The organism is Arthrobacter sp. 10L424, from assembly GCF_056395325.1.
In genome coordinates this window covers 452,306-509,489 of the sequence record NZ_JBFTJH010000003.1, presented here as the reverse complement: position 1 = coordinate 509,489, position 57,184 = coordinate 452,306, and the positions used below count along the sequence as shown (strand labels likewise).

52 protein-coding genes (2 of these 52 cut by a window edge) are annotated in these 57,184 nt (G+C 67.1%); 32 read left to right on the top strand and 20 right to left on the bottom strand.

Going from position 1 to position 57,184, the window contains the following annotated elements; translation table 11 throughout:
• Both AC1DC5_RS07935 and AC1DC5_RS07930 read right to left on the bottom strand, forming a co-directional pair.
• Positions 1-304, bottom strand: the 5' portion of a protein-coding gene (locus AC1DC5_RS07935; RefSeq protein WP_476864761.1) for a DUF4870 domain-containing protein. The gene continues 116 nt to the left of window position 1, outside the view; only the first 304 of its 420 coding nucleotides appear in the window; the start codon lies at positions 302-304; the stop codon falls past the left edge of the window.
• Between the two features lie 143 nt (positions 305-447).
• Positions 448-1,296: a DUF3097 domain-containing protein gene (locus tag AC1DC5_RS07930; RefSeq protein WP_441404162.1), complete on the bottom strand. Its 849-nt coding sequence runs from the start codon at positions 1,294-1,296 to the stop codon at positions 448-450.
• Positions 1,297-1,527: 231 nt separating this feature from the next.
• Between AC1DC5_RS07930 and hrcA the strand changes: the two genes are divergently transcribed.
• The 3 genes from hrcA to AC1DC5_RS07915 all read left to right on the top strand — a co-directional run bounded on the left by hrcA (position 1,528) and on the right by AC1DC5_RS07915 (position 4,592).
• Positions 1,528-2,541, top strand: a complete 1,014-nt coding sequence (hrcA, locus tag AC1DC5_RS07925) for a heat-inducible transcriptional repressor HrcA (protein WP_441404161.1) — start codon at positions 1,528-1,530, stop codon at positions 2,539-2,541.
• 99 nt (positions 2,542-2,640) lie between these two features.
• Positions 2,641-3,768, top strand: a complete 1,128-nt coding sequence (gene dnaJ / locus AC1DC5_RS07920; RefSeq protein ID WP_441404160.1) for a molecular chaperone DnaJ — start codon at positions 2,641-2,643, stop codon at positions 3,766-3,768.
• A gap of 2 nt (positions 3,769-3,770) precedes the next feature.
• A complete protein-coding gene (locus tag AC1DC5_RS07915; protein ID WP_441404159.1) occupies positions 3,771-4,592 on the top strand; it encodes a 16S rRNA (uracil(1498)-N(3))-methyltransferase in 822 nt (273 codons plus the stop codon).
• Between the two features lie 171 nt (positions 4,593-4,763).
• Here AC1DC5_RS07915 and AC1DC5_RS07910 read toward each other — a convergent pair whose 3' ends face one another.
• Positions 4,764-5,657 (bottom strand): GerMN domain-containing protein, encoded by an 894-nt coding sequence (locus AC1DC5_RS07910; RefSeq protein WP_441404158.1) that lies wholly within the window; start codon positions 5,655-5,657, stop codon positions 4,764-4,766.
• Between the two features lie 563 nt (positions 5,658-6,220).
• Here AC1DC5_RS07910 and AC1DC5_RS07905 point away from each other — a divergent pair.
• The 5 genes from AC1DC5_RS07905 (at position 6,221) to AC1DC5_RS07885 (ending at position 11,732) form a co-directional block, all read left to right on the top strand.
• Complete coding sequence (locus AC1DC5_RS07905; protein ID WP_441404157.1) at positions 6,221-7,309, top strand: PhoH family protein; 1,089 nt, start codon at positions 6,221-6,223, stop codon at positions 7,307-7,309.
• Complete coding sequence (gene ybeY, locus AC1DC5_RS07900) at positions 7,306-7,779, top strand: rRNA maturation RNase YbeY (RefSeq protein ID WP_441404156.1); 474 nt, start codon at positions 7,306-7,308, stop codon at positions 7,777-7,779. Before AC1DC5_RS07905 ends, ybeY begins: the two co-directional genes overlap by 4 nt.
• Entirely contained in the window at positions 7,776-9,107 is a 1,332-nt protein-coding gene (locus AC1DC5_RS07895; protein WP_441404155.1) for a hemolysin family protein, read from the top strand. Before ybeY ends, AC1DC5_RS07895 begins: the two co-directional genes overlap by 4 nt.
• On the top strand, positions 9,091-10,050 hold the full coding sequence (gene era / locus AC1DC5_RS07890; RefSeq protein ID WP_476864760.1) for a GTPase Era: 960 nt from the start codon (positions 9,091-9,093) through the stop codon (positions 10,048-10,050). The genes AC1DC5_RS07895 and era overlap by 17 nt, the downstream gene beginning before the upstream one ends.
• Before the next feature lie 83 nt (positions 10,051-10,133).
• Positions 10,134-11,732, top strand: a complete 1,599-nt coding sequence (locus AC1DC5_RS07885; RefSeq protein WP_476864759.1) for an LCP family protein — start codon at positions 10,134-10,136, stop codon at positions 11,730-11,732.
• Positions 11,733-11,856: 124 nt separating this feature from the next.
• Here AC1DC5_RS07885 and AC1DC5_RS07880 read toward each other — a convergent pair whose 3' ends face one another.
• On the bottom strand, positions 11,857-13,809 hold the full coding sequence (locus AC1DC5_RS07880; protein WP_441404152.1) for a M13 family metallopeptidase: 1,953 nt from the start codon (positions 13,807-13,809) through the stop codon (positions 11,857-11,859).
• 252 nt (positions 13,810-14,061) lie between these two features.
• On the opposite strand from AC1DC5_RS07880, the gene leuA reads away from it, so the two are divergent.
• The 3 genes from leuA to AC1DC5_RS07865 all read left to right on the top strand — a co-directional run bounded on the left by leuA (position 14,062) and on the right by AC1DC5_RS07865 (position 17,498).
• Positions 14,062-15,801 carry a 2-isopropylmalate synthase gene (leuA, locus tag AC1DC5_RS07875; RefSeq protein ID WP_441404151.1) on the top strand — a complete coding sequence of 580 codons (1,740 nt, stop codon included), beginning with the start codon at positions 14,062-14,064 and terminating at the stop codon, positions 15,799-15,801.
• A 93-nt stretch (positions 15,802-15,894) separates the two neighbouring features.
• Complete coding sequence (gene recO, locus AC1DC5_RS07870; protein WP_476864758.1) at positions 15,895-16,650, top strand: DNA repair protein RecO; 756 nt, start codon at positions 15,895-15,897, stop codon at positions 16,648-16,650.
• Between the two features lie 20 nt (positions 16,651-16,670).
• Positions 16,671-17,498 (top strand): isoprenyl transferase, encoded by an 828-nt coding sequence (locus tag AC1DC5_RS07865; RefSeq protein ID WP_476864990.1) that lies wholly within the window; start codon positions 16,671-16,673, stop codon positions 17,496-17,498.
• A gap of 40 nt (positions 17,499-17,538) precedes the next feature.
• On the opposite strand, the gene AC1DC5_RS07860 is transcribed toward AC1DC5_RS07865, so the two are convergent.
• Both AC1DC5_RS07860 and AC1DC5_RS07855 read right to left on the bottom strand, forming a co-directional pair.
• Complete coding sequence (locus AC1DC5_RS07860) at positions 17,539-18,552, bottom strand: alpha/beta fold hydrolase (RefSeq protein WP_476864757.1); 1,014 nt, start codon at positions 18,550-18,552, stop codon at positions 17,539-17,541.
• Between the two features lie 9 nt (positions 18,553-18,561).
• Entirely contained in the window at positions 18,562-20,259 is a 1,698-nt protein-coding gene (locus AC1DC5_RS07855; protein WP_476864756.1) for an FAD-binding dehydrogenase, read from the bottom strand.
• 67 nt (positions 20,260-20,326) lie between these two features.
• Between AC1DC5_RS07855 and AC1DC5_RS07850 the strand changes: the two genes are divergently transcribed.
• Positions 20,327-21,400: a quinone-dependent dihydroorotate dehydrogenase gene (locus tag AC1DC5_RS07850; protein WP_476864755.1), complete on the top strand. Its 1,074-nt coding sequence runs from the start codon at positions 20,327-20,329 to the stop codon at positions 21,398-21,400.
• Positions 21,401-21,506: 106 nt separating this feature from the next.
• Here the strand turns inward: AC1DC5_RS07850 and AC1DC5_RS07845 are convergent, their stop codons facing one another.
• Complete coding sequence (locus tag AC1DC5_RS07845; RefSeq protein ID WP_476864754.1) at positions 21,507-22,103, bottom strand: DUF3043 domain-containing protein; 597 nt, start codon at positions 22,101-22,103, stop codon at positions 21,507-21,509.
• 113 nt (positions 22,104-22,216) lie between these two features.
• Here AC1DC5_RS07845 and AC1DC5_RS07840 point away from each other — a divergent pair, with 113 nt between their 5' ends.
• The 5 genes from AC1DC5_RS07840 to AC1DC5_RS07820 all read left to right on the top strand — a co-directional run bounded on the left by AC1DC5_RS07840 (position 22,217) and on the right by AC1DC5_RS07820 (position 27,418).
• Positions 22,217-23,647, top strand: coding sequence for a M20/M25/M40 family metallo-hydrolase (locus tag AC1DC5_RS07840; RefSeq protein WP_476864753.1), 1,431 nt, complete (start codon positions 22,217-22,219; stop codon positions 23,645-23,647).
• A 174-nt stretch (positions 23,648-23,821) separates the two neighbouring features.
• Positions 23,822-24,211, top strand: a complete 390-nt coding sequence (locus tag AC1DC5_RS07835) for a HesB/IscA family protein (protein ID WP_441404144.1) — start codon at positions 23,822-23,824, stop codon at positions 24,209-24,211.
• A 199-nt stretch (positions 24,212-24,410) separates the two neighbouring features.
• The gene (ctaC, locus tag AC1DC5_RS07830; RefSeq protein ID WP_441404143.1) at positions 24,411-25,283 is read left to right on the top strand and encodes an aa3-type cytochrome oxidase subunit II; all 873 of its coding nucleotides are present in this window, start codon (positions 24,411-24,413) and stop codon (positions 25,281-25,283) included.
• Positions 25,284-25,295: 12 nt separating this feature from the next.
• Positions 25,296-27,017: an aa3-type cytochrome oxidase subunit I gene (ctaD, locus tag AC1DC5_RS07825; RefSeq protein WP_476864752.1), complete on the top strand. Its 1,722-nt coding sequence runs from the start codon at positions 25,296-25,298 to the stop codon at positions 27,015-27,017.
• The gene (locus tag AC1DC5_RS07820) at positions 27,017-27,418 is read left to right on the top strand and encodes a cytochrome c oxidase subunit 4 (RefSeq protein WP_441404141.1); all 402 of its coding nucleotides are present in this window, start codon (positions 27,017-27,019) and stop codon (positions 27,416-27,418) included. Before ctaD ends, AC1DC5_RS07820 begins: the two co-directional genes overlap by 1 nt.
• Before the next feature lie 138 nt (positions 27,419-27,556).
• Here AC1DC5_RS07820 and AC1DC5_RS07815 read toward each other — a convergent pair whose 3' ends face one another.
• On the bottom strand, positions 27,557-27,850 hold the full coding sequence (locus AC1DC5_RS07815; protein ID WP_476864751.1) for an HPr family phosphocarrier protein: 294 nt from the start codon (positions 27,848-27,850) through the stop codon (positions 27,557-27,559).
• A 188-nt stretch (positions 27,851-28,038) separates the two neighbouring features.
• On the opposite strand from AC1DC5_RS07815, the gene AC1DC5_RS07810 reads away from it, so the two are divergent.
• Positions 28,039-28,806 carry a GntR family transcriptional regulator gene (locus tag AC1DC5_RS07810; RefSeq protein WP_441404325.1) on the top strand — a complete coding sequence of 256 codons (768 nt, stop codon included), beginning with the start codon at positions 28,039-28,041 and terminating at the stop codon, positions 28,804-28,806.
• 136 nt (positions 28,807-28,942) lie between these two features.
• Here AC1DC5_RS07810 and qcrB read toward each other — a convergent pair whose 3' ends face one another.
• The 4 genes from qcrB to ctaE form a co-directional block, all read right to left on the bottom strand.
• Complete coding sequence (qcrB, locus tag AC1DC5_RS07805) at positions 28,943-30,622, bottom strand: cytochrome bc1 complex cytochrome b subunit (protein ID WP_441404139.1); 1,680 nt, start codon at positions 30,620-30,622, stop codon at positions 28,943-28,945.
• On the bottom strand, positions 30,600-31,670 hold the full coding sequence (gene qcrA, locus AC1DC5_RS07800; protein WP_441404138.1) for a cytochrome bc1 complex Rieske iron-sulfur subunit: 1,071 nt from the start codon (positions 31,668-31,670) through the stop codon (positions 30,600-30,602). Before qcrA ends, qcrB begins: the two co-directional genes overlap by 23 nt.
• A gap of 101 nt (positions 31,671-31,771) precedes the next feature.
• The gene (gene qcrC, locus AC1DC5_RS07795) at positions 31,772-32,557 is read right to left on the bottom strand and encodes a cytochrome bc1 complex diheme cytochrome c subunit (RefSeq protein ID WP_441404137.1); all 786 of its coding nucleotides are present in this window, start codon (positions 32,555-32,557) and stop codon (positions 31,772-31,774) included.
• A gap of 86 nt (positions 32,558-32,643) precedes the next feature.
• On the bottom strand, positions 32,644-33,318 hold the full coding sequence (ctaE, locus tag AC1DC5_RS07790) for an aa3-type cytochrome oxidase subunit III (RefSeq protein ID WP_476864750.1): 675 nt from the start codon (positions 33,316-33,318) through the stop codon (positions 32,644-32,646).
• A 112-nt stretch (positions 33,319-33,430) separates the two neighbouring features.
• On the opposite strand from ctaE, the gene trpD reads away from it, so the two are divergent.
• Positions 33,431-34,489, top strand: a complete 1,059-nt coding sequence (gene trpD / locus AC1DC5_RS07785; protein WP_476864749.1) for an anthranilate phosphoribosyltransferase — start codon at positions 33,431-33,433, stop codon at positions 34,487-34,489.
• A gap of 64 nt (positions 34,490-34,553) precedes the next feature.
• Here trpD and AC1DC5_RS07780 read toward each other — a convergent pair whose 3' ends face one another.
• From AC1DC5_RS07780 to AC1DC5_RS07770, 3 genes are all read right to left on the bottom strand, one after another.
• A complete protein-coding gene (locus AC1DC5_RS07780; protein WP_224046551.1) occupies positions 34,554-34,835 on the bottom strand; it encodes an Lrp/AsnC family transcriptional regulator in 282 nt (93 codons plus the stop codon).
• A 99-nt stretch (positions 34,836-34,934) separates the two neighbouring features.
• Positions 34,935-35,396, bottom strand: a complete 462-nt coding sequence (locus AC1DC5_RS07775; RefSeq protein ID WP_476864748.1) for a DUF3054 domain-containing protein — start codon at positions 35,394-35,396, stop codon at positions 34,935-34,937.
• 37 nt (positions 35,397-35,433) lie between these two features.
• Entirely contained in the window at positions 35,434-36,069 is a 636-nt protein-coding gene (locus AC1DC5_RS07770) for a LysE family translocator (RefSeq protein WP_476864747.1), read from the bottom strand.
• Between the two features lie 151 nt (positions 36,070-36,220).
• Between AC1DC5_RS07770 and AC1DC5_RS07765 the strand changes: the two genes are divergently transcribed.
• The 4 genes from AC1DC5_RS07765 to AC1DC5_RS07750 all read left to right on the top strand — a co-directional run bounded on the left by AC1DC5_RS07765 (position 36,221) and on the right by AC1DC5_RS07750 (position 43,147).
• On the top strand, positions 36,221-36,697 hold the full coding sequence (locus AC1DC5_RS07765) for a VOC family protein (protein ID WP_441404132.1): 477 nt from the start codon (positions 36,221-36,223) through the stop codon (positions 36,695-36,697).
• 156 nt (positions 36,698-36,853) lie between these two features.
• Positions 36,854-39,055 (top strand): elongation factor G-like protein EF-G2, encoded by a 2,202-nt coding sequence (locus tag AC1DC5_RS07760; RefSeq protein WP_476864746.1) that lies wholly within the window; start codon positions 36,854-36,856, stop codon positions 39,053-39,055.
• A gap of 167 nt (positions 39,056-39,222) precedes the next feature.
• Positions 39,223-40,389, top strand: coding sequence for an MFS transporter (locus tag AC1DC5_RS07755; RefSeq protein ID WP_476864745.1), 1,167 nt, complete (start codon positions 39,223-39,225; stop codon positions 40,387-40,389).
• Positions 40,390-40,546: 157 nt separating this feature from the next.
• Positions 40,547-43,147: a non-ribosomal peptide synthetase gene (locus AC1DC5_RS07750; RefSeq protein ID WP_476864744.1), complete on the top strand. Its 2,601-nt coding sequence runs from the start codon at positions 40,547-40,549 to the stop codon at positions 43,145-43,147.
• A gap of 29 nt (positions 43,148-43,176) precedes the next feature.
• Here the strand turns inward: AC1DC5_RS07750 and AC1DC5_RS07745 are convergent, their stop codons facing one another.
• Together AC1DC5_RS07745 and AC1DC5_RS07740 are read right to left on the bottom strand one after the other, a co-directional pair.
• A complete protein-coding gene (locus tag AC1DC5_RS07745; RefSeq protein WP_476864743.1) occupies positions 43,177-43,866 on the bottom strand; it encodes a hypothetical protein in 690 nt (229 codons plus the stop codon).
• Positions 43,867-44,115: 249 nt separating this feature from the next.
• Positions 44,116-45,201 (bottom strand): AAA family ATPase, encoded by a 1,086-nt coding sequence (locus AC1DC5_RS07740; protein WP_476864742.1) that lies wholly within the window; start codon positions 45,199-45,201, stop codon positions 44,116-44,118.
• Positions 45,202-45,732: 531 nt separating this feature from the next.
• Here AC1DC5_RS07740 and AC1DC5_RS07735 point away from each other — a divergent pair.
• From AC1DC5_RS07735 to AC1DC5_RS07725, 3 genes are read left to right on the top strand one after another with little or no spacing between them, the layout of a single operon-like run.
• The gene (locus tag AC1DC5_RS07735) at positions 45,733-46,956 is read left to right on the top strand and encodes a type III polyketide synthase (protein WP_476864741.1); all 1,224 of its coding nucleotides are present in this window, start codon (positions 45,733-45,735) and stop codon (positions 46,954-46,956) included.
• 48 nt (positions 46,957-47,004) lie between these two features.
• Positions 47,005-47,661: a class I SAM-dependent methyltransferase gene (locus AC1DC5_RS07730; protein ID WP_441404324.1), complete on the top strand. Its 657-nt coding sequence runs from the start codon at positions 47,005-47,007 to the stop codon at positions 47,659-47,661.
• Positions 47,654-48,787 (top strand): FAD-dependent oxidoreductase, encoded by a 1,134-nt coding sequence (locus AC1DC5_RS07725; protein ID WP_476864740.1) that lies wholly within the window; start codon positions 47,654-47,656, stop codon positions 48,785-48,787. The genes AC1DC5_RS07730 and AC1DC5_RS07725 overlap by 8 nt, the downstream gene beginning before the upstream one ends.
• 49 nt (positions 48,788-48,836) lie before the next feature.
• On the opposite strand, the gene AC1DC5_RS07720 is transcribed toward AC1DC5_RS07725, so the two are convergent.
• On the bottom strand, positions 48,837-49,241 hold the full coding sequence (locus tag AC1DC5_RS07720; protein WP_476864739.1) for a nuclear transport factor 2 family protein: 405 nt from the start codon (positions 49,239-49,241) through the stop codon (positions 48,837-48,839).
• 70 nt (positions 49,242-49,311) lie between these two features.
• On the opposite strand from AC1DC5_RS07720, the gene AC1DC5_RS07715 reads away from it, so the two are divergent.
• The gene (locus AC1DC5_RS07715; RefSeq protein WP_476864738.1) at positions 49,312-50,298 is read left to right on the top strand and encodes a hypothetical protein; all 987 of its coding nucleotides are present in this window, start codon (positions 49,312-49,314) and stop codon (positions 50,296-50,298) included.
• A gap of 9 nt (positions 50,299-50,307) precedes the next feature.
• On the top strand, positions 50,308-50,970 hold the full coding sequence (locus AC1DC5_RS07710; protein ID WP_476864737.1) for a peptide deformylase: 663 nt from the start codon (positions 50,308-50,310) through the stop codon (positions 50,968-50,970).
• Between the two features lie 57 nt (positions 50,971-51,027).
• Here AC1DC5_RS07710 and AC1DC5_RS07705 read toward each other — a convergent pair whose 3' ends face one another.
• Positions 51,028-53,100: a S9 family peptidase gene (locus tag AC1DC5_RS07705; RefSeq protein ID WP_476864736.1), complete on the bottom strand. Its 2,073-nt coding sequence runs from the start codon at positions 53,098-53,100 to the stop codon at positions 51,028-51,030.
• Between the two features lie 131 nt (positions 53,101-53,231).
• Here AC1DC5_RS07705 and AC1DC5_RS07700 point away from each other — a divergent pair, with 131 nt between their 5' ends.
• The 4 genes from AC1DC5_RS07700 to AC1DC5_RS07685 all read left to right on the top strand — a co-directional run bounded on the left by AC1DC5_RS07700 (position 53,232) and on the right by AC1DC5_RS07685 (position 56,522).
• On the top strand, positions 53,232-54,107 hold the full coding sequence (locus tag AC1DC5_RS07700; RefSeq protein ID WP_441404120.1) for a methyltransferase domain-containing protein: 876 nt from the start codon (positions 53,232-53,234) through the stop codon (positions 54,105-54,107).
• A 145-nt stretch (positions 54,108-54,252) separates the two neighbouring features.
• Positions 54,253-54,714, top strand: coding sequence for an NfeD family protein (locus AC1DC5_RS07695; RefSeq protein ID WP_441404119.1), 462 nt, complete (start codon positions 54,253-54,255; stop codon positions 54,712-54,714).
• 97 nt (positions 54,715-54,811) lie between these two features.
• Positions 54,812-55,831 (top strand): SPFH domain-containing protein, encoded by a 1,020-nt coding sequence (locus tag AC1DC5_RS07690; RefSeq protein WP_476864735.1) that lies wholly within the window; start codon positions 54,812-54,814, stop codon positions 55,829-55,831.
• 343 nt (positions 55,832-56,174) lie between these two features.
• Positions 56,175-56,522 (top strand): RNA polymerase-binding protein RbpA, encoded by a 348-nt coding sequence (locus tag AC1DC5_RS07685; RefSeq protein WP_056429445.1) that lies wholly within the window; start codon positions 56,175-56,177, stop codon positions 56,520-56,522.
• Between the two features lie 178 nt (positions 56,523-56,700).
• Here AC1DC5_RS07685 and AC1DC5_RS07680 read toward each other — a convergent pair whose 3' ends face one another.
• Positions 56,701-57,184 carry the 3' portion of a polyprenol monophosphomannose synthase gene (locus AC1DC5_RS07680; RefSeq protein WP_476864734.1) on the bottom strand. Its footprint extends 284 nt past the window's final position, so 484 of the gene's 768 nt are visible here — the last part of the coding sequence; its start codon lies off the right edge, out of view — the gene reads right to left on this strand; the stop codon is at positions 56,701-56,703.

Below are 57,184 nucleotides of genomic sequence, written 5' to 3'. Positions count from 1 at the left end.
CGAAGATGTTGCCCACCACCGGTACGAAGACCAGCAGGTTGCAGAGCACCGCTGCGATCGTGGGCGGCAGCGTGAAGTTCAGGGCTTCCTTGGACTCCTGGGCCGTGAACGGGCCGCGGTCCCTGAAGATCAGGTAGATCAGCAGCGAGGGGACGCAGCCGAGGATGCCGCCGAAGTGGGCCAGGGTGGCCCACTGACGGTCCTCGTTCGCCGTCAGGGGCAGAGCATTTGCCGGAACGCCATGGTACGGGGGCTGGCCATGGCCGGCCTGGTTGCCGTTTTGTTCGCGTGCGTCATCTGCCACGGTGTCGTCCTTCGGATTGCTGTGGTGCGTTGCTGCCTGGGGGTGCCAGGGCTGCGCCGGGAGCGCAGCCGCCGTTCCAAGAATACTTGCTTCGGCGCGGAATCGCGGATCGGCCCGCTGGCGGGGGCGCCCGGACAGGCTCCTCAGGGAACGGTGAGGAAGTCGATGACCTCCTCCACCCGGCCCAGCAGGGAGGGTTCCAGGTCGGCGTAGCTGCGGACCGCGCCGAGGAGTTTTTGCCAGCCCAGCCCGATGTCCTCCTTGGTGCTGTGCGGCCAGCCGAAAGCCATCAGGATGCCCGTCTTCCAATCCACGCCGCGGGGGATCACCGGCCACTTCTCGATCCCCAGCACACCGGGCCGGATCGCCTGCCAGACGTCCACATAGGGGTGGCCGACGATCAGCACGTTGCCGGCCGCCCCGGGCGATGCCATGACGGCGTCGGCGATCCGGGACTCCTTGGAATCGGGGACCAGGTGGTCCACCAGGACACCCAGCCGGCGCCCGGGGCCGGGCCGGAAGGCGGCCACGGCCCCGGCGAGGTCGTCGATGCCGTGCAGCGGTTCGACGACGATGCCCTCCACCCGGAGATCGTCACCCCAGACCTTCTCGACGAGTTCGGCGTCGTGCTTGCCTTCCACCCAGATCCGGCTCGCCTTGGCGACCTGCGCGCGCTGGCCCGCCACCCGGACGGAGCCGGAAGCTGTTCTGCTGCCGGCGGCGGCCGCAGCGGCCCGGGGTGCGGGCGGCATCAGCCGGATCGGCTGTCCGTCCAGCAGGAAGCCGAAGCCGAGCCGGAAGGAGCGGGACTTGCCGCGGCGGTCCTCCAGGGCGACGACGTGCATCCCGCCGGACTTCTCCACCCGGGTCACGGCGCCCACCCAGCCGGACTGCACATCTTCGAGGACCATGCCGCGTTCCACCGGCACCTCCGGAAGCTGGGCCTTGGCGGGGGCGGACAGGTCCTGGGGGCCCCAGTTCTGGTACGACATCGGTTCCACACTGCTTTGTGATCGGTTTGCTATGGCGGGCTGTGCCCGAAAACACTTGCCCCGGGAAGAACGCCCGGAGCGAATCCAATGCTAACAACGCGGCGACTCATATTAGACTGGTTAGCACTTAGGCATGTCGAGTGCTAACCAACATGCCGTGTGCCAGCAGAGCGTGCGGTGCGGCCGGCGAACGGCGGCACCGGATGCGGGACAGTCGAAGGGAGGTGGAGCGTGAGCGAACCACGCAAACTCGAAGTGCTGCGCGCCATCGTGGAGGACTACGTCCATTCACGGGAACCCGTCGGCTCGAAAGCCCTTGTGGAACGGCATCACCTGGGCGTATCCAGTGCCACGATCCGCAATGACATGGCAGCCCTGGAGGATGAGGGCCTCATCACAGCGCCGCACACGAGTGCCGGCCGCATCCCCACCGACAAGGGCTACCGGCTCTTCGTGGACCAGATTTCGGCGGTGAAGCCGCTCTCACCGGCAGAACGCCGCGCCATCCAGGCCCTGCTGGAGGGTTCCGACGACCTCGACGATGTCCTGGACCGGACAGTCCGGCTGCTCGCGCACCTGACAAACCAGGTCGCCGTCGTGCAGTATCCGCATCTCAGCCGCGCCAAGGTCCGGCACATCGAATTCGTCCTGCTGGCGCCCCGCAAGGTGCTTATGGTGCTGATCGCGGACACCGGCAAGGTGGAACAGCGGGTCATTGACGTGGGGCAGGACTTCGGCGACGAGGCCCTGGCTGAACTCCGCACGCGGTTCCTCGGCGGCCTCGCCGGGACGCCGCTGAACCTGTTGCCGCAGTCACTGCAGTCCGTGGTTGGCAGTTGCCCGCCCGCGCGGCGCGCCGCAGCCCAGGCACTGGCCCGCGGCCTCGAGGCGCTGGCCACGAGCAGCCGCGAGGAGCGCATGGTCATGGCCGGAACCGCCAACCTCGCCCGCTCCAACGTGGACTTCCCGCTGAGCATCGGCCCGGTACTGGAAGCCCTCGAGGAACAGGTGGTCATGCTCCGCCTGCTGAGCGACATGGCCGCGGACCCGCGGGGCGTGACGGTCAGCATCGGCCGGGAGAACCCGTACGTGGGGCTCGCCGAGGCCTCCGTGGTGGCGACCGGTTACGGTCCGGACGCGACGGCGAAGGTCGGCGTGCTGGGTCCCACCCGGATGGACTATCCCACCACCATGGCCGCCGTCCGTGCGGTGGCCCGCTACCTTTCAAGGATTCTCGGCCCCTGACGGACGGCACACCGCGCCCGTCCAGACATTCTGACACCAGACTTCTTGCCCCTAACAGGCAGTGCCCCACCGGCAGTACAAAAAGGAAGAGATACAACTTTGAGCAGCCATTACGACGTTCTTGGAGTCTCCCGCGAAGCTACGGGCGAAGAGATCAAGAAGGCCTACCGCAAACTGGCGCGGACCCTCCACCCGGACGTGAACCCCGGGGATGACGCTTCGGACCGGTTCAAGGCGGTCACGCACGCCTACGAGGTCCTGTCCGATCCGCAGAAGCGCCGGATCTACGACACCACGGGCAACGAGAACGGCACCGACAACGGTTTCGGCGGCGGCAGCTACTCCGGCCAGGGCTTCGCGTTCCAGGACATTTTCGAGACCTTCTTCGGCGCCGGCGGCCAGGCCGGACCGGCCTCACGGGTCCGCCGCGGCCAGGACGCCCTGATCAGCGTCCGGATCGACCTCCGCGACGCCGTGTTCGGCGTCAACAAGAAACTCGAAGTCGACACGGCTGTCACCTGCCCCACGTGTGAGGGCTCATGCTGCCGTGAAGGCAGCCACCCGGAACGCTGCGACATCTGCGGCGGCAGCGGCCAGGTCCAGCGCGCCGTCCGTTCCATCCTCGGCCAGGTCATGACCGCAGCGCCCTGCGGTTCCTGCGAGGGCTTCGGCACTGTCATCAAGGACCCCTGCAACGAATGCGCCGGCCAAGGCCGGATCCGCAGCCGGCGCTCCCTGACGGTCAAGGTCCCTGCCGGCGTCGCCACCGGCACCCGCATCCAGCTCTCCGGCCAGGGCGAGGCCGGCCCTGCCGGCGGCCCCGCCGGCGACCTCTACGTGGAGATCCGGGTCAACAACGACGCCACGTACGTGCGCGACGGCGACGACCTTCACGCCAGCCTCAACATCCCCATGACGGCGGCGGCGCTGGGCACCGAGCTCACCCTCGACACCTTCGACGGCCAGCAGGAGATCGACGTCAAGGCGGGCACCCAGTCCGGTGAGGTCATTACGCTGCGCGGGCTCGGCGTCACCCACCTGCGCGGCTACGGCCGCGGCGACCTCAAGGTCCACCTTCAGGTGGACACCCCCGCCAAGCTCGACGCCGCCCAGGAGGACCTGCTCCGCCAGCTCGCGAAGCTGCGCGGTGAGCAGTTCACCGAAGGGAAGCTCGCAGCGAGCGGCGGGGTCTTCGCGAAGCTTCGGGACCGGCTCGGTAACCTGTAGCGGTGAGCAACCCGGTCTTTTTCACTGCCCCCGGCACTTTGGACGGGCTGGTTCCCGGTTCCGACTTCGTTCTCGACGGACCTGAAGCCCGCCATGCCGTCACGGTGAAGCGTCTTGCCGTGGGGGAGCCTGTGGACATCGCCGACGGCGCCGGCAAGCGCCTGACCGGCGCCGTCGCCGCCGTCGCCCCGAATGAGCTGACGGTGCATTGCTCCGGGCTCTTCGAGGAGCCCCGGCCAGCGGTGCGGCTGGTCCTCGTCCAGGCTCTCGCGAAAGGCGACCGGGACGAGCTCGCGGCCGAGACCGCCACCGAGCTGGGAATCGACGCGGTTGTGCCGTGGCAGGCCGAACGGTCGATCGTCCGCTGGAAGGCCGAGCGTGCGGCGAAGGCGCACGCCAAGTGGCAGTCGGTGGTCACGGCAGCGGCGAAGCAGGCCAGGCGGGCATGGATCCCGGAAGTTCGCTCCGCCGTCGACGGCGCCGGGCTGCAGGCGGCGGTGGCCGCCGCGGACCTCGCGATCATCCTGCACGAGGACGCCGTGCGTCCGCTGCGCGAGGTGCTGGGGGCCTGGCAGGCCGACTCCGCTGGTGAATTGCCTGTTGCTGACTTGCCTGCTGCCGACCTGACCGAGGGCGACGGGTCCCGCGGGGGCCGCGAGGTGCTGCTGATCGTGGGTCCCGAGGGCGGCATCAGCCCGCGCGAAGTGACCAGGCTCTGCGACGCCGGCGCCGTGACGGCCCTGCTGGGACACCATGTGCTGCGGTCGTCCACGGCGGGCCCCGCCGCGACGGTCCTCGCCAGCGATATTCTGGGCCGCTGGTAGCCCGGGACCGGCTTAAGAAGCAATCGACTGCTCCCCACCGGCACCCTCCCCACCGGCACCCTCGCCTCGCAAACTCGGCCAGGGAACCCTGGCGGAGTGGGCCCACACCGCCGTTCTGAGCGTTCAGGAGGGCCGTTACGGGGCCGCGGACGGGTTCGGGCAGGGGTCGGGCTACTTGACCGTGAACCCGCGGGTGTCGACGTTCAGTTCGCCGGCCGGGTTGCCGGCCTCAAGCTGGGACACCCTGACCTCGTAGTTGCCAGGCCCGAGGTTTACCGAGAGGCTGAAGGCACCCGATTGGCCGGCCTCGGCGGAGGCGGTGACCGTACCTTTCAGGTAGCTGGTCTTGATGCTGCCGTCGATCCGCAGGATCTCCCACCGGAGCTCGCCTCCCGGAGCTGTGCTGCGGCCGGAGACCTTGACGGCGCCGTCCGCGAGGGAGGTACCTTCCTGGGGATCAATGATCCAGACCGGGGCGACCATCCCGGTGCTGCGCGAGGTCGGGGCGCCGAGGCGGACGTGGTTGAAGGCGACGTAGTCGGTGTGACCGTCCACGAGCACCACCACCTGGATCTGCTGGCCGGAGTCGATCAGCCCGGCGCTGGCGGCGGCCGCCGTCGCGGTGTACACGAGCTGCTGGACCGCGCGCTCGGCCATGGCAGGATCCACATTGCTGTTGAATGCGTCCGCGGACATGTCGACGGTGATGACGTTCTTGCCCGAGATGGAGGACGCCAGCTTCTTGGGGTTCTGCCAGGGCGTGAAGAAGTCCGGATCGAGCGGCTTCTGCGACATCATCACGCGAAGCGCCCGGGTGACCGGGTTGTCCTGTTCCGGGACGTCACGGAACTCCCGGTAGAGGAACGTGTTGTCATTGCTCCGGCCGATCCAGTAGACCGGCGCCTTGTTGGAAGCCTGCGTGGTCTCCAGCGGCGCACTCGTGGTCGCCGCCGATGCCTGGGCGGACATCACCTGCGAGGGAGTGTTGGAGTTCGTGATGCCGGGCTGGGGAGTGGCCACACAGCCGGACAGGACAAGCGCAGCGGGCAGCATCAGCAGCAGCATGCGCGGTCGTATCCGCGCGCCTGCTGCTGTTGTCTGTCCGATCCCGCGTCGTCTGATCGCCGCTGCCCTTATCTGCTTGGTGTTCGTGTGCCGGCGTTTGTCTGCCGGTGTTGCCGGTCCATGCGCCAGCAGCCGGGCTGCAAGCGCCGTGCCGGTGGCCAATTTCCAGCATGGCACACGGGTCCGGCACGAATCCGGGGATTCGGCCGGCGGGCCGGAACTGCAACGGGAACGATATGAGGCCGATGCGAAGTTGATACCTAAATCCGGAAACGAAGTCAGAATCACAGTCAGAATCACAGCCAGAAGCACAGCCCGAAAACGCAGCCAGACACGCAGTCATGAACGCAGTCATAAACACAGCAGACACCGGGGCCGAGGCTGGCTCGACAAGCCGTCAGGCCGGCGGCATACGCAGCCAGTCACTGGCGTAAGATAAAAGGACCCGCTGACACCCGGAACCGGAAGGTGCGAACCGCCTTCACAGACAAGCACCGTCGGGCCGGATCAGCGGGCAGACCATTTCCGAACTGGAGGGGACCAGAGGCCCGCGGGCCAACACCATGACTGAAGCAGCGAACGGCAAGGCCCGGACCAGCGCTGGAGAGCGCTCCGCAGGTGAATTCCCCCACTCCCTACCAGGGCTGCGGACGGAGGTAGTCCTGTTCGACAGCTCCGATCAGATGGTCCAGTCCCTTGGCAGTCATGACGAAGCCCTGCGCTTCATTGAGGCACAGTTCCCGGCCGTCGACTTCCACGTGCGCGGCAACGAGCTCGCCATCAGCGGGCCGGCCGCCGACGTGCCCAGGATCATGCGCCTGCTCAACGAGGTCCGTGGCCTCGTGGCCAGGGGCACCATCATCACGCCCGCTGTCCTGCAGCAGCTGGTGTCAATGCTCCGGACCCAGTCCCTGCAGAACCCGGTTGAGGTGCTCACGCACAACATCCTTTCGAGCCGCGGCAAGACCATCCGGCCGAAGACGCTGAACCAGAAGAACTATGTTGACGCGATTGACGACAACACAGTGATCTTCGGCATCGGGCCGGCGGGTACCGGCAAAACGTACCTGGCGATGGCGAAGGCCGTCCAGGCGCTGCAGCAAAAAGAAGTCTCGCGGATCATCCTGACCCGTCCGGCCGTCGAGGCGGGGGAGCGGCTCGGATTCCTGCCTGGCACGCTCAGCGACAAAATCGACCCGTACCTGCGCCCGCTCTACGACGCCCTGCACGAGATGATGGACCCCGAATCCATTCCGCGGCTGATAGCGGCCGGGACCATCGAGGTCGCCCCGCTGGCCTACATGCGCGGACGCACGCTCAACGACGCCTTCATCATCCTGGACGAGGCACAGAACACCACTCCGGAACAGATGAAGATGTTCCTAACCCGCCTGGGCTTCGGCTCCAAGATGGTGGTCACCGGTGACGTCACGCAGGTGGACCTGCCCTTCGGCACCCGGTCCGGGCTCCGGATCGTGGAGGAAATCCTCCAGGGCATCGATGACGTCAACTTCACTGTCCTGGACGCCTCCGACGTCGTCCGGCACCGCCTGGTCGGCGACATCGTCACCGCCTACAGCGTGTGGGACGAGATCCAGAGGAACCGGGTCAAACATTCCGTTGCCCGTGACAAGCGGGGAGAAGGCGCATGAGCATCGAGGTCAACAACGAATCCGGCGTGACGGTCGACGAGGCCCAGCTGGTGCAGCTGTCCCGGTTCATTTTCGAACGCCTCTTCATCCACCCCCAGGCCGAGCTGTCCATCCTGCTTGTGGACGAGCCGGCCATGGAGAAGCTGCACATCGAACTGATGGACGAGCCGGGCTCCACCGATGTGCTGTCGGTGCCGATGGATGAGCTGACGCCCGGCACGCCGGACAAGCCCACGCCCCAGGGCATGCTCGGCGACATCGCTATCTGCCCGCAGGTCGCGGAGGTCCAGGCGATGAACGCCGGCCATACCACCCAGGACGAGATGCTGCTGCTCACGACGCACGGCATCCTGCACCTGCTCGGCTTCGATCATGCCGAACCGGAGGAGAAGGAAGAGATGTTCGGCCTGCAGCGCGAACTGCTCTCTGCCTTCACCGGCAAAGACGCGCCGTCAGAGACGATTCAGTGACGCCACTGATCCTCGCCGGAATGGCGCTGGTTTTCCTGAGCTTTGCCGCATTCCTGACCGCGGCCGAATCTGCTTTCAACTACCTGTCCCGGCACGATGCCGAGGCTGCGATCCTGCAGAGCCGCGGCGCCGCGCTGAAGCGCATCATGGCACAGCCCGTGGCGCACATGCGTGCCCTGCGATTCTGGCGCATCTGGTTCGATATGGCCTCCGCCGTCGCCGTGACGGTGTTGCTGACCAGCCTGCTCGACAACATCTGGCTCGCGGGGCTGATCGCCACCGGAATCATGGCGCTGCTGGGATTCGTGATTGTGGGCGTCTCCCCCCGGCAGCTCGGCCGGGTGCACTCGGCCGGCCTGGTCCGCTTCAGCGCCCCCCTGATCCGCTGGCTGTGCTGGGTGCTGGGGCCGATTCCCGGTTGGCTGGTCGCACTGGGCAGCGCCGTGGCCCCCGGGGCTCCGGCGGACAACGAGGCGTTCTTCAGCGAAGAGGAATTCCGGGAGCTGGTGGACCGCGCCACCGAGTCCGACGTGATCGAGGACAACGAAGCCGAGCTGATCCAGTCCGTCTTCGACTTCGGCGACACCCTGGTCCGCTCGGTCATGGTGCCACGCACCGACATCCTGAGCATCGACTCCGGTTCCAGCCTGCACCGGGCGATGTCGCTGTTCCTGTTGTCCGGCTATTCCCGGATCCCGGTGATCGGCGAGAACACGGACCAGGTCCTGGGCATCGTGTACCTCAAGGATGTGGCCGCCGTCCTCCATAACCTTGGCCCGGGCGAGGAGCCCCCGGTTGTTGACGAACTGGCCCGCGACGTCCGCTACGTGCCGGACTCGAAGCCGGTGAGCGAGCTGCTGCGGGAGCTGCAAAAGGAATCGACGCACGTCGCGATCGTCATCGACGAGTACGGCGGCACCGCCGGACTGGTCACCCTCGAGGACCTCATCGAGGAGATCGTCGGCGAGATTGTCGACGAGTACGACACCGAGAGCGCGGAAGCGGTGGAACTCGGCGACGGAAGCTACCGGGTCAGCGCGCGGATGAGCATCGATGACCTCGGCGAGCTCTTCGACCTGGAGCTCGACGACGACGAAGTGGACACCGTGGGCGGCCTGCTCGCCAAAGCCCTCGGCCGGGTCCCGATCGTCGGCAGCACGGTCGTCGTCCACGGGCTGTCCCTCCGTGCCGACCGGCTCGAGGGCCGGCGGAACCGCGTCAGCCACATCATTGCGGCCGCGGTACTAAAAGAAGAAACTGACCTTGAAGACCTTCTCGACGAGGCCGCACCAATCCAACAGGGAGTCTCACGTGAGCAAGCAGAATAAGTCCGACGCCGAAGCGGCCCATGGCGGCTACCGCGCCGGTTTCGCGGTGCTGGTCGGGCGGCCCAACGCGGGCAAGTCCACCCTCACCAACGCCCTGGTCGGCCAGAAGGTCGCGATTACGTCGGCCAAGCCGCAGACCACGCGCCACACGATCCGCGGCATTGTGCACCGCGAGGACGCACAGCTGATCCTGGTGGATACGCCGGGCCTGCACCGCCCGCGCACCCTGCTGGGGAAGCGGCTGAACGAACTGGTCGCCGACACCCTCGCGGAAGTCGACGCCATCGGCTTCTGCCTGCCAGCCAACGAGAAGATCGGCCCCGGCGACAAGTTCATCGCCGCTCAGCTCGCCGCCATCGGGAACAAACCGGTGATCGCGATCGTGACGAAGGCGGACACGGTGGACCGCCAGGCCCTCACGGAGCAGCTGCTCGCCGTCGCCGCCCTGGGCCGGGAAGTCCTGGGCGAAGAAGGCTGGAAGGACATCGTGCCGGTGTCAGCCACCGACGGCTTCCAGGTCGACACGGTCGCGGACGTGCTGATCGGCCACATGCCGCTGTCGCCGCCGTTGTACCCGGACGGTCACCTGACGGACGAACCGGAGGCCGTGATGATCGCCGAACTCATCCGGGAGGCCGCGCTGGAAGGCGTCCGCGACGAACTGCCGCACTCCCTGGCCGTCGTCGTCGATGAGATCGTTCCGCGGGAGGGCAGGCCGGAGGACCGGCCGTTCCTCGACGTCCGCGTGAACCTCTACGTGGAGCGCCCTTCCCAGAAGGCCATCATCATCGGCAAGGGCGGTGCCCGGCTCCGCGAGGTCGGCACCACCGCGCGCAAGGGGATCGAGGCGCTGCTCGGCGCCCGCATCTACCTCGATCTGCACGTGAAGGTCGCCAAGGACTGGCAGCGTGATCCGAAGCAGCTTGTAAAGCTCGGTTTCTAGGGGCACCCCGAACCCTGGCGGCGCCCGCGCCGCTCCCACGGAGCCGGCCATCGGGGATTTCCCAGATTCGGACTCTAAAATGGATGAACCCGTTCGTGAAAGTAGGCTCAACTGTGTCCCGACCCCGTGAAGACCGCGCAGGCGGAACCGGATCCCCGGTTCGGTCAGGTTCTGCTGCCCGGCACACGGATGATCCCGCCGTCGGACCGGCACGGCATCTGGGTGTGGCCCGCGGCATGCCCGGCTGGCTGAAAATCGGGACGGCTGTGGTGTCCATCCTTCTGGTTGGTGTCATCGCCTTTGGCGCCTACTGGGCGGTCCGGCTGCAGGGAAACATCAGCAAGGCCGCCCTCGGCGCCGGCGGCGAAAAGACCGAAGGCGCGGTGGACAATTCGCGGGACAGGTTGCAGATCCTGATTCTCGGCTCCGACACCCGCGACGGGAAGAACTCGCAGTACGGCGGGGCCAGCGACTCCACCGGCTACGGGCATTCGGACGTCATGATGCTCTTGGACATCTCGGCAGACAACAAGCGCGTCAACGTGGTGAGCTTCCCCCGCGACCTGCTGGTGGACATGCCGAAATGCACCGACCAGGAATCCAAGAAGGAATTCCCGGCGCAGAAAAACGTGATGATCAACGCTGCCATGTCCGAGGCCGGGATTGGCTGCGCCGTGGACACCGTCAACAAGCTCACGGGCCTGGAAATCGACCATTTCATGATGGCCGACTTCAATTCGGTCAAGGAACTCTCCAACACCGTCGGGGGTGTCGACGTCTGCATCAGCGACGCCGTCTACGACCCGGATTCGGGGCTGCGGCTCCCGAAGGGAACGTCCAAGGTCCAGGGCGAGCAGGCGCTGGCGTTCCTGCGCGCACGGCACGCCTTCGCCGACGGCGGCGACCTCGGCAGAATCAAGGGGCAGCAGGGGTTCCTGTCCTCGTTGGTCCGCAAGATCAAGGACGACGGCACGTTGAGCAACCCCGCCAAGACGCTCCAGATCGCGGACGTCGTCACCAGGAACCTGACCATTGACGAGGGCATGGCCTCCATTCCGACCCTGCTGACCGTCGGGAACCGGCTGAAGGACATCGACGTCAGCAAGGTCGCGTTCGTGGCGGTGCCGACGGTGCCTGCGGCCAGCGACCCGAACCGGCTGCAGATGGCCGAGCCTGCCGCTTCGCAGCTCTTCGCCGCGATGCGCAAGGACGTTGACCTGACGGACCCGACGGCGACGCCGAGCCCGTCCACGTCCGCGAGTGCCAGCGCCGAGCCGGCCCCGAGCGAGACGGCCGCCGCCTACGACAAGACGCTGCAGCCGATCACGGTGGCGAACGGATCCGGGACTCCGGCACGGACCCAGGAAATCATCAAGGCCCTCACCGCCGGCGGCTTCACCCAGCTCGGCCAGCTCGCGGCCAGGCCGGTAGCGGCCACCGCGGTGTACTACGGCACAGGCTTCGCCGACGTTGCCGCCGACGTTGCCGCGCTGCTGGGGATTCCGGCGACGCAGGTGTTGCCGGCCGCCGGCGTCTCCGGCGTCCAGGTCTACCTGGGCAGCGACCTCGTGGGAGGCAACCCGGGCGGGGACGCCCCGGTGGCATTGCCCAAAGATATCGTGAACCAGACCGCCGGCGACGTCGTCTGCCAGCAGGCCAACCCGTTCCTGATCACCCGCTGACACGGCCCGTCAACAAAGGACCTGGCAGCGTAAGGCCCGGCAGCGTAGAGCCGCCCAACGAAGAAGGGCCGGCCGCGGGAAATGCTCCCGCGGCCGGCCCTTCTTGGTTACCCGAGACGGTCTCCTACCAAATGCTGACCCGCTCGGCGGCGGGCATCCACATGCCGTCCTGCTCCGCGGTACCGAAGGCCTCGTGGAAGGCATCGAGGTTCCTGGCGATCTGGTTGGTGCGGAACTCGTTGGGCGAGTGCGGATCGGTGGCGAGCCTGCGGATGGCTTCCTCGCTCCGCATGACCTGCCGCCAGCCGGCAGCCCAGGACGCAAAGAAGCGCTGGACCCCGGTCAGGCCGTCCAGGACCGGCGGCTCCTGGCCGTCGAGGCTGATGAGGTAGGCCTTGTACGCGATCGCCAGGCCGCCGAGGTCGCCGATGTTTTCGCCCAGGGTCAGTTTGCCGTTGACGTTGTGTCCCGGCGCCGCGGTGGGGGAGAGCGCATCGAACTGGGCCACCAGCTTCGAGGTCAGCGCCTCGAAGGCGGTGCGGTCGTCCTCCGTCCACCAGTTACGGAGCAGGCCGCTGCCGTCGTACTGGGAGCCCTGGTCGTCGAAGCCGTGGCCGATTTCGTGGCCGATGACGGCGCCGATGCCGCCGTAATTGACGGCATCGTCGGCGTCGGCGGTGAAGAAGGGCGGCTGCAGGATGGCGGCAGGGAACACGATTTCGTTGAGCAGCGGGTGGTAGTACGCATTCACCGTCTGCGGCGTCATCAGCCACTTCTCCCGGTCCACCGGCTTGCCCACCTCATCGAGGTGCCGGTCGACGTCGGCGCTGTGCGCGCGCTCCACGTTGCCCAGCAGGTCCGACGGATCGATCTCCACGGCGGAGTAGTCAATCCACTTGTCCGGGAAGCCGATCTTGGCCCGGAAGGAATCCAGCTTCTTCAGCGCCTCATGCTTGGTGTCCTCACCCATCCAGGCCAGGCCCGTGATGGATTCGCGGTAGGCCTCGATCAGGTTCGCGACCAGCGACTCCATACGCGCCTTGTGGGTATCCGGGAAGTGCCGGGCAACATAGATCTGGCCGACCGCCTCGCCGAGCGCGGCCTCGACGACGGCGACCCCGCGCTTCCACCGGTCCTTATTGCGCGGCGTGCCGCTGAGGGTGGTGCCGTAGAAGGCGAAGTTCGCATCGACAAACGCCGCGGACAGGTACGGGGCGGCCGCGCTGATGACCCGCAGGGCCAGCCATTCCTGCCAGGCGGACAGCGGCTCGGAGTCCAGCAGCGACGCCGCCCCGGCAAAGAAGTCCGGGGTGCTCACCACAAGGTCCGCACGCTTCTCCGGTGCGATTCCGGCGGCGTCGAACCACGTGGTGAGCAGCGGGAAGAGCTGCGCCGCCTCGTCGGCGGTCTTCAGGTTGTACGTCTTCTGCGGGTCACGCAGCGTGACTTTGTCCCAGTGGTGCGAGGCCAGCGCGGTCTCCAGCGCCACTACCCGGCCCGCCGCTTCCTCCGGGCCGGCGACACCGGCCAGTCCGAAGACCGCCTGCACGTGTTCCTTGTAGGCCTGGACCATCGGAGCGAACTTTTCTTCGCGGTAGTACGACTCATCCGGCAGGCCGAGGCCGCCCTGGCCGGTGTAGAGCAGGATCCGGTCCGGGTTTCCGGCGTCGGGGGCGGGATAGATGTAGAACAGGCCGCCCACGTCCGCGCGGAACAGGCGGCCGGACAGTGCCACGATGTCGGCGGCCGACTCCGTGGCGAAAACTTCGGCGAGCCGCTGCCTGATCGGGTCCAGGCCCTTGGCCTCCACGGTTGCCTCGTCCAGGAAGCTGTTGTAGAGGTCCCCGACCTTCTGCTCGATCCCGGTGGACTCGGCGCCGCGGGCCGCCGCGTCCTCGATGATCTCCTTCACCGCGAGTTCCGAGCCGTCCCGCAGCGCCGTGAACGTCCCCTCCAGGGGACGGTCATCCGGAATCTCAGTGCTCTTGAGCCAGGCGCCGTTGACATGCTGGTACAGGTCATCCTGCGGCCGGATGCTGGAGTCGATATTGGACAGGGCGATCCCCGAAAGTGGCACAGATGCTCCTTTGAGAGGCAGCCCGGCGCCGTCTTGTTACGGGTCGCCGGTCTGCATGGTGGACGTTGCGGAGGTATGGCTCCTTCATCTTACGCACCCGTGTTACTGTGAAATGGTGCGCGCAGAACTGCTCCTTCTTAGCTGCCGCGGCGAGGCCTCAGACGCGATCTAGCGCAAGGCCCACCCTCGCTGCGGAGTTTGTGTTGCCCGGCCACCCTTTCACCAGGAATCACAGAAAAGGCCCCGATTGTAATGCGAAACGCACAGAAGCCCTCAGGAATGCCCGTCCACCGCTACGTCCCGTTCCAGGACATCATCACTGTCGAACTGCCGGACCGCACCTGGCCGGACAAGGTCATCACCAAGGCCCCGCGCTGGTGCGCCGTGGACCTGCGTGACGGCAACCAGGCCCTGATCGATCCGATGAGCCCCGCCCGCAAGCTGAAGATGTTCCAGCTGCTGGTCCGGATGGGCTACAAGGAAATCGAGGTCGGTTTCCCCTCCGCGTCGCAGACCGACTTCGACTTCGTCCGGCAGCTGATCGAGGGAAACCATATCCCGGACGACGTCACCATACAGGTCCTGACCCAGGCCCGCGAGCACCTGATCGAGCGGACCTACGAGTCCCTCGTCGGCGCCAAGCAGGCCATCGTGCACCTGTACAACTCGACGTCGGTCCTGCAGCGCAGGGTCGTCTTCAACCAGGACGAAGACGGCATCCTCGACATCGCCCTGCAGGGCGCGCGGCTGTGCAAGAAGTACGAGGAGACCCTGCAGGACACCCACATCACCTACGAGTACTCGCCGGAATCGTTCACCGGGACCGAACTGGAGTATGCCGTCCGGGTCTGCAACGCCATCGCCGATGTGTTCGAGGCCTCCGCCGACAGCCAGGTCATCATCAACCTGCCCGCTACGGTGGAAATGGCCACCCCCAACGTCTACGCCGACTCGATCGAGTGGATGAGCCGCAACCTGCACCCGCGGGAGGGCATCATCCTCTCCCTGCACCCGCACAATGACCGCGGCACCGGCGTGGCGGCCGCGGAACTGGGCTACCTGGCGGGCGCGGACCGGATCGAAGGCTGCCTGTTCGGCAACGGCGAGCGGACCGGCAACGTCGACCTGGTGACCCTGGGCCTGAACATGTTCGTCCAGGGCGTCGACCCGATGATCGACTTCTCCGACATCGATGAGGTCCGCCGCACCGTGGAGTACTGCAACCAGCTGCCGGTGGCCGAGCGCGCACCCTACGGCGGAGACCTCGTCTTCACCGCGTTCTCCGGCTCGCACCAGGACGCCATCAAGAAGGGGCTGGAAGCCCTGGAGAAGGACGCGTCCGCCGCAGGCAAGGACGTGGCCGACTACCCCTGGCAGGTCCCGTACCTGCCGGTCGACCCGAAGGACCTGGGCCGCAGCTACGAGGCCGTCATCCGGGTCAACTCCCAGTCGGGCAAGGGCGGCGTCGCCTACCTGCTGAAGAACGAGCACAACCTGGACCTGCCGCGCCGCGCGCAGATCGAGTTCTCCGGCGTCATCCAGAAGCAGACCGACACCATGGGCGGCGAAGTCAGCGGCGCCCAGCTGTGGCAGGTCTTCCAGGACGAATACCTGCCCTCCGGTGCGGCCGACGAGCAGTGGGGACGCTACGCCCTGGGCCCGTTCGGCACCGAAACGGACGAAGACGGCTCCATGACGCTGCACGCCGCACTCAAGATCGACGGCAGCCAGGTCCACCGCACCGGCACCGGCAATGGTCCGATCGCCGCCCTGCTGAGCATCCTGCGCGAAGACGGCGTCGACGTCCGGGTCCTGGACTACAGCGAACATGCCCTGTCCGAAGGCGGCAGCGCCCTCGCCGCGGCCTACGTCGAATGCGCCGTGGGGGAGCGGGTACTGTGGGGCGTCGGGATCGACGCCAACACGTCCACGTCCTCGCTCAAGGCCGTCATCTCTGCCGTGAACCGGGCCATCCGGGACGCCCGCGCCTAACCTGTCAGCCGCTGCGCCGCCGGAGCATCCGGCGGCGCAGCGCTGTTCCTCCTGAAAGGCAACGTTTCTTCAGATGCAGTGCGAAGATTAACCGTGGCCCAACCATCCTCCTTTTCCTCCCGCGCCTACCGTGACGACGGTGTTGTGCTGCGTACCCACAAGCTGGGCGAGGCGGACCGCATCATCACCATCCTGACCAAGCACCACGGCCAGGTCCGCGCTGTGGCCAAGGGAGTCCGGCGGACGTCCAGCCGCTTCGGCGCCCGCCTCGAGCCCTTTATGGTCGCGGACCTCCAGCTGATTTCCGGCCGCATGCTGGACATCGTCACGCAGGCCGTCGCCAAAGGCGCCTACGGCGGCAGCATCGCCGCGGACTACGGCCGCTACACCGTCGCTGCCGCGATGACGGAGACGGCGGAAAAGCTTACCGACGTCGACGGCGAAGCGGGCACCGCGCAATACAACCTCCTCGTCGGCGCCCTGGCCTCGCTGAGCCGCGGCGACCACACGCCCGAACTCATCCTCGATTCCTACCTGCTGCGTGCCCTCGCCACCGGCGGCTGGGCGCCGAGCTTCACCGGCTGCGCCCGCTGCGGGGCAGCCGGGCCGCACACCGCGTTCTCTGCGCCGCTGGGCGGCATGGTGTGCGCGGACTGCCGCCCGCCGGGTTCGCCGGCCCCCGCCGCGGAAACAGTCCTGTTGCTCGGTGCGCTGCTGACCGGGGACTGGACGACGGCGGACGCTTCCGTTTCCGTGCACCGGCGCGAGGCAGCAGGCCTGGTGGCCAGCTACCTGCAGTGGCATCTGGAACGTGTCCTTAAGTCCCTCAAACATGTGGAGCGAACGTAACTGTGGTGTTGGGTAAGAATGTGGCGCTGGGTAAGAAGAAGAGTCCGGTCAGGCAAAGGAGCACCCCGGTGGTGGGCCCGTACCCACACCCCTCCGGTGCCGTGCCTCCGGCCATCCCGGCGGAGTTCATTCCGCGTCACGTCGCGATCGTGATGGACGGCAACGGCCGCTGGGCCAACCAGCGCGGCCTGCCCCGGATCGAGGGCCATAAAGCGGGGGAGCCCGCCCTGCTGGACGTGATGGCCGGCGCGATCGAGCTCGGCATCGAGCACGTGAGTGTCTACGCCTTCTCCACGGAGAACTGGCGCCGTTCGCCCGAGGAAGTCCGCTTCCTGATGGGATTTAACAAGGACGTGCTACGTCGACAGCGCAACCAGCTCGATGAGTGGGGTGTCCGGATCCGCTGGTCCGGCCGGCGGCCCAGGCTGTGGGGCTCGGTGATCCGGGAGCTGGAGGAGGCCGAGGACTTCACCCGCGGCAACAGCACCTGCACCTTGAACATGTGTGTTAACTACGGGGGCCGCGCCGAAATCGCCGACGCGGTCTCCGCGATCGCGGAGGAGGTGGCCGCCGGCCGGCTCAAGCCGGGCGCCATCACCGAGAAGACGATCCAGAAATACCTGGACGAACCGGACCTGCCCGACGTCGACCTGTTCCTGCGCAGCTCCGGCGAGCAACGGCTGTCCAACTTCATGCTCTGGCAGTCGGCCTACGCCGAGTTCGTCTTCCTGGACACGCTGTGGCCAGACGTGGACCGGCGCACCCTGTGGGATGCCGTCGAGATCTATGCGCAGCGGGACCGCCGCTACGGCGGTGCGGTGGACGCCGCGCCCGCCGGCCCGGCCTGACCGGGAGCCGCCCGAGACGGACCGCCAAACGAGCCCCCACTCAGGCGGTGCCGTCGTCGTCCAGGACATACGCGCGGAGCCAGCGTGACAGCCGGGCATAGGCGTCAGCACGGACCCGCGGGGCGGACAGGAACACATCGTGCAGGGCGCCGTCGATCCGTTCCAGCGTGACGGTGCGGCCGAGGCTGAGGGCGCGGAGGGCGATGGTGTTCACGTCCAGGACCGCGTCCGTGCGGCGCATGGATTCCTTCCAGAACATTCCGGTGGCGCTGGCCCCGGAGATCAGGACGAGGATGGGCACGTCGATGTTCAGTCCCCGCGCCACCCGCGACTGCCCGCTGAGGACCGCGCTGAGCCAGCCGGCCCGGACGGGGAACGCCCGCGGCGGGCGGTAGTTGTCATCCAGCGTCCATTCGCCCTCCGCGGCGCTGCTGACGCTGCGCCAGTAAAAGCCACGTTCGGGCAGCCGGATGACGGCCTCGGGCCAGAACCGCGCGAGCGGCTCCACCATGGTCCGGGCCGCGCGGCGCACGGCCGGGCTGCCGTGCATTTCCAGCCAGGGGCTGTCGAGGATCAGCTGCGAGACCATCCCGGGATGCCGGCTGGCCCACAGTGCGGCTACGAGCCCACCGGTGGAATGCCCCATCAGCGCCACCGTCGGAGGGTCTTCGGTCCCGGGGTTCAGGGAGGCGATGATGCCAATCGCCTCCGTGATCTCGGCGTCGTAATCGTCCAGGTCGGCAACATAGCCGCCGTGCCCGCCGGCCTGGAGGCTCCGCCCGTGGTTGTGCATGTCCAGCGCGAAGAACGCAAAGCCCTGGCCGGCCCAGAACTCTGCGAGTTCCTCGTTGAAGAAGTAGTCGCTCCAGCCGTGCAGGAACAGCACGGCCCGGCTCCGCCGGCCCCCGGCAAGGTCAGCTCCGCCGGCCGCGGCCACTCGCGCGCCGGGAACGTGCCGGACCAGTGTGGCCGTCCGCTCGACGCCGTCGGGGCCGGCCGAAGGGAACGTGCAGGCTTCGAAATCGTCGCCGAGGATGTCGGGTGCCCACTCCATCGGAGGCGCCTACACTGCCGCCGCCGCGGCGCGGCCGGCCGAGCGTCCGGAGAACAGGCAGCCGCCGAGGAATGTTCCCTCGAGCGCGCGGTAGCCGTGGATGCCGCCGCCGCCGAAGCCGGCGGCTTCTCCTGCGGCGAAGAGGCCCGGCACGGGCTGCCCCGAGCCGTCCAGAACGCGGGACTGCAGGTCGGTGTGGAGCCCGCCCAGGCTCTTGCGCGTGAGCACGGACAGGCGCACGGCCAGCAGCGGGCCGTGACGTGGGTCCAGCATCCGGTGCGGCGGCGCCACCCGCATGATCCTGTCGGTGGTGAAACGCCGGGCGGCGCGGATGGCGGCGAGCTGTGGGTCTTTGCCCAGGCCGCTGCCGAACTGCCGGTCCCGGGACCGGATCAGCCGGTCCAGGCCGGCGGCGTCAATCAACGGCCGGCCGGTGAGGGCGTTCATTTTGGCAGCGAGTCCGGCGGGGGTGCCGGCCTGCAGGAAGTCGACCCCGCGGTCCAGGAAGAGTTGCAGGGGGCTGTCGGTGCCGGGTTTCAGCCGGGATGCCAGGAGCCGGACGTCTTTGCCGGTGAGGTCGGGATTTTGTTCCGAGCCGGAGAGGGCGAACTCCTTGAGCGCGATCGTCCTGTTGAGTACGAACCAGGAGTGCTCGTGACCGGTGCCGAGGATATGGCGCAGCGCCCCGAGCGAGTCGAACCCGGGGAACAGGGGAGCGGGGAGCGTGCTTCCGGTGGCGTCCAGCCACAGCGACGATGGGCCCGGGAGGATCCGGATTCCGTGCTGCGGCCACACCGGCGAATGGTTGTGGATGCCCTCGGGGTAATGCCACATCCGGTCTCCGTTGATGAGACGGCCGCCGGCGGCTGCGGCGGCCGCGAGGAACCTGCCATCGACGGAGGCGGGCACGCCGCTGAGCATCGTCCGGGGCGCCGGGCCGCCGGGCCACTGCTGACGGACGGTGTCGTGGTTGCCGCCGATTCCTCCGGTGGTCACCACCACGGCGCCACCCGACGCCTGGAAACCGCCGACGGCGACTCGTGAGCTGGCCACGCCGCGGGCCGCGCCGCTGGGCTCGAGGATCTCGCCCTGCACCCCCGTGACGCGTCCCGCTTCAGTCACCAGGCCCGAAGCGCGGTGGCGGAAGTGGAATGAGACCCGGCCCGCGGACTGGCCCTCGCGGAGCTTCGCCAGGAACGGGGCCACAAGCGCGGGGCCAGTGCCCCAGACGACGTGGAAGCGTGGGACTGTGTTGCCATGCCCGTCGGGCCCGTAGCCGCCGCGTTCGGCCCACTGCACGAGGGGGAACAGGCGCACCCCAAGGGAGGCGAGCCAGGCACGCTTTTCGCCCGCCGCGAAGTCCACGTAGGCGGCGGCCCAGTCCCGGGCGAGGGCGTCCTCCGGCCGGTCGAAGGCGGCGGAGGACATCCAGTCGGCCAAGGCAAGGCCTGCGCTGTCCTTAACCCCGAGCCGGCGCTGTTCGGGGGAGTTGACGAGGAAGAGCCCGCCAAACGACCAATGCGCCTGGCCGCCCGCCGAGGCCTCGGGCTCCTGCTCCAGCACAGCGACCCGTTGGCCGGCCGCGTAGGCCTGGGCGGCGGCGACGAGCCCGGCCAGCCCGGCGCCCACAACGACTACATCCGAGTCGATAACTGTTACGGCAGCCCCTAGGGACGCCGCGGTCGGGGTTCCACCGTCGCTGGCCATGGCTTCATGCTAGCGCCCGAGGGCGTGCGGGTTTGGTCTGGACCGCCGGAACCGCAAAACTAGAGCCATGCGCGTATATCCGACATTCTTCCGGCTGGCCTTCTCATGGATGGACGCCGAACGCGCCCACAAGATCGGCTTCAGGGCCATCCGGCTCATCCACTCCTGCGGCGCCGGGAGGGTACTGCAGAAGTTCACCGCGCCAGCGGCGTCACTGCAGACCCAGGCGTTCGGCCTGACGTTTCCGTCACCGTTCGGCCTGGCGGCCGGCTTCGATAAGGAGGGCCACGGTATCGAGGCCCTGACCGAACTTGGCTTCGGCCATGTGGAGGTCGGGACCATTACCGGCCAGGCCCAGCCCGGAAACCCCGCGCCGAGGCTCTTCCGCCTGGTCGAGGACCGGGCCGTGATCAACCGGATGGGCTTCAACAACGACGGTGCCGCCGCCGTGGCGCCCCGGCTGAAGTCCGCCCGGGCGGCCCTGCAGCGCCGCCACCCGGGCGTCCGCCCGGTGATCGGGGTCAACATCGGCAAGAGCAAGGTGGTGGAACTTGATGACGCTGTGGCCGACTACCTCATCAGCGCCCGCAGCCTGGCACCCGCGGCGGACTACCTGGTGGTCAATGTCAGCTCCCCGAACACCCCCGGCCTGCGGCTGCTGCAGGATGTTGAGACGCTCCGCCCGCTGCTGACGGCAGTGGGGGAGGCAGCGGACACCGCTTCCGGACGCCACGTCCCGCTGCTGGTCAAGATCGCGCCGGACCTCAGCGATGAGGACATCGACGACGTCGCGCGCCTCGCGCTGGACCTGAAACTGGACGGAATCATCGCCACCAACACCACCATCGCCCGCAGCGGCCTCAGCTCCGCCCCGGACAAGGTGGCGGACTGCGGTGCCGGCGGGCTTTCGGGCGCCCCGCTGAAACAGCGGTCGCTGGAGGTGCTGGCCCGGCTGAAGGCGGCAACCGGCGGCAAACTGACGCTGGTCTCGGTGGGCGGCGTGGAAACCGCACAGGACGTCCAGCAACGGCTCGACGCCGGCGCCACGCTTGTGCAGGGCTACACCGCGTTCCTCTACGAAGGACCGTTCTGGGCTGCCCACATCAACCGGCTGCTCGCGAAGCACCCGTCCCGGCGCTAATCGGCCAGCCCCGCCCGGGCCCAGTCCCCGGGATGTGCCCCGACCACCCGGGACAACAAAGCCCCCGGCAGTCCAGCTGCCGGGGGCTCGATGTTGATCGGAGGAATCAGGCGGGGTATTCGCCGCGCTTGACGAGGGGCTTGGGGAGACGCAGGCGGCGGAACTGCAGCGAACGCATGGAGCCGTACCAGACGGTGCCGCGCTCCACCTCGCCGAACTTCTCCGTCAGGCGCTTCCGGAGCTTCCGGGAGAGGATGAAGACGTCGACGAAGACGGCCAGGAACATCACCCAGAAGCCGCCCAGGACGTAGATCATCTGCTCGCTGGAGGCCGGGACAAGGAGTGAAACGATCACGAAGACGAGGGCACCGAACATCAGGTACTCACCGAGGCTGAAGCGGGCGTCCACATAGTCGCGGGCGAAGCGCTTCTGCGGTCCCTTGTCCCGCAGCGGCAGGAACTTCTCGTCGCCGGTGTCCATGGCCTGCCGCATCTTCAGCCGCTGCTCCTGGACCGCTGCGCGCTCTGCTGCCTTGGAGGCCTTGCGGTCCTCCGGTACGAGCGGCCGCTTGCGGGCAGCCACCTGGGCGCTGCGCTTGGGCGTGGGCGCGCCCTTGCCGAGGGCGGTGTCGCGGGTTGCCCCGGCCGCCTGCTGGTCAACTATGTCCTGCGCCGATGGCGCTTCCTTTTTACGTCCAAACACCCCTACAGAATACCCCGGGGCGGCGCACGCGAGACCCAGCCCACACGGCGCATGACCCGCCGTGTCAGACTTCAAGGTTTAGGGTGATCCGCGACACGGGTAGTGTTCTGGCCATGACTTCATCACACGCGGGGAACCCGCAGACCGCTGCCGGACAGATCGGAACCGTCGACACCGAGGCGCTCCGCCAGGCCGTCACCGAATCGTTCGACACCACGATCGAACAGTTGAAAGAGCTCGTCGCCATCCCGGGCATCGCGTGGCCGAGCTTCGACCCCGCCCCGCTGAACGCCAGCGCCGACGCCGTCGCCCGGCTCGTGCGTGCCAGCGGCTTCGACGAAGTCCAGATCCTGCGCTGCGACAAGGAAGACGGGACGCCCGGTGGCCCCGCCGTCGTCGCACGCCGTCCAGCTGCCGAGGGCAAGCCGACGATCCTGCTGTACGCGCACCACGATGTGCAGCCCACCGGAGACCTGGCGCTGTGGGAGACCGAACCGTTCACCGCCGTCGAACGCGACGGCCGTCTCTACGGGCGCGGCGCCGCCGACGACAAGGCCGGCATCCTGGCCCACATCGCCGCCTACGCGGCCGTGACCCGGGTGCTGGGCGACGACCTCGGCCTCGGCGTGACCTTCTTCTTCGAGGGCGAGGAGGAAGCAGGCTCCCCGACGTTCCGCACTTTCCTGGAAACACACAAGGAGCAGCTGCGCGCCGATGTGATCGTCGTGGCCGACTCCAGCAACTGGAAGGTCGGCATCCCCGCGCTCACCACCAGCCTCCGCGGCCTGGTCGACGGCACCATCGAGGTCAAGGTCCTGGACCACGCCGTCCACTCCGGCATGTTCGGCGGCCCCGTGCTCGACGCGCCGACCCTGCTGTCCCGGCTCATCGCCACCCTCCACGACGACGAGGGCAACGTCGCGATCGCCGGCCTGGTCAGCCGGGACGACGCGACCGTGGACCTCACTGAAGAGGAATACCGCGCCGACGCATCCGTGCTCGACGGCGTCCGGCTCGCCGGCACGGGCACGATCGCCTCGCGGATGTGGACCAAACCGGCACTGTCGATCATCGGCTTCGATGCACCCGCCGTGGACGTCGCCTCGAACACGCTCCTGCCCCGGGCGCGGGCGAAGTTCAGCATGCGGCTCGCTCCCGGCCAGGACCCGGCCGAAGCGATGGATGCCGTGCGCAGGCATGTGGAAGCCAACGCCCCGTTCGGCGCCCACGTGGTCTTCACGCCGGGGGAGAGCGGCAACGCCTACCTCACGGACACCTCCTCCCGGGCCGCCGGCGTCGCGATGTGGGCACTCGGCGAGGCCTGGGGCGTCCCGGCCGTGGAGACCGGCATCGGCGGCTCCATTCCGTTCATCGCCGATCTGACCGAGCTGTACCCCGACGTGCAGATCCTGGTCACCGGCGTCGAGGATCCCGATTCCCGGGCGCACAGCGCCAACGAATCCCTGCACCTGGGGGACTTCCGGAACGCCATCGTCGCCGAAGCCCTGATGCTGGCCCGGTTGAACGTCGAGGGGCTGGGCTAGGCTGGCCGGTCCGGGCGCCCTTCCCGGGGAACACCCAGCCTGCATCGACGGTTACGTCAGGAGTTAGAGCTACACGGCTGATCGACGTAGCATGTAGCTATAGCCCCGTACCGTACAAGTAGGGGCGGGCGTCGCGGCAGCGGCGCCGCCACCACCGTCGTTAGAAGGTAGGCCATGAGCACTACAACCAATGAAAACAGCACCGAAGCCACCGCCACGGCGGGCGAGGAACTGGCCACGCACGAGGTCGGCCTGACCGACGTCGCGGCCGGCAAGGTCCGCAGCCTGCTCGAGCAGGAAGGCCGCACCGATCTGCGCCTCCGCGTGGCCGTGCAGCCCGGCGGTTGCTCCGGCCTGATCTACCAGCTTTACTTCGACGAGAGGCTCCTGGACGGAGACGCCGTCCGCGACTATGACGGTGTTGAAGTTGTTGTCGACAAGATGAGCGTCCCGTACCTCAGCGGCGCCAGCATCGACTTCGAGGACACCATCTCCAAGCAGGGCTTCACGATCGACAATCCGAATGCCGGCGGCTCCTGCGCGTGCGGTGATTCCTTCCACTAAGGCCGGGCAATCTGCCCGGCCTTAGTGCCGCAGGATCCATAACGAGCGGACCCGGCAAAAAGGTCCCGACGCACGGCGCGGACATGTGGGCGAAAACTCGCGGGGAGCGGTAAGCTCTACACCGAGTAGTAAAACTTTTCGTGTGCCCAGACCGCTACATTGCGGCCCGGGCGACAGCAACAAGTAGGAAGGGCCGTCTGTGAGTTCGCAGAACCGAACCGGCAGCCGACGCAAACAGATCACTACGATCACTGGCTTGGCACTCGCCGGCGCGTTGGCTTTGACTGGATGTTCACCAGAGGTACAGAAAGGGTGGCTGCCTACTGAACGCGGCACCACCAACCACACTGACCGCATCATGGACCTCTGGGTCAACTCATGGATTGCCGCGCTGGTTGTCGGTGTCATTACCTGGGGCCTGATGATCTGGTGCATGGTCGCCTACCGGCGCCGCAAGGGCACCGTCGGCTTCCCCCGGCAGAACAGCTTCAACCTGCCCCTCGAGGTCTTCTACCTGACGATCCCGCTGTTCATGGTCCTGGTGTTCTTCTACTTCACCGACCGCGACCAGCATGCGATCGATGACCGCTCCCAGCCGGCCGACGTCGTCGTCGACGTCCGCGGCAAGCAGTGGGCCTGGGACTTCAACTACAAGAAGGGCAACGTCATCCGCGAGGATGTCCACGAAGCCGGCGTCCAGGCGCACCTTACCGGCGAGGCAATTGACAAGGAAAAGCTGCCCACCCTGTACCTCCCGGTCAACAAGTCGGTTGACGTCGAGCTGAACGCCCGCGACGTCATCCACTCCTTCTGGGTCCCCGCCTTCCTGCAGAAGCGCGACATGATCCCCGGCAAGACCAACTACATCAGGTTCACCCCCACCAAGGAGGGGACCTACGACGGCAAGTGCGCCGAGCTCTGCGGCGAATACCACTCCGAAATGCTGTTCCGCGTGAAGGTCGTTTCCGACGCCGAATTCCAGGCGCACCTGGAAAAGCTCCGCCAGGACGGCAACACCGGCCTGCTCGGCGAAGAGTACGACCGCAACCCGGCCCCGACCGAGAACAAGTAAGGGGAGCGCGACGTGGCTACGACCTATTCCCAGCCCTCCGGGACCCTTGAGGCTCCCGTAGTACCCAAATCCAAGGGGCGCATCGTCGTCAACTGGATCACCTCCACCGACCACAAGACCATCGGGTACATGTACCTGATCGCGTCCTTCGTGTTCTTCTGCTTCGGCGGCGTCATGGCGCTGCTGATCCGCGCCGAACTGTTCGAACCCGGCATGCAGATCCTGCAGACCAAAGAGCAGTACAACCAGCTCTTCACCATGCACGGCACCGTGATGCTGCTGATGTTCGCGACGCCGCTGTTCGCCGGCTTCGCCAACGTGATCATGCCCCTGCAGATCGGCGCTCCAGACGTCGCCTTCCCGCGACTGAACGCGCTGGCCTTCTGGTTCTTCCTCTTTGGTTCCACCATCGCCGTCTCCGGCTTCATCACCCCGCAGGGTGCGGCCTCGTTCGGCTGGTTCGCTTACGCGCCGTTGTCCAACACGACGTTCAGCCCCGGCGTCGGCGGTGACCTCTGGGTCTTCGGCCTGGCGCTCTCCGGCTTCGGCACCATCCTTGGCGCGGTCAACTTCATCACCACCATCATCTGCATGCGTGCCCCGGGCATGACCATGTGGCGGATGCCGATCTTCACCTGGAACATCCTGGTGACGGCAATCCTGGTCCTGATGGCGTTCCCGCCGCTGGCCGCAGCCCTCTTCGCCCTCGGCGCGGACCGGCGCTTCGGTGCCCACATCTTCGATCCGGAGAACGGCGGCGCCGTCCTCTGGCAGCACCTGTTCTGGTTCTTCGGCCACCCCGAGGTCTACATCATCGCGCTGCCGTTCTTCGGCATCGTCTCGGAGATCTTCCCGGTCTTCAGCCGCAAGCCGATCTTCGGTTACAAGGGCCTGGTCTACGCGACCATCTCCATTGCTGCCCTGTCCGTGACCGTGTGGGCCCACCACATGTACGTCACCGGCTCGGTCCTGCTGCCGTTCTTCTCCTTCATGACGATGCTGATCGCGGTTCCCACCGGTGTGAAGTTCTTCAACTGGATAGGCACCATGTGGCGGGGTTCCATCACCTTCGAAACCCCCATGCTGTGGAGCATCGGCTTCCTGGCGACGTTCCTCTTCGGCGGCCTGACCGGCATCATCCTGGCTTCCCCGCCGCTCGACTTCCACGTCTCCGACTCCTACTTCGTGGTGGCACACTTCCACTACGTCGTCTTCGGAACCGTCGTGTTCGCGATGTTCGCAGGCTTCTACTTCTGGTGGCCGAAGTGGACCGGCAAGATGCTCAACGAACGCCTCGGCAAGATCCACTTCTGGATGCTGTTCCTCGGCTTCCACGGCACGTTCCTCATCCAGCACTGGCTGGGCGTCGAGGGCATGCCCCGCCGTTACGCGGACTACATGCCGCAGGATAACTTCACCTGGATGAACCAGTTCTCCACCTACGCCTCGTTCCTGCTGGGCGCCTCGCTGATCCCGTTCTTCTGGAACGTCTACATCACGTGGCGCAGCAACGAACGGGTTGAAGTGGATGACCCCTGGGGCTTCGGTGCTTCCCTCGAGTGGGCAACCTCGTGCCCGCCGCCGCGTCACAACTTCACCTCGCTGCCGCGGATCCGTTCGGAGCGTCCTGCCCTGGACCTGCACCACCCCGAACTTTCCCAGACATACACCGTCGATTCTCCTGCCCCGGCCGCAGTAGCCCTCGGTAACGCCGACCAGAAGGACAACCCCTAGTGAAGATCGAATCAAGGATTTTTGGGCTCGGAGTCTTCTTCTTCGTGCCGGTGGCTGTCATCTACGGTTTCTTGACCCACTGGTCCGAGTGGGTCGGCATCCTCGGGGTGCTGCTGGTCGGCGGTCTCGCCGGTATGATCGGCGCCTACCTCGCCTTCACCGGCAAGCGCGTCGGGATGCGTCCCGAGGACCGCAGCGATGCCGAGATCCACGAGGGTGCCGGCGAGCAGGGCCACTTCAGCCCCTGGAGCTGGTGGCCACTGGTCCTCGGCCTGGCCAGCGCCGCCGGATTCCTGGGCATGGCCATCGGTTTCTGGATTGTCTACATCGCCGCCGGCCTCGCGCTGGTCGCCCTGGTCGGTTGGGTGTACGAGTACAGCCGCGGAGACCACGCGCACTAACGTCCGTCAGGACACGCACCCAGCCATTTACGACGGCGGGCCCCACCTTTTGGTGGGGCCCGCCGTCGTTGTTTTGTTGGACAAGGGCGGGCGCCGTTCCAGTGCCCGTAGTGTGCCCTGGGATGGCCCGTACGGCCCTCAGCGGGACCGGGCTGACTCCAGCAGGTTGCTGAGCCCCTCGAGGGCCTTCTCGACGTCGTCAGGGCTGTAGCGCTCCGGGATGGCGTCCGGGGCCACGGCCAGTTCCACCACACAGCCGCAATGGAAGTCCTCGGTCATGACTTCCAGCAGGGAGCGGGCGTCCACGGCGGGCCTGCCGTCCTTGCTGATGGTCACGGGCAGCCCGGTCTCATGCACAGCCCGGACGAACAGCGCCGCAGGCCGTGCGTGCAGTCCGATGGCGGCCTGGACGATTGCGTTCCGAACTGGCAACGGGGCTCCCTTGTCTCTTTGCGGGTTCTTGTGCCGGGGTGAGACCGGCGCATTCAAGCCTAGCGGCGGGCGCGGTCCCGGGCGAACCGCGACACAAAGGTGGTCTAGACCTGTGCCCAGGGTGGATTAACCTTGACGTATGACTCATTCCGGAAGGCGGCACAGTGGCCGCCTCTGACGCAGCACGCATGGCCGGCGAAATTGACCGGCAAAACGGTACGCCCATCTACATCCAGCTGAGGGAAATCATCAGGGCCCACATTGTGAGCGCCTGCCCGCCGGGATCGGCGCTGCCCTCGGAGCGGGATCTCGCCGAACGGTTCGGCCTGGCCCGGATGACAGTGCGCCAGGCCATCGATGCCCTGGTCGGGGAGGAAGTCATCGAGCGGGTGGTGGGCCTTGGCACGTTTGTGCGCAAACCCAAACTGGACCTTCAGGTGAAGCTGACCTCCTACAGCGAGGAAATGCAGCGCCGCGGTATGGTTCCTGCCGCGAAGGTCCTCAGCTTCGAGCAGATCGGTGCCAGCGCCTTCCTGGCCCGGGAACTCCAGCTGGAGGAGGGGACGCCCCTCGTGCGGTTCCGCCGCCTCCTGCTGGCAGACAACGAACCCATGAGCGTGGACGAGAACTTTATCCCGGCGCACCGTGTACCCGGCCTGCTCGACGGCGAACCGCCAACATCGCTTTACAACGTCCTGAGCGAACGCTTCGGCCTGGTGATGGAGTGGGGCGAGGACATGATCGAGGCGACGGCTGCCTCGCCGTCGACGGCCCGCCTGCTCAACGTTGAAGTGGGGTCGCCGCTCCTGAAGATCCAGCGCCACGCCTTCGTGGCGCGGGCCATGGTGGACTACTCGGTGTCCTATTACCGGGCTGACCGCTACAAGCTGTGGGTGCCCCTGCAGCGGCCCGGCGTACGCCCCACCCGGAACTACGCCTCGGGGTACCGCCCGTAAGGGCAAGGCGGGGTCACTCCGGGCCCATCCCGACGGGGATTATGGACGAGGAGTGACCCCGAGTTGTTTGTGGCGGGAATGCAGAAAAGGCCCGGTCCTGATGGACCGGGCCTTTTCTGGTGTTCACTGCAGCCGGTTAGTGGCTGAGCGTCTTCTGCGATTCGCCAGACTCGATGGCCTCGTGGTCGCCGTGGTGGCCGTGGGCCGCCGCGAGCTCCGCGGGCGTTGCCGGGGCAACCCGGTCCTCAAAGAACCACTTGGAGAGGAACGCGCGGCGCTTCTCCTTGTTGTCGACGACGCCGTTGGCGTTCGGCTCCGCCGGAAGCGGCGACGGCGACTCGAAGCCAACCAGCTTGTACCGCTTGTACTCGTCCAGCGGTGCGTGGACCTCGATGAACTCGCCGTGCGGAAGCCGCACGATGCGGCCGGTTTCGCGGCCGTGCAGGGCAATCTCGCGGTCCTTGCGCTGGAGGGCCAGGGCCACACGCTTCGTGACAATGAAGGCAATGACCGGTCCGACGAAGAACAGTGCACGCAGCCAGTAGGTGACGTCGTTCAGTGACACGTGGAAGTGCGTGGCAATGAGGTCCGAACCTGCCGCAGCCCACATCACGCAGTACCAGACAAAGCCGGCCATGCCGATGGCGGTACGAGTGGGAGCGTTCCGCGGACGGTCGAGGACGTGGTGCTCGCGGTTGTCCTTGGTGATCCAGCGTTCAATCCACGGGTAGGTGAACAGCACGGTGAAGATGATGCCTGCAGGCACCAGGGCCGGCAGCAGGACGTTGAACGTGAACACGTGGCCGAACCAGATCTGTTCAACCCGCCAGTCGCCGATGATGCCCGGCATGAGGCGCAGGGCGCCGTCAACGAAGCCGATGTACCAGTCAGGCTGGGTTCCTGCCGAGACGGGGGAGGGGTCGTACGGGCCGTAGTTCCAGATCGGGTTGATGGTGAAGAAGCCCGCCATGAGGGCAATGACACCGAACACGATGAAGAAGAAGCCGCCTGCCTTCGCAGCGTAGACCGGGCCAAGGGGGTAGCCGACGACGTTGCCGTCGTTGCGTCCCGGGCCGGGGTACTGGGTGTGCTTGTGCACGACCACCATAAAGAGGTGCATGACGATCATCAGGAGGATGAGGGCCGGAACCAGCAGGATGTGGAGCATGTACAGGCGGCCGATGATGACCGTGCCGGGGAATTCTCCGCCGAAGAGGAAGAACGAGATGTACGTTCCGACCACGGGAATGGACTTGATGACGCCGTCGATGATGCGCAGGCCGTTGCCGGAGAGCAGGTCATCGGGGAGGGAGTAGCCGGTGAAGCCGGCAGCCATCGAGAGGATGAGCAGCACGCCGCCCACCACCCAGTTCATTTCGCGCGGCTTGCGGAAGGCGCCGGTGAAGAACACGCGCAACATGTGCACGGACACCGAGGCCACGAAGAGCAGCGCGGACCAGTGGTGGACCTGGCGCATAAACAGGCCGCCGCGGACATCGAAGGAGATGTTCAGCGAAGAGCTGTACGCCACCGACATTTCGACGTTCTTCAGCGGAGTGTAAGAACCCTGATAGTGCGTCTCCGCCATCGAGGGATCGAAGAAGAACGTCAGGAAGGTGCCGGAGAGCAGCAGGATGACGAAGGAGTACAGGGCAACTTCGCCGAACATGAACGACCAGTGGTCCGGGAAGACCTTGCGGCCAAATTCACGCAGCATCCCTGACCCGCCGACGCGCTCGTCAACGAAGTTGGTGATGCGGCCGCCTGTGGTCTTGGCGACGAAGGTGGGGGCATCACTTGTTTGGGATGAGGACATGCTGCTCACGCTCCCAATAGCTAGGTCCGACGGGTTCATGGAAGTCGCTGGTGGCGACCAGGTAGCCCTCGGAGTCAACCGCGATAGGCAGCTGGGGGAGGGGCCGGCTGGCCGGGCCAAAGATAACCTTGCATTCCTGCGTGAGGTCGAAGGTCGACTGGTGGCACGGGCACAGCAGGTGGTGGGTCTGCTGCTCGTACAGGGCAACAGGGCAACCAACGTGGGTGCAGATCTTGGAGTAGGCAACAATGCCGTTGTAGGCCCAGTCCGCGCGGCCCGGAGAGGGATGGAGCTCGTCCGGATTCAGGCGCATGAGCAGGACAACGGCCTTGGCCTTCTCATTCAGCTTGCCTTCGTGGAGCTCGTTCAGGCCTTCCGGGATGACGTGGAAAGCGGAGCCGATGGTCACGTCGGCGGCCTTGATGGGGGTGCCGTCAGGGTCACGGGTGAGCCGCTTGAGCTTGCCGTCCTGGGGTGCCCACATGGTGTGCGCCAGGGCGTTGTCAGGACGCGGACCCAGGTCACCGAACACCGCGAGGGCCGGCAGCGGAGCCAGCGCCACGGCGCCCAGGAGGGTGTTGCGGATCAGCGGGCGGCGCTTGATGCCGGTTTCCTCGACGATGTCGTCGACGATCCGGACAGCAGCCAGGCGGTCGTCCTCGGTGCGGATGGCATGACGCTCTTCCGAGACCTCATGGTCCGGCATGAGGGCCTTGGCCCAGTGCACGATTCCGGTGCCGATGCCCAGCATGGCAAAGGCGGTGCCGATGCCCAGCAGCGCGTTCTGCAGCCGGATGGTTGCGATGGCGGTGTCATCTCCCAGATCGATGGCGAAGTACGCCACCAGGAAGATCAGGGTGCCAACGACCGAGCTCCCGAAAAGAAGGGCTACCTGCCGTTCTGCTCGCTTTGCGGCCTTCGGGTCCGTGTCAGCCAGGCGCAAACGATGCGGGGGAATTCCAGGATCCTGGAATTTCTCCACCTCATTCTGACCAGCCGTAGCTACGGTGCCCGAGTGGTTCGGACTGCCGTCACTATGGTTGCCCATAATTCGCCTCATCCCTCTCTCGTCCCGGCAAGTGCCGGGTTAGCTTTCAATTCAAACTGCTGACAGGCCAGCAGAAAATTCTTACAGGTGCAAACAGTGGGCTAGGACGTCCGGGACGTCAGCCAGATGGTGAAGGCGATGATGACGCCCAGACCGGCAATCCAGACGAACAGGCCTTCAGAGACCGGGCCCAGGGAACCCAGGTCCGCGCCGCCGGGTGAACCGTTGGCTTCGATCTGCTTCAGGAACGTGATGATGTCGCGCTTGCCCTCGGGGCCGACGTTGGCATCGCTGAAGACCGGCATGTTCTGCGGGCCGGTGACCATCGCTTCGTAGATGTGCTTGCTGGACACGTCGCCCAGGGCCGGAGCGAACTTGCCCCGGGTCAGCGCACCGCCGGCAGCGGCGGCGTTGTGGCACATGGCGCAGTTCACGCGGAACAGTTCGCCACCGTTGGCGGCGTCGCCCTGGCCGTCGAGGACGTGTGCCTCGGGGATGGCCGGGCCGGGGCCAAGCGTGGCGACGTAGGCGGAGAGCTGGTGCGTCTGCTCATCGTTGAACTGGGCGGGCTTCTTGGGGGCCTGCGGGGCGTTCATCTGCATGGGCATACGGCCGGTGCCGACCTGGAAGTCAACGGCGGCAGCGCCGACGCCGACCAGGGAGGGGCCATCTTTGGTCCCGCTGGCGCCCATGCCGTGGCAGGTGGCGCAGTTGGCCGCGAAGAGCTTGCCGCCCTCCTCTGCGTCACTGGCGCTGAAGGTGGTGGTGGCTTTGGCCTGGTTGACAGTGGTGGCAACGGCGTACAGCCCACCAGTGACCAGGAGGCCCATCAGCAGCAGTGCAATTGCTGCCAGTGGGTGACGTCGCTTCTGCGAGAGTGCCTTCACGTGGTGGTTCCTTTATTCGATCGTGCGTGGGCTCCGTGAGCCGCTTCTTGAAATTCTGCCTCTTGTAGAAAAAGAGTCAAGTCTTGCTACTTGAGGACGTAGATGACCAGGAAGAGGCCGATCCAGACGACGTCGACGAAGTGCCAGTAGTACGAGGTGACAATCGCTGAGGTTGCTTCGAAGTGGCCGAATTTCTTCGCCGCGAAGGACCGCCCCATGATGAGGAGGAAGGCAACCAGGCCACCGATAACGTGCAGGCCGTGGAAGCCCGTGGTGATGTAGAAGGCCGAACCGTAGGCGTTGGAGGAGAGCGAGACGTGCTCGGAAACGAGCATGGCGTACTCGGTCGTCTGGCCGGCCACGAAGACGGCACCCATGATGAAGGTCAGGGTGAACCATTCGTTCATTCCCCAGCGGGTGAAGCTGAGGCGGCCGCCGCTGCGGCGCGGCTGAAGCCGCTCAGCGGCGAAGACGCCCATCTGGCAAGTAAAGGAACTTGCCACGAGGACGATCGTGTTGATGAGCGCAAAGGGGAAGTTGAGCTTGGCTGTCTCTTCGGCCCACATCAGTCCGGAAGTCGAACGGAGTGTGAAGTACATGGCGAAGAGACCGGCGAAGAACATCAACTCACTGGACAGCCAGACTACGGTTCCAACAGAAACCATGTTCGGGCGATTCAGCGTCGGGTGCGCCGGGGTACTGGGGGCATGGGTCGCAGATGTCACATAGACATTATGTCTATAAAACTCCCTCCTGCCCAACGCAAACCGCCTTTTCGGAGGACTTTTTCTACAAAGACGCGAATTCGCGCGGAAAAGTTCCCGACCCCGTTCACATTGGTCATTGCGGTGCGTACCTCGATAGCATCGGAACGTGACTTCTCAGGCATCTGCACAGGCGGCAGGCAACACCTGGCCGCGGCTCATCGGCGCACTCATTAACGGCAGGGATCTCACCGCCGGCAACACCGAGTGGGCCATGAACTCGATCATGTCCGGAGAGGCCACACCGGCCCAGGTTGCCGGGTTCCTGGTGGCGCTGCGTTCCAAGGGCGAGACCGTGGACGAGCTCGTGGGCCTGGTCGAGGCGATGATCGCGAATGCCAGCCCTATTGATATTGCAGGGCAGAAGCTGGACATCGTCGGAACCGGCGGCGACCAGCAGAACACGGTCAACATTTCCACCATGGCTGCGCTGATCGCGGCCGGGGCCGGCGCCAAGGTGGTTAAGCACGGCAACCGGGCAGCATCCTCCACCTCCGGTTCCGCCGACGTCCTGGAGGCCCTGGGTGTCCGGCTGGATCTTCCCATTCCGCGGGTAGCCCTCAACGCGGAAGAGGCAGGCATCACCTTCTGCTTCGCCCAGGTGTTCCATCCTTCAATGCGGCATGCCGCCGTCGCCCGCCGCGAACTCGGTGTGCCGACGGCCTTCAACTTCCTGGGGCCGATGATCAACCCCGCCCACGTCCAGGCCTCGGCGGTGGGCGTCGCCAATGAGCGGATGGCGCCGCTGGTGGCCGGGGTGCTGGCCAAGCGCGGCAGCCGCGGGCTGGTGTTCCGGGGGAATGACGGGCTCGATGAACTGACCACCACCGGCCCGTCCCGGGTCTGGGAAATCCGGAACGGTGCGGTGAGCGAAGCGATGTTCGACCCGGCCGATCTGGGCATCCGCCGGGCAACCCTTGAGGAACTGCGCGGCGGCGACGCCGCGGCCAATGCCGCCGTCGTGCGTTCTGTTCTCGCCGGCGGCCGCGGTGCCGCGCGCGATGCCGCCCTCCTGAACGCCGCTGCCGGCCTCGTGGCGTTCGACCTGGATGCCGTCGGTCCGTTCAGCGAGCGGATGACCGCCGCGTTCCGGCGGGCGGAAGAGTCAATCGAATCGGGTGCCGCCGCCGCCGTTCTGGACCGCTGGGTCGCGCTCTCGCGCAGCTGAAGCCTGCCCTGCGCCGCTGGCATCTGCCGGCCGGGAGCGGCCGTGCCGGGTTAGGTGCCGCGCCCTACTGTTCGAAGCCGAGGGCGAACGCCGCGTCGAGGTCGTGCTGTGAATAGGCGCGGAACGCGATTTGAGTGGTGGTGTGCACAACGCCGGGGACCTTCGAGAGCTTGTCCGCGATGGCGTCCGCCAGATCCTCATGCTTCTGGACCCGGGCAATCGCAATGAGATCCCATTCGCCGGTGACGGAGTAGACCTCGCTGATCCCCTGGATGGCGGAGATCTCTTCGGCGGTCTCCGGGATGCGGGAAGCGTCTGTCTTAATCAGGACGAAAGCGGTGACCACGTGTGAACCTTTCCGGATCTGTTGCGCCGTTGCCGGCCGGTGAAAGCGCCCTGCCGGGACTCCCGGGGGCCTTGGCCATGTCCCTGCAAGCCTAGTCCATTAGGCCGCGCCGCGGCGTGTGTCGCGCCGTCGGATGACCGCGGCCACAAGGCGATATCCCAGCAGGAAGAGCCCCAGGCTGAGGAGGGCCACGATCACGAATGGCAGGACCACCGTCTGCCCGGTGACGGCACGGAGCAGCATGCCCACGGTGACTGTTCCGAGCCAGACGCCGACGCCGGACGGCCAGAGCGCCAGGGGTGCACGCCAGATCCGCAGGGCCAGCCAAGAGACCGCCGCGCCGGCGAGGAACGGCCAGGCCGTGGAAAACACGCCGGTGATGATGTCCCCGCGCTGGTGGGCGTCGCGGCCGATCGCAGCGAAGATCAGAATCAGGGCGGCATCGGCGCAGGCGGCCCACACGGCAGTTCGTCGAGACACCGACACAGGCGCCGACGCCGGAGCCGATCCGGTCGCGGCGGGGCGGGGGAGTGGCGGCGTGGAAGGCGTGGAAGAAGGCATACTCCAAGCCTAGCCGGGCCGGGCCGGCGACCGCAGGTCAGGCTTTCGTCGTCGCGATCCTCGCGGCGAAGCCGATCAGGACGATGCCGGCGATGCGGTCCGTCACCTTGCCGGCCGTGGGCGACTGCAGCCAGCGCCGGGCGCGGTGGGTGGCGAGGATGATGACCGCGAACCAGACCATCGCCTCGGCATTGTGGACCAGGGGCAGGAGCGTTCCCATGAGCAGGGCAGGGGCGTCCGCCGGCATGAACTGCGGAATCATCGCCATGTAGAAGACACCGACCTTGGGGTTCAGCAGGCTGGTGGTCAGGCCGGTGAGCCAGTCTGTCCGGACAGCGCCCGTAGCCGTGGCCGGCTCCACGGCCGCGGGCGCCGCCCCCGGGCGGAGGCTCTTGACCAGCATGGAAATTCCCAGCCAGGCCATGTAGCCGGCGCCGGCGAGTTTGAGTACCGTGAACGCTGTTTCCGAGGCGGCCAGCAGGGCCGATGCGCCGATGGCGGCCGCCAGCCCCCAGGCCACGGTTCCTGCGCAGATGCCCGCCGCGGTGGCGAAAGCCGGGGCGTGTCCGCGGCTGATGGCCGTGCGCAGCACCAGCACGGTATCCATACCCGGGACAAGAGTCAGCAAGGCAGCCACGAGGGCGAACTGCAGGAGGGCGTCGGCGATGGTCATACGCCATGATAACGGCGCCCGGGGCCGCGGCGGGGGAGCCGTTGTGCCCGGTAGCCCGCGGGACTAGGCTCGGGCCAGCACCCCCGCAATGCCGCCGGACTGTCCCCCTGAGACCCCGTACCGGCACGGGCCAATAGAAAGAGGACGCGACGTGGCCGAGAAGATCACTACCTGCCTGTGGTTCGACAACCAGGCGGAGGAAGCCGCCGACTTCTACGTCTCCGTCTTCGACGGCGGAAAGGTGCTCGATGTTTCCCGCTACGGTGAGGGCGGTCCGGGCCCGGCAGGCCAGGCAATCACCGTCCGCTTCGAAATCGACGGCCGGACGTTTACCGCGTTGAACGGGGGACCCGCCTTCACGTTCAACGAGTCGGTCTCCTTCGTCGTCGACTGCTCTTCCCAGGAGGAAGTGGACCGCTACTGGGCCGCACTGGGCGCGGGCGGCACCGAAAGCCAGTGCGGGTGGCTCAAGGACAGGTACGGGGTCTCATGGCAGGTGGTCCCGTCCGCGCTGGGCGGGCTGATCGGCGGCCCGGACCCGGAGGGTTCGCAGCGCGCCATGCAGGCCATGCTGGGTATGCAGAAGCTCGACATCGCGGCACTTCAGCGGGCCTACGACGGAAGCTGAGCCGGGACCGGGCGCGGATTCTTCCGCCGATTCGGCGGGGGCCGGCTTTGCATCTTGCCGTCAGATCGCCGCAGGGTGTCCAATCCATATAGACAGCCCTATGTTGAACGGATGCCGGCGGCCCGGCCGGCCGGCGGTGTAGACCAGGAGGGTCCCATGCCTGCGAAGGACGCGAAGGTACCGGCGAAGGACGCGAAGGTACCGGCGAAGGCCGCCGCCCGCGGCACGTCCGAGCTCCGGCGGTCCGACTCCTCCGATGCGCTGCCGCCCGAACAGCCGGAGCAGGTCCGGAACGTGGCGCTGGTTGGCCGCTCAGGAGCCGGAAAGACGCTGCTGGCAGAGGCGCTGCTCGCAGCCACCGGTGCGATTTCACGGAAGGGCTCGATCACCGAAGGCACCACCGTCGGTGACTCGGAGCCTGCCGCGATCCACCAGCAACGCTCCGTCGCCCTCTCCGTGGTGCCCGTCATGGCCGGCCGTATCAAGGTCAACCTCCTCGACACGCCGGGGTACCCGGATTTCGTTGGCGAACTGCGGGCCGGGCTGCGTGCGGCGGACGCGGCGTTGTTTGTTGTCTCGGCGGTGGACGCCATTGACTCTGCCACGACAGCCCTGTGGGGGGAGTGCCAGCGCGCCGGGGTGCCGCGGGCGGTGGTGATCAGCCGGCTGGACCATCCCCGCGCGGACTTTGATGCCGCCCTGGAGCGGTGCCAGAAGGCCTTCGGCGACGCGGTGCTCCCGCTCTACCTGCCGGTCACCAAGGAGGCGGAGGTCACTGGACTGTTGGGCCTGCTCTCGGGCACCGTGTCGGAACAGCCGGCCGGCAATGCTCTGCCCGCGTACCGGAACACGGACGACGTCGAACGTGTCGCCGCGGAGGCGGCGCGGGGCGCGCTGATCGAAGGGATTATCGCCGAAAGCGAGGACGAGTCGCTGATGGACCGGTACCTTGGCGGCGAGGAAATACCGCAGGAGGTCCTGGTCACTGACCTGGAGACGGCCGTCGCGCGGGGGTCGTTCCATCCGGTGATCGCCACGTCTGCCGAGACCGGCCTTGGCCTGGCCGAACTGCTGGAGGTAGTGACGCGGGCTTTCCCCCCGCCCACCGAACATGCACGGCCGGCGGTGACACTGCTTGACGGCAGCCCCGCGGCCACACCGGATTGCGACCCCTCGGGGCCGCTGCTTGGCGAGGTGGTGCGCACCACCACCGACCCGTTCCTGGGCCGTGTCTGCCTGGTCCGCCTCTTTTCCGGCACGCTGCGCGAGGACACGGCCGTCCACGTGGCCGGGCACGGCCTGGCGGACCGGGGCCATGCCGATCACGACAGCGATGAGCGCATCTCCCATCTGTATTCGCCGCTGGGGTCTAGCCTGCGGCCGGTGCCGTACAGCGTGGCGGGGGACATCTGCGCCCTGACGAAACTCGGGCCTGCCGAGACCGGGGATACCGTTTCGGCCAGGGATTTTCCGCTGCTGATCCAGCCGTGGGAGATGCCGGAGCCGCTGCTGCCGGTTGCCATCGAGGCGGCTTCCCACGGTGATGAGGATGTCCTGGCCCGGAGCCTGGGTAAGGTGGCGGCCGGCGATCCGGCGCTCCGGGTGCAACGGAACGCCGAGACGCACCAGCTGATCCTCTGGTGCATGGGCGAGGCGCACGCGGACGTGGTTCTGGGCAGGCTGCGCGAGCAGGGCGTCAACCTGCAGACCGTGGATGTTGTCACCCCGCTGCGCGAGACGTTTGCTGCTTCCGCTACAGGCCACGGCCGGCACGTCAAACAGTCCGGGGGCCACGGACAATACGCCGTCTGCGACATCGAGGTTGAACCGCTGGATCGTGGGGCCGGCTTCGAATTCGTGGACAAGACCGTCGGCGGGGTGATTCCGGGGCCCTTCATCACCTCGGTGGAGAAAGGCGTGCGGGCGCAGATGCAGAAAGGGGTATCCGCGGGCTTCCCGGTGGTGGACATCCGGGTGACCCTGATCGGCGGCAAGACGCACAGTGTGGATTCCTCGGATGCGGCCTTCCAGGCCGCCGGGGCGCTGGCCTTGCGGGAAGCCGCCGCGGCCGGCCGGATCCAGCTGCTGGAACCCGTCTCGGCCGCGACCATCAGCGTTTCGGATGAGCACGTGGGCGCGGTGATGAGCGATCTGTCGTCGCGCCGGGCGCGCCTGACCGGAACCACGTCCGCCGGGGGAGACCTGACAGAAATCAGCGCCGAAGTTCCGGACCAGGAGCTGCTGCGGTACGCCATCGAGTTGCGCGCTCTGACCGCGGGAAGCGGCCGGTTCAGCCGGAACTATTTGCGCCACGAACCCGTGCCGCCGGCAGCCGCCCGTGCGGCGGCGAGAGACTGACTAAAGATTCCTGCGGTTCCGTATCCACCGCCGCGATTCCTGCCGCCGCGAACCTGCGTCAGCGCCTTGGCGCCCGTTGTCCCGGCGGCTGTTGTCTCGGCGGCTGATGGGACGCCCGGCGGACCGAATCACGACGCTATTCGCAGTTCTTCCCCTAGGATCGGCGAATGCGCATACAACCGAACCGGCGGCGGGCCGCGGGCACCGCCGCGACCCTGATCGGCGGGTCGGCGGAAATCCTGGATTTCCTGATCCCGTTGTGGGGCGGCATCGAGCTCGGCCTGGCGCCCAGCGCGATCGGCGCGCTCGTCGCCGTCGAGCTTGTCATTTCGGTGATTGCACGTCCGGTTTCGGGGTGGCTGGTCGACACGCGGGTGCGAACGACTGTGGCGGCGGCCGGTGCGCTGCTGTACGCGGTGAGCTGCCTTGGTTACGCCCTCGCGACTTCGCTTCCGCTCGCCGTCGCCGCGGCTGTCGTGGGAGGCGCGGGCGGGGCGTTCTTTTGGATCGCAGTCCGGGCGATCGCGGCCGAGGACCTCGAGCGTGACTCGGGCTCCCTGGCCGGACTGCTGTCCTCCGAAGCGCTCGGATCGTGGTTCTTCTGGATTCCAGCCATGGTCCTGCTGCCGGTGGTCGGCTTCGGCGGAGTCTTCGGGATCCTCGCCGTTGCCTGTACCGCCGCGGCGGTCCTGCTGGTCCGCGTGCCAAAGTTCCTGCCGCCGCCGCAGGAACAGCCGCCGGGCGGGATCCGGGGCGATGGACGGCGCCTCGCCCCGCTGCTGTTCGTAGCGCTGGTGACCGCCGTGGCCGAGGCCGGCGTGTCGCTGCTACTGCTGCTCCACCTGCAAAGGGAGCTTGGGCTCGAGGTCTACCAGATTGCCCTTATCTACCTGCCCGGCGGTGTGGTGCTCACGGCCATGCCGCGCGTGCTGCACCGGTTCGTCGAACGCCGCGGCAGGCGGACTGGTTATGTCATCGCGTCCGTCGCGTCGGCCCTGACTGCGGCCGGACTCGCGTTCACGCCAAGTCCCCTCGTGATCGCCGCGCTGTGGGTTCTGACGAGCGCCGCCTGGGCGATGTTGCTGCCGATTCAGCGGGCCGTCGTCGCCGAGGCGAACGGGCACCGGGTGGGACGCGGAATGAGCCTCCTGACCACCTCCGAGATGTTGGGCGCTGCCGCCGGGGCGCTGCTGGCGGGCCTGCTGTACGAGGGTGGATCGTGGCAGCTGTCGTGCCTGATCTTCGCCGGCATCATCGCCAGCGGTTCCGTCCTGGGCCCACGCGCCCTTACGAAACTCGGCGTGGGTGACCGCCCGGTTGTGCACAGCGGCTAGCGCGGCCGGCACCGGCGGCGGAGGCGCATGACCGCATGAAACCGTCCCGGGCAGAAACGACGCCGACGGGTGGAACCGCCGCGGATCCGGCCAGCGCGGGCACCGGCTCGGCATTCTCCATTTGAGTTAGGTTAGGTTTACCTTCTAAAGTGCACCGGTGACTATTGAGCCAATACTGGCGGGTGTCTCGTTTGCTGCTGGCTTGGCTGCATTCGGCGGCCGGACCGCTGTACACGTTGACGGCGAATCCGTGACTTACGGCGAACTCGCCGACCGGGTGGACGCTGCAGCCCGGTCTTTGGGGACGGTACGCCGTCTGGTTGCCCTGGAGGCAGACAACTCATTGCCCTCCCTTGTGGTGTATTTGGCGGCCCTGTCATCCGGGCATCCGCTGCTCATTCTGCCGGCCGGTGGCGGGAGGGCTTCTGAATCCCTTGTTTCTGTGTACGACCCGGACGTTGTGGCCCGCATTCAGGAGGGCGAAGCAGTGTTTGACGTGCGCCGGGAAGGGACGCGCCACGCCCTGCACCCGGAACTGGCGCTGCTGGTGAGCACGTCCGGTTCCACTGGTTCGCCGAAGCTTGTCCGGCTCTCCGCCGAGGCCGTCCAGGCCAATGCGGCCGCGATCGCCGAGTACCTGCAGCTGCGCCCCGATGACAGGGCCGCCACCACCCTTCCCTTGTCCTACTGCTATGGCATGTCGGTCGTGAACAGCCACTTGTGCGCAGGGGCCTCGGTGGTGCTCACCGACCTTTCCGTGGTGGACCCGTGTTTCTGGGAGCTGGCCCGCAACGAGAGGGTGACCTCCTTCGCCGCGGTGCCCTACACGTTCGATCTGTTGGAGCGGGTGGGCTTCGCGGACAAGGACCTGCCAAGCCTCCGCTACATCACCCAGGCAGGTGGACGCCTGGACCCGGACCGGGTTCGTGACTACGCGCAGCTGGGCCGGCGCCGGGGGTGGGACCTGTTCGTTATGTATGGGCAGACGGAAGCCACAGCCAGGATGGCCTACCTGCCTCCCGACGTCGCGGCAGAACACCCGCAAGCCGTCGGCATCCCGATTCCGGGCGGCGGGTTCCGCTTGGCCCCGGTCCCCGGCCTGGAGGACCGCGAACTTGTCTACACCGGACCCAACGTTATGCTCGGCTACGCCGAGAAGCCCGAGGATTTGGCGCTGGGCCGCACGGTCACGGAACTTCACACCGGCGATCTGGCCCGCCGGACCGCGGAGGGCCTCTATGAGATTGTTGGCCGCCGCAGCCGGTTCGTGAAGATCGTCGGTCTCCGGGTTGACCTTGGCCAGGTTGAGCGGATCCTCGCAGGCCTGGGCCTTTCCGCCGCGGCCGCGGGCATAGACGGCCAGGTGGTGGCCGCCGTCGAATCCGGACAGGATCTGTCCCTGATCGCCAAAACGGTCGCCCAGGACGTGGGTGTGCCGCGCGCAGCCATCCATCTGCACTCCGTGGCGGCTGTCCCGCGACTCAGCAGCGGGAAGCCGGACTATCCCGCGATCCTGGCCCTGCACTCAGAGAAACAAGCTAGCGCAAAGGACCAGGAAGGCGACCCGGGGTTGGCGTCGAACGATGTTCGGAGCATTTTCGCGGACGTCCTCGAACGCGACGACATCCGTGAGACGGACACGTTCGTTTCATTGGGCGGCGATTCACTGTCCTATGTTGCCGCATCAGTCCGGCTTGAGCGTGCGCTCGGAGATGTTCCCCTCGACTGGCATCTGATGCCGCTGGGTGAGCTTGCACGCGCCCGCGGAGTGGACGCGGAGGGGTCCGCAGGTTCCGTGGGGGCGATGTTCCACAAATGGCGGAGGCGGCTGCTCGCACCCATGGAGACCGGCATTGTGCTCCGCGCCCTGGGAATCCTTTTCATCATCTCCACCCATATCCGCTGGTTCTCCTGGGAAGGCATGGCGCACGTGCTGGTGGCCGTCGCCGGATTCAACTTTGCCCGGTTCCAGCTAAGCGGCCCGCCCCGTGTCCGGTTGCGGCGGCAGCTGCTTTCCGTTGCCAGGATCGTGGTGCCAAGCGTCGCGGTGATTGGCCTCGCATTTGCCGTGACTGACACGTACAGCTGGGCAAATGTGTTCCTGCTCAACTCCCTGCTCGGCCCGGAAGGATGGACGGACCTCTCCCGCTTCTGGTTCGTGGAGGCGCTGGTGCACATCCTGCTCGGGTTGGCTGTCCTGTTGGCGATACCCGCAGTCGGGCGGGCGGAACGCCGGTGGCCATGGGCCGTTCCTGTAGTTCTCCTTGGCGCGGACCTTTTGTTGCGTTTCCGGGTTGTTGACCTTCCGTACCCGGGCCAGGGTCCGGTGCTGTGGCTGTTTGCGCTCGGTTGGGCGGCGTCGGCGTCCCGAACGCTGTGGAAGCGGACGATCGTGACGGTCCTTGCCGTGCTGACCATCCCCGGGGCGTTCGACGACGAATTCCGAAACTTCACGGTCCTCGCCGGTGTACTCATCCTTCTCTGGCTCCCGACGGTGCCCGTGCCCCGCGCTCTCCACGGGATCACGGGCCTCCTGGCCAGCGCCTCGCTCTACGCTTACGTAACGCATTGGCTCGTGTATCCACTGTTCGATCAGGCCAGCAAGGGACTGGCGGTCGCAGCTTCCCTTGCGGTTGGCATCGCTTACTGGGCGGTGGCTACCCGGGTCATGGGTGTCTCAGAGCGCTGGCTTCGCGCCCGGCTGGCCGCCCGCCGTCGTCGCAGGCAAGCAGCCTCCGTGGCTGTGGATTTCGGGTGAGCTCGACAGCCGCGTGGTTCCTGACCGGCTCACCGTGACGCGATCGAGGTCACCGCGCCGACAAACATCGGCAGCACGGCCAGCGACGCCAGGAGAAGAATGCCGCGCCCCGCTTGGAGGACAGCCCGCGGCCGCCGCGAACTGCCCTCCAGACGGGGCGGAATGATCTTCGCCCAGGCCATCACGAGCAACGCGCCGATTCCGAGCACGAGCCCGGCGGGCGGGAACAGAACCGCCGCCACCAGCGGCAGATAGGACTTCCAGGTTTTTCTGGCCAGGGGCTGTAGACGGTCACTGACCGCGCCGGTAACTGCAGCGACGAGCGCACCGTGGAACACGGCGAGGCCTGCGAACAGGACGACCGCCAGCCACCCAGGCTCGACAATGTCGAAGTCAATATTGTCCGGCCGCAACGGATCCACGGACGCTCCGAAGGCCAGGAGAAGAAGTACACCCAACGTCGGGCCCGCCCACCGGCCGGCAGGGAGCCAGTGGCGTAGCAGCATGTAGATGAATGCTGCTGTAAAGCCCGCCGGGAGGCCGGCGAAAATCAACAAAGCCATCGTGCCCTCGAACGAGGGAATTCCAACGATTGCTTGAGCCTCGGTAAGTCTTCCCTGTGCCGACGCCGGTGAGGTAAGGGCCAGGAGGCGCATCACGAGCCGTCCGCCGGGCCAGGCAACGAGGAACGCGGACGCGATAGCGGCGACGGTCGCCACGTTTGCTCCCCACAGGTAGCGAAGGAGGGCCGAAGCCGGGGTCTCCGATCCGGAGGCGGGCCGGGCAAGGGCCTCCGGGGATCGCACAGGGCGGCCTCCGAAGGCAATGACCAGCCCCGCGCCGATAATCAGCAGGAGAGTGCCCGAAACCATGATAGTCAGCGTCACGCCACATCACCCCCCGAACCGGTGCACTCATTGTGGTCCGAAGGACAGACGTCCGCCAGACCAGCGGCAGACCCTGCGCAGTCAGCTTCGGAGGTAGTGGCGCAGGCCGGGAATGGCGAAATCGACCTTCCCGTATCCCGCTGATTCGATCAGTCCGGCGGCGATGAGCCTGTTGCGGTACTTCGACACCACATTGGGTTTGGAACCGATGGCCTGCCCGATCTGGCCGGCTGTCGAAGGGCCGTCCTGCCAGGCCATGGCGTCAAGGAAAGCACGGTCCTTCTCAGAGATGTCCGACAGCGCAGACTCAACGACAACCAGCGAGTTGCGTCGCTGAGAGGCGGTGATGGCCGTCTGGACATTGTCCTCGTTGAGGCTCCAACCCGCCTTGTCGGCTTCCATCCAGAGGTAGTAGCCGACGAGCTGGATGAGGAAGGGGTAGCCTTCCGTGGCGTCCGCGGCTTCGGCGATGTGGGCGGGGGAGGCTTCGATGCCGCTCCGACTGAAAAGCTCCCGGTACGACGCAGTGACTTCGGTGATGGCCGCCTCGTGAAGGTTTATCCTGTCGGCCCGGCGGAGGAAGGTCGCGACTCCTTCGTTGAGCAGATCAGACACGGCGGAGGGGAGTCCGGCGAAGATCAGGCCGATGGGCAGCCCTTGGCGGATGAAGTGCTGCACGTCCGAGGCCAGCTGGGAGATTTCCGCCCGATCGACGGCGTGGATCTCGTCAATGGTGATGACCAGGCCTGTTCCTTTTCCCTGGAGCAGCTCCAGCAGCTCCTCTCCGGTCCGACGCCAGTCAGGAACGCGTTCCTGGGGGAGCTGGGTTGTCAGCCCGAACCCCGCGGCGGAGAAGGCAGTGATCTTCCGGGTGGGCGGGCCGTCACCGAGCTCGTCGAGCAGACGGAGCATGTCATCGCCGATCCTGGCGAGGAACCCGGGGTTGGCCGTCCGGGAGATGACTGCCCAGCCATGATTGCTTGCGATTTCTTCCGCGGCGCTCAACATGACGGTCTTGCCGATGCCTCTGGCTCCGGTGATGATGGTGAGGAGTCCCGGAGCGCCCGAGCCCTGGCGGAGGCCGTACTCGAATTCGTCCAACAGCCCGGCGCGCCCGATCAGGTCCGGCGGCGTGGCACCGGCCGTCGGCTTGAAAGGGTTTAGCACGGGGCCCCCTGGGTGAAACTGGGTGAAACCAGTGAAACTGGTGAAACTGGTGAAACTCAAACCAGCCTATATCAACTGCGCCCAGGACCCGGCCCGGGGGAGCGCATACTGCCGTGTCCCGATCGGCGGATTCTGCAGTTGGATCAGCCTCTGCGCTGGAACGGGCATTCTTCGCCCGATCACGTGGCTGGCCGCCATGCGCCGGCAGCGTTTATACCGAAGGCCCGGGCCGTTCATATCGAAGACGCGGTCAGGGGCTGACATGACTTGGAAGGTCACCGACAGTCCCAACGCCGATTCGTTCACGCCATCCGACGGCAGCACGAACGGGAGCCGCGCAGGGGATACCCGACTGACTGCCTAAAAGGAGAAAATCACTTCTACTTTACATAATGTTGATTATCGGCGTTCTGGAACGAGCTCCGAGAGGACCTTCGGCCGCGCCGCTCAACTGATGCCGGCGGCGGGACAATCCGCCCGTTCCGCGACCGAATCCATTGTCATCTGCGCCGGCCTCACTGAGAATGAACCATGACGGTCTACCTGAGGTCCCTGGAAACTGCTGTCCCGCCGACCGTTCTGGTCCAAGCCGAAGCCCGGGACGTTTTCGCGGCCCAGCCTGGCCTCACCAGGCTTGGCACCCGGCTGGTCGGCACCTGCTTTGACTCTGCGGCCATCGACACCCGCTATACGGCCGTTGCGGAACTGACAAAAGATCATCGGGCAGAGAATCCGCGGTTTTTCGATTCCGGCACGGGTTTGCTGCTCAGCCCCAGCACCAAGGTGCGCAACGACATCTTCGCCACCGAGGCCACCAAGCTCTTCATTGAGGCGGCCCAGAAGGCCCTGGATGCCTGTCCCGGAATCACTTTACTTGACATAACTCACCTCGTCACGGTCTCCTGTACCGGGTTTTTCAACCCCGGACCCGACTATAAAATTGTCCGCGCCCTGGGCCTGAATCCCGCTGTGCAGCGCTACCACCTCGGTTTTATGGGCTGCTACGCGGCCTTTCCCGCACTGCGCGCGGCCAAGTCGTTCTGCGAGGCGGATCCGGACGCCGTCGTGCTGGTGGTCTGCGCGGAGCTGTGCTCGCTGCACGTGCGGACCTCGAACGATCCGGACACGATCATGGGATCGGCACTGTTTGCCGACGGCGCGGCAGCGGCCATCGTGACCGCCCGTGAGGACCCCGACGAACCGGCGCTGCTGCAACTGGACCACTTCGAGACGGTCCTGACGCCGGTCGGTGAGGAATCCATGGCGTGGAACATCGGTGACGAAGGCTTCGAGATGGTCCTGGGCAACTATGTCCCCCACATCATCGACGACCACATCATCGGAGCCCTCGAACCGCTCCTCTCCCGGGAAAGCAGCCTGGTGGGACTCCCCTACCGCGACATCCGGCACTGGGCCATCCACCCCGGCGGCCGCAGCATCCTGGACAAGGTCCAGTCCAGGCTTGACCTGAGCGACGAGCAACTGGTCCCGGCCCGGGAAACCCTGCGCAACTACGGGAACATGAGCAGCGCCACCGTGCTGTTTGTGCTCCGGCACATCCTCGACCTGCCGCTGGCCGGTGCTGCCGACGGCGCCGGCGACGGCGAACGGATCTGTTCCATGGCCTTCGGGCCCGGACTGACCGTGGAAACTGCCCTGTTCACCAAACTCACCAGCCGGGGCCGTGACGAGGCAACACGAGCGGCCCAGGACACGGCGGCCGTGTCCGCTCAGCCGGAATCGGCCCTGGCCTGAGAGCCGGTGGACCTGCTGCGGGAACGTGCCGCCCACGCCGTCGAGGAAATGGACCTGCCCGGCTGCGACCCGGACAAGCTGGACCGCACGTACGCCCAGTTTGCCGTGGTCAACCGCGCCGTTTCCGGCTGGCGCGGCATCTACGTCAGCCAGCTAAGGCCCCGGCTCCGTCCGGGCACTCCGGCCACCCTGCTGGATATCGGCTGCGGGGGCGGCGACGTGCCCATAATGCTTTCGCGCTGGGCTGCGCGGGACGGGCTCCGCCTGGAGATCACTGCCATCGATCCCGATCCGCGGGCCAGCCGCTTCGCCGCGGAACGTCACCCGGCCGCGGGCGTCAGGTTCCGGCAGGCCACGGCCGCCGACCTCATCGCTGAGGGGTTGAGTTTCGACCTGGTGGTGTCCAACCATGTGCTGCACCACCTGGCCGAGGACGAACTGCCGGTGTTCCTGGCCGAGTCGGCGGAGCTCTGCCGCGGCAGGGTCATCCACAACGACCTCCGGCGCAGCCCGGCCGCCTACGCCCTCTTCTACGCCGGCGCCCTGCCGTTCACCCGGTCCTACATCCGGCAGGACGGCCTCACGTCCATCCGCCGCAGCTACACGGCCGCCGAACTCCGGGCCGCCGCTCCCCCGGGCTGGATCGTCCGCCGCCGCGCACCGTTCCGGAACCTGCTGGTCCTCGACAGGACCGCCCATGGTTGATGTCCTGGTGATCGGCGGTGGACCGGTGGGACTGTTCATGGCCGCCCTGCTGCTCCAGGCAGGTGTGAGCGTCCGCGTTCTGGAACAGCGCACCGGCGCCGAGCCGCACTCCCGAGCCATTGGCGTCCATCCCCCGTCGCTGGATGCGATGGAGGGAATCGGCGTGGCACGGGACCTCGTGGCGGAGGGCGTCCAGATCCGGCGCGGCCTCGCCGTCGGCGGCGGCCGGACACTCGCCGAGATGTCCTTTGCCGGTGTTTCGGACAGCTACCCCTTTGTCCTGTCCCTGCCGCAGACCCGGACAGCGGCCATCCTGGAACGATGCGTCCGGCAACTGGACCCGGCCGCGCTCCACCGCGGAGTCAGGGTGAAGCACCTGAACGACGACGGCGGCCGGGTCACCGCGGAAGCCGTGGCGGGCGGCGCGGCGGTCCGGTACACGGCGGCCATCGCCATCGCTGCGGACGGTGTCCGGTCAACCGTCCGCTCCCAGCTGGGCACCCCCGTCCGGGCGAAGGACTACCCTGACAGCTACCTCATGGGCGACTTCGCCGACACCACCGGATTCGGTCCGGACGCGGCCCTGTTCCTGGCGGCGGCGGGAATCGTGGAATCCTTTCCGCTGCCCGGGAATCATCGCCGCTGGGTGGTCCGCCTCGCTGAGTCCGGGACCGGCGGAGATGTCCGCTGGCTGGTGGACAGCATCCGCCAACGAACGGGCATCGACGTCGATCCGGCGAGCAACAGCATGCTCAGCCGCTTCGGAGTACGCTCACGCCTGGTGCACCGCATGGTGACGGGCCGCACCGTGCTGATCGGCGACGCCGCCCACGAGATCAGCCCCATCGGAGGCCAGGGCATGAACCTGGGCTGGCTCGACGCCGTCGCCCTGGCCCCGGTGGTGCTCGCGTCGCTGCACGGCAAGCACGTGGGGGTGCAGCTCCGGGAGTTCGAGGCGGGCCGCAAGGCTGCCGCCGCCCGGGCGGCCCGCCAGTCCGAAATCAACATGGCGCTCGGGCGGCCCCTGCCGGCAGGTCCGTGGTCGCTGCGGAACCGCGCCATCGAGGCGGCCGGCGCCGTATCCGCGGTCAACGGATTCGTGGCCCGCCGGTTCACGATGCAGTGATTCAACCTGGGGTAAATCAACCTGCGGTGAGCCAGCCGGGCAGGTTGGCTCAGGCGGGCATGAAATAGCAGTCGTAGCTGTCCTGGCTGGCCACCCGGCCGTCCCTGACCTCGAAGACGGACGCGATCCTCGCGCGGATCATCTCGCCGGCGTCCCAGTGCGGCAGGTTCATCAGCAGGGTGGCCGTCCACTCGGCTTCCACCACCACCCGGTTGCCCTCACACGTCGTGCGCCGTACCTCGAAACGCTGCCCGGAGACGACGTCGTGGGCCGTGGCTGCCCCCGCCAGGGCTTCATCGCGGTTCCGCACTGCTCCGGCGGGCGCCAGCAGATGGGGTGCCTCGGTCAAGATGTAGTCCTCGGCGAGGAACGGTGCGATTTCCGCGGCCCGGCCGCCGGATTCCAGAGCGCGGAGCAGGCCAAGGACGCAGTTCAAAGGGGTCGGTGACGTCATCGAACGAGACTAACCGAAAACTCCCGACCGGGGCGCTGCCAGGGGCCTGCGCCAGGAATACACTGGCCCCATGGGCTGCTTCCTCCCGCTGCGCCAGTTGCCGCCGACGCACCGACGTCCCGCCGGTCGAACCCGAGGCGCCACGCAATTCAGAGGCGCCGCCGCCGCGGCAGCCCTCGCCCTGACGGTCTCCTGCAGCGCGGGCGCGTCCCCTGCCGACGATCCGTCCCAACCGCCGGCAACGGGGGCGCCGGCCACAGCGGCCGCCCCCGTCACTGCCGAGATCAACCAGCTCCGCGACAACTACAGCCGCCAGATCATTGCCATCCAGCTGACGAACACCACCGCCGGCCCGGTGACCGTGCTCGGGGCAGGACTCACGAGCCCGCTCTATTCCGGCACCATCGAGTGGCCGGCGACTCCCGGCGGGATCGAACTGCCGCCGGGCCAGACGAAGATCCTGCAGGCACAACTGCGCGCTCCGGAGTGCGGAATCCAGACGGCCGGATCAGGCGGCGGGCCCGCAGTAAGACTTCAGCTTGCCGGCGCCACGGGAACCGTGCCCGCCGCAACGGTGCCCGCCGCCGATCCCTTTGGTGTGCTCAGCCGCAACAACGCGGAAATGTGCCTCGCCCAGGCGGCAGCCGCAGTCGCCGTAATCCGGCTGGAACCGGAACTCGAAGTGTCCGCCGACGGGCGAAGCGCAGTGCTGGGACTTGCCATCACGCCGCGGAGCACCCCGGGTGCCGTGAACCCCGGTTCCACGGGAACCCTGACGATCAACTGGATCGAAGGGACCACCCTGCTCGACGAAGACCAGGCCGCGCCATGGCCACGCTCCGTCTCGGTCAACGCCGGCGGCGCCATCCAGCACTTCCGGCTGGGGATCCGGCCCGCGCGCTGCGATCCGCACGCCATCGCGGATGACAAAGTGGGCACACTGCTGCCGCTCAGGGTGTCGGCGGGCGGACGGGACGGCGTCTTGAAGATCGACGCCGGCGCGGTGCTGCGCGGGCGCATCTACGATTTCGTTTCGGCGGCTTGCGGACGCCAGTAGTCTGTTGGCATGTCTTCTGACGCCAAGCCGACTGACTTCAGCGCCGCCCGCATCCAAGAAACCGTCGAGCAGGTACTCACCGCCGGGGTGCTCCCCGCCATTGTCCAGGCGGGACATCCCGTGCTCCGGCAGCTTGCGGCGCCTTTTTCCGGCCAGCTGAACGATGCCCAACTAGGCCAGCTGATCGACCTCATGCGCAGCGTTATGCACAAGGCGCCCGGCGTCGGCCTGGCGGCACCCCAGCTTGGAATTCCGCTGCAGGTCGCGGTGCTCGAGGACCAGTTCGTCGTCGACGCCGAGGTCGCCGCCGCCCGCGGACGGGAGCCGCTGCCCTTCTTCGCCATGCTCAACCCGTCCTACGAGCCGCTGGGCGGCTCCACGGTGGCGTTCTACGAAGGATGCCTCTCGCTGAACGGACTGCAGGCGGCGGTGTCCCGGCCCGAAGCGGTGCGGCTCGACTTCGCTTCCCCGGACGGGAGCACACAGCAACGGGAATTCACCGGCTGGCAGGCGCGGATCGTCCAGCACGAGAGCGACCATGTGCACGGCATCCTGTACCTGGACCGGGCCGAGCTGCGCTCCATCAGCAACAACGCGGAGTATTCCGCACGCTGGGCGCAACCGGACATCAGCCTCGCCCGCAAGGAACTGGGGTTCCTGCCCGGCGATTGACCCGCCTGATGGGCAGGGCCTGTCCCGGTGGCTGCCTCCCCCGCGTTGTTTGAGACCCTACTGGCGGGCGGCCGGGGCCGGGTTTTCCGCCGTCGGAAGGTAGCGGGACCACCACTGCAGGATCTCATCGAAGCGCTGCTTGCGGTGGTGCGGCGTTCCAGAGCGTGAGAGTTCGTGGTTCTCCCCCGGGAAGACCAGGAACGCGGCCTCCACGCCCAGTTGCTTGAGCGCGGTGAAATACCGCTGGCCCTGCTCCACCGGGCACCGGAGGTCCTCCTCGCTGTGGATGACCAGGGACGGTGTGCGCACATGGTCCACCCGGGCCATTGGGCTTTGCGCTGCCATCTGTTCAGCGGAACGGCCGGTGTATTCCCCGCCGAAGAACCACCCGATGTCGGAGGAGCCGGTGAAACTCACGGGATCCAGGAAGCCACGTTCCACGATGGCGGCCTTGAAGCGGTGGTCGTGGCTGATGGTCCAGGCCGTGAGGTAGCCGCCGTATGAGCCTCCCATGATGCCGAGCGCCCCGCCGTCGAGCTCCTCGAACTTACTGAGCGCCCCGTCGAGGAAGGCCAGGACGTCCTGCATGTCCAGGGTGCCCATCTTCTCCTTGATGGCCCGTCCATGCGCCTGGCCGTAACCGGCGGACCCGCGGGGGTTGCACATCAGGACGGCGTAGCCAGCCGCGGCGTAGACCTGGGCCTCGTCGAAAAGGGCGCCGGTGAACTGGGCAAAGGGGCCGCCGTGGATGTTCAGTAGGACCGGGTGGGGTCCCTGGCCGGCCGGCCTCACGAGCCAGCCGTGGACGGGGTAGCCGTCGCCGGAAGGGAACGTGAGCTCGAGGGGTTCGATGATTCCGGCATCGGAGCGCAGCAGTGCGGAGAAATCCGTCAGGACGCGCAGCTGCCCGCCGTCCAACAGCGCCACGTCCCCGGCGGTCACCGCATCGGCGAAACAGACCACGAGCGATGCTCCCGCGGCGGCGGCGCCGGAGACGGCACGCTCGCCGTGGACCAGAACCTCGTGTGTTCCGGCGGCCCGGAATTCGTGCAGTTCGACCGTTCCGCGGGCGTTGTTCAGCAGCAGCGCGGCGTCGGGCCCGCGCAGTTCGATCCTGCCGTTGCAGCCGAGGTCCATGGTCTCCGGGTCGCTGAGCCGGGTGGCGTCGCCGCCGGATGCCGGCACCACGTAGAGCGCGGTGTTGCGGGCCACGAAGTCCTGGCCCGAATCGCCAAGATCCTGGGCGAGGAAGAATAACCACTGTCCGTCGTGTGACTGGCGTACGGCGTGGACGGTCTGCCGGCCGGCGTTGGGCGGGGCGACGGGCTGCGGCTCCCCTCCCCCGGCGTCGCCGCCCAGCGCTATGCGGTAGATGCCGCAGGCGAGGTCGGCGTCGCTGCCCTCATGCAGGGCGGCGGTGAAGTAGATGGCGCTCCCGTCGGTGCTGAAGACCGCGCCGTCGTGGTCCGTGGCCGCCGCGGTGAGCTGCTGCGCGGCGGGCAGCAGGCCGGCCGTGACGTCGGCATTGCCGGCGGTATCCCCGGCGGCAGCCGTGGCGCGCGCTTTCAGGGCCCGGCCCCTGGGCGCCACCTTGGGTTCTTCCCCGAGCTCCGGAACGTCCACGAGGAAGAGCTGCACCGGCTTGTCCGCGGTGTAGCCGACGCCGTTCATGCGGTACTGGTAGTCCGTGATCAGCCGGGCGTCCTCGGCGCCGGCGGACACCCCATCTGTGCTGCCGTACCGGCCGTCCTCCGGGGTCCGGGCACCGTAGACAATGCGCCGGGAATCGGGTGACCACGCGAACGCCGACACTCCCAGCGGCGCATCGGTGACGGGCTGCGGCTCCCCGCCCGCTGCCTCCACGATATGAAGCTGGGGTTTCCCGCCTGCAGCGGCGCGCAGGAACGCCAGCACACGGCCGTCCGGCGAAAAGTCCGGCGCCGTGTCACGGAACCCGCGGGTCAGGCGGCGCGGGGGCTGGCCGGAGCCGAGCGGCACCGCCCACAGCTGGCCGACGTACGCGTCGGCGTCGAAATCGGGCCGCAGCACGGACACCACGGCGCTTGCGCCGTCCGGATGCACGGCAGGGGCGGAGACAGAATTCAGCAGCGGCAGATGTTCGGATTTCACGAGTGCGAGCCTAGCCCCAGTTTCCCCGGCTGTGAAATGGCTCACGCAAACGCGCCGGAAACCGCGGCGGCGCGTTTGCGGGTGACCCGGGGGCGGGCCGCCCGGACGGCACCGCCCCTAGGATGGACGGTATGCCCGCCGCCTCCGCCACTTCCCTGCTGTGCCCGGTCTGCCGGAACGGCCTGGGCTTCACTGGACCCGCCGGCCGGTCGCTGGTGTGCCCTGCCGGGCACAGCTTCGACGCGGCGAAACAGGGATACTTCAACTTCCTCGTCGGCAAAGGCACCGTTTTCGAAGCGGACACGGCCGACATGGTGGCGGCACGCTTCGACTTCCTTTCCGCCGGCCACTACCGGCCCCTCGCCGACGCGGTGGCGGACCTGGCAGCTGCGGCACTCGCCGGCGCTGCCGGGGTCCGGCCGGGGACGGTGCTGGACGCCGGAACCGGGACCGGGCACTACCTCCGGGCACTGCTGGACCGGCTTGCGCCGGAGCCGACGCCCATCGAAGCGATCGGCCTGGACATTTCGAAGTTCGCCCTCCGCCGTGCCGCCAGGTTGAATCCGGAGGCCATGAACGTCGTCAGCGATGTGTGGCAGCCCCTGCCGGTCGCCGACGACGCGGTCGACGTCGTCACCGTCGTGTTCGCGCCGCGCAACGCGGCGGAGTTCGCCCGGGTGCTCCGCCCCGGCGGCAGGCTCCTCGTGGTGACTCCCCGGCTCGGCCACCTGGAGGAAGTGGCCGGCCCGGCCGGACTGCTCGGCATCGACCCGGCGAAGGACGAACGTCTCGCGGCTTCGCTCGAGGGACACTTCGCGGCGCTCTCCGCCGAGCAGCTGGACATCCCCCTCTCGCTGACCCCGGACGACGTCGCCCGGCTGGCCCTCATGGGCCCGGCGGGACACCACCTGGACCGCCAGGAACTGGCGTCCCGCACGGCCGTGCTTACGCCGCTGACCGCCGTGTCGGCCCGGTTCCGGATCAGCGTTTTCGAGCTGAGCCGGTAGCCCTGCGGGTTACCCAAAGGTAACGACTTGGCCACTTTCGGCCCGGGACTTCCGCTGCCCTCCGCAGCCCAAGCTGTTCGGATTAGGATGGAAGGACAGTTACTGAGGGTCTGCGCCTGCAGCCCCCGGGGCGAAGGGGGAAAAGATGTTGGAATGGCTACCCGAAAACTTGTGGGCCCTGTGGCTCACGGTTTTCCTTGTGTTTGCCGTGGTGGAAATGATCACCCTGGACCTGTTCTTCATCATGCTCGGAGGCGGAGCCCTCGCCGGTCTGGTGGCCTCCCTGGCCGGCGCCGACCTTGGCCTGCAGATCGTGGCCTTCTGCGTAGTGTCCCTCCTGATGATCGGCTTCGTTCGGCCCGTCGCGCTCAAACACCTCCACAAAGGCCCGGCTGACCGCCGCAGCAACGTGGAACGCCTGATCGGCGAATCCGCCCTGGTGATGGAGCCCGTCAGCGCCAGCGGCGGACTGGTCAAGATCGGCGGAGACGTCTGGAGCGCCCGCTCGGAAACCGGAGTCCTGTCACCAGGCCAGCACGCGATCGTCAGCGCGATCGACGGCGCCACCGCCGTCGTCACCCCGCAGCCGGAAACCGCGATCCAATAGCAACCGCAAGAATTCCGGCTGCCGGCACCGGCACCGGGCACGCGGCGGGACACCGCCGCACACCATAGCAAGACCAAATCTGGGGAATGGGTGATGTATGGATATCGCAGTCGCAATCGTGCTGCTGGTTCTCGTTGCGTTCGTAATTATTGTGCTGGTCCGGTCTGTGCGGATTGTCCCGCAGGCCCGCGCCGGCGTCGTCGAACGGCTGGGCAAGTACCAGCGGACGCTGAATCCCGGCCTCACGATCCTGATCCCGTTCGTGGACCGGCTGCTGCCGCTGCTTGACCTGCGCGAACAGGTGGTCTCCTTTCCGCCGCAGCCGGTGATCACCGAGGACAACCTCGTCGTTTCGATCGACACGGTGGTCTACTTCCAGGTCACCGACGCCCGCGCGGCCACCTACGAGATCGCCAACTACATCCAGGCGGTCGAACAGCTCACGACGACGACGCTCCGCAACGTCGTCGGCGGCCTGAACCTCGAAGAGGCCCTGACCTCGCGTGACCAGATCAACGGCCAGCTCCGCGGCGTGCTGGACGAGGCGACCGGCCGCTGGGGCATCCGTGTCTCCCGGGTGGAGCTCAAGGCCATTGATCCGCCCCACTCCATCCAGGACTCCATGGAGAAGCAGATGCGCGCCGAGCGTGACCGTCGCGCCGCCATCCTGACCGCGGAAGGCACCAAGCAGTCCGCCATCCTGACGGCGGAGGGCCAGCGGCAATCCTCGATCCTGAAGGCGGAGGGCGACGCGAAGGCGGCGATCCTCCGGGCAGACGGCGAGGCCCAGGCCATCCAAAAGGTGTTCGACGCGATCCACAAGGGCAACCCGGACCAGAAGCTCCTGGCCTACCAGTACCTGCAGACCCTCCCGAAGATCGCTGAAGGATCCGCGAACAAGCTGTGGATCATCCCCAGCGAGGTCGGCGAAGCCCTGAAGGGCATCGGCAGCGCGCTGGGCGGCAGCAAGGACGGCCAGCCCAACGACAGCCTGTTCGGCCCGGATTCCGACGCCGCTGCGGAACCCGCCGCGGCCCGCCCGGCTGCACCCGCCGCTGCCCCGGTGGCCGGGCCTGCCGGCGGCACAGCAGGTGTCCCGGCCCCGCCGGAAGCCTAGGCATCAGAGGGAACGGGGAGGCATCCGCGCGGCGGATGCCTCCCCGTTCTGCTGCCCGCTCTTGCGCCTGTTTTGCCGCCCGTTTTGCTGCGGGGGCAGCCGGCGACGCGCGCGGGCTTTGCCCGGTGTGTCCAATCCCCGTATACTTGAATATTTGTCCGGCTGGTTCAGTCCGGCGGAACAATTTAGCTTCGCTAAGCGTTGAATCCTGTGACGACTTTTCCGGTATGGATCCAGTAATTCAGCTGGTGATCAGCGCAAGGTAAACAGCAGTCCGGCGCGGCCTCACGGCCCCCGGCCAGCGCAGGGCAGTGCCCTGCGAACCGAAATAGAGGGAGAGAAGATGAGCGATCGCAGCCTGCGGGGTATGCGCCTTGGCGCGCAGAGCATGGAGACCGAATCCGGTGTCGAACCGGCTCCGCGCCAGCGGGTTGAGTACCGCTGCGAGGACGGCGAGCAGGTATTCGTGACTTTCTCCTCCGAAGCCGAAATCCCCCCGGTCTGGGTATCGAAGACAGGCAAGGAAGCCCTCCTCGTCGATGGCGAACGCCCCGTGAACCTCAACGAGAAGGCAGTCCGCACCCACTGGGACATGCTCCTGGAGCGCCGCTCGCTGCCCGAACTCGAGCAGATCCTCGAAGACCGCCTCACGATCCTGCGCGAACGCCGCGGCGAACGCCGCTCAGCCTAGGCACACCGCGCCACAGCACTTCAAACAACGCGGGGTCACTCCCAGCCCATCCTGAACGATCGGATGGGCGGGAAGTGACCCCGCGTTGCGTTTAAAAGGGCCGGGTCCGCACCGTCATTCCTGACAGTGCGGACCCGGCCCTTTGCTTCTGACGGCAAAGTGCGTATTCCGGCGGCGATTAGGCCTTGTTGCTGGGGGATTTGCCGCCGGTCTTGCGCGGAAGTTTGCCGCTGAGCGTATTCCAGCGGGCGGTCAGGCCCCACCTGGTGACATTGACCATGGCTTCAACCACAATGTTTCCGCTCATCTTTGAGGCGCCCAGCTCACGCTCGACAAAGGTGATGGGACGTTCGACGATCGTCAGTCCAAGCTTGGCCACGCGCCAGGCCAGGTCCACCTGGAAGCCGTAGCCGACCGAGTCGACGGTGTCCAGGTTCAGCTTCTCCAGGGTGCTCCGCCGGAACGCGCGGAACCCGCCCGTGACGTCCTTGATCTTCACGCCCAGCATGATCCGCGCGTAGGTGCTGCCCACCCGGGAGATCGCCTGCCGGTACAGCGGCCAGTTGACGACGCTGCCGCCCGGCACCCAGCGGGAGCCCATGGCGAGGTCCGCGCCCTGTTCCACGGCCTCGAGCAGCTGCGGAAGCTGCTCCGGCTGGTGC

What these genes read in the sequence shown, in the direction of transcription:
- AC1DC5_RS07930 (WP_441404162.1), bottom strand. Translation starts at nt 1,296, where the DNA reads ATGTCGTACCAGAACTGGGGCCCCCAGGACCTGTCCGCCCCCGCCAAG.
- AC1DC5_RS07910 (WP_441404158.1), bottom strand. Translation starts at nt 5,657, where the DNA reads ATGCTGCTGCTGATGCTGCCCGCTGCGCTTGTCCTGTCCGGCTGTGTG.
- AC1DC5_RS07905 (WP_441404157.1), top strand. Translation starts at nt 6,221, where the DNA reads ATGACTGAAGCAGCGAACGGCAAGGCCCGGACCAGCGCTGGAGAGCGC.
- ybeY (WP_441404156.1), top strand. Translation starts at nt 7,306, where the DNA reads ATGAGCATCGAGGTCAACAACGAATCCGGCGTGACGGTCGACGAGGCC.
- AC1DC5_RS07885 (WP_476864759.1), top strand. Translation starts at nt 10,134, where the DNA reads ATGAACCCGTTCGTGAAAGTAGGCTCAACTGTGTCCCGACCCCGTGAA.
- leuA (WP_441404151.1), top strand. Translation starts at nt 14,062, where the DNA reads ATGCGAAACGCACAGAAGCCCTCAGGAATGCCCGTCCACCGCTACGTC.
- AC1DC5_RS07860 (WP_476864757.1), bottom strand. Translation starts at nt 18,552, where the DNA reads ATGGAGTGGGCACCCGACATCCTCGGCGACGATTTCGAAGCCTGCACG.
- AC1DC5_RS07855 (WP_476864756.1), bottom strand. Translation starts at nt 20,259, where the DNA reads ATGGCCAGCGACGGTGGAACCCCGACCGCGGCGTCCCTAGGGGCTGCC.
- AC1DC5_RS07850 (WP_476864755.1), top strand. Translation starts at nt 20,327, where the DNA reads ATGCGCGTATATCCGACATTCTTCCGGCTGGCCTTCTCATGGATGGAC.
- AC1DC5_RS07840 (WP_476864753.1), top strand. Translation starts at nt 22,217, where the DNA reads ATGACTTCATCACACGCGGGGAACCCGCAGACCGCTGCCGGACAGATC.
- AC1DC5_RS07835 (WP_441404144.1), top strand. Translation starts at nt 23,822, where the DNA reads ATGAGCACTACAACCAATGAAAACAGCACCGAAGCCACCGCCACGGCG.
- AC1DC5_RS07810 (WP_441404325.1), top strand. Translation starts at nt 28,039, where the DNA reads ATGGCCGGCGAAATTGACCGGCAAAACGGTACGCCCATCTACATCCAG.
- qcrB (WP_441404139.1), bottom strand. Translation starts at nt 30,622, where the DNA reads ATGTCCTCATCCCAAACAAGTGATGCCCCCACCTTCGTCGCCAAGACC.
- qcrA (WP_441404138.1), bottom strand. Translation starts at nt 31,670, where the DNA reads ATGGGCAACCATAGTGACGGCAGTCCGAACCACTCGGGCACCGTAGCT.
- AC1DC5_RS07775 (WP_476864748.1), bottom strand. Translation starts at nt 35,396, where the DNA reads ATGCCTTCTTCCACGCCTTCCACGCCGCCACTCCCCCGCCCCGCCGCG.
- AC1DC5_RS07770 (WP_476864747.1), bottom strand. Translation starts at nt 36,069, where the DNA reads ATGACCATCGCCGACGCCCTCCTGCAGTTCGCCCTCGTGGCTGCCTTG.
- AC1DC5_RS07760 (WP_476864746.1), top strand. Translation starts at nt 36,854, where the DNA reads ATGCCTGCGAAGGACGCGAAGGTACCGGCGAAGGACGCGAAGGTACCG.
- AC1DC5_RS07755 (WP_476864745.1), top strand. Translation starts at nt 39,223, where the DNA reads ATGCGCATACAACCGAACCGGCGGCGGGCCGCGGGCACCGCCGCGACC.
- AC1DC5_RS07735 (WP_476864741.1), top strand. Translation starts at nt 45,733, where the DNA reads ATGACGGTCTACCTGAGGTCCCTGGAAACTGCTGTCCCGCCGACCGTT.
- AC1DC5_RS07730 (WP_441404324.1), top strand. Translation starts at nt 47,005, where the DNA reads ATGGACCTGCCCGGCTGCGACCCGGACAAGCTGGACCGCACGTACGCC.
- AC1DC5_RS07725 (WP_476864740.1), top strand. Translation starts at nt 47,654, where the DNA reads ATGGTTGATGTCCTGGTGATCGGCGGTGGACCGGTGGGACTGTTCATG.
- AC1DC5_RS07720 (WP_476864739.1), bottom strand. Translation starts at nt 49,241, where the DNA reads ATGACGTCACCGACCCCTTTGAACTGCGTCCTTGGCCTGCTCCGCGCT.
- AC1DC5_RS07715 (WP_476864738.1), top strand. Translation starts at nt 49,312, where the DNA reads ATGGGCTGCTTCCTCCCGCTGCGCCAGTTGCCGCCGACGCACCGACGT.
- AC1DC5_RS07710 (WP_476864737.1), top strand. Translation starts at nt 50,308, where the DNA reads ATGTCTTCTGACGCCAAGCCGACTGACTTCAGCGCCGCCCGCATCCAA.
- AC1DC5_RS07700 (WP_441404120.1), top strand. Translation starts at nt 53,232, where the DNA reads ATGCCCGCCGCCTCCGCCACTTCCCTGCTGTGCCCGGTCTGCCGGAAC.
- AC1DC5_RS07695 (WP_441404119.1), top strand. Translation starts at nt 54,253, where the DNA reads ATGTTGGAATGGCTACCCGAAAACTTGTGGGCCCTGTGGCTCACGGTT.
- AC1DC5_RS07690 (WP_476864735.1), top strand. Translation starts at nt 54,812, where the DNA reads ATGGATATCGCAGTCGCAATCGTGCTGCTGGTTCTCGTTGCGTTCGTA.
- AC1DC5_RS07685 (WP_056429445.1), top strand. Translation starts at nt 56,175, where the DNA reads ATGAGCGATCGCAGCCTGCGGGGTATGCGCCTTGGCGCGCAGAGCATG.